The sequence below is a fragment of the Tepidamorphus sp. 3E244 genome (assembly GCF_046159835.1).
Taxonomy (GTDB): Bacteria; Pseudomonadota; Alphaproteobacteria; order Rhizobiales; family Tepidamorphaceae; genus JACKJK01.
On the sequence record NZ_JBJXCY010000002.1, the window covers coordinates 872501 to 928975 of the forward strand.

The 56475-nt window shown below is 65.1% G+C and carries 52 protein-coding genes (2 of these 52 only partly in view); 25 read left to right on the plus strand and 27 right to left on the minus strand.

Translation table 11 applies throughout. The features are described from left to right. Positions 1-567: the final stretch of a M23 family metallopeptidase gene (locus tag ACKTEK_RS12910; RefSeq protein ID WP_409165704.1), read on the plus strand. The gene continues 1377 nt to the left of window position 1, outside the view; only the last 567 of its 1944 coding nucleotides appear in the window; its start codon lies beyond the left edge, outside the window; its stop codon occupies positions 565-567. 55 nt (positions 568-622) lie between these two features. On the opposite strand, the gene ACKTEK_RS12915 is transcribed toward ACKTEK_RS12910, so the two are convergent. The 8 genes from ACKTEK_RS12915 to ACKTEK_RS12950 form a co-directional block, all read right to left on the minus strand. Then, positions 623-1261: a TIGR02466 family protein gene (locus ACKTEK_RS12915; RefSeq protein ID WP_409165705.1), complete on the minus strand. Its 639-nt coding sequence runs from the start codon at positions 1259-1261 to the stop codon at positions 623-625. Between the two features lie 19 nt (positions 1262-1280). Then, on the minus strand, positions 1281-1658 hold the full coding sequence (locus ACKTEK_RS12920) for an MmcQ/YjbR family DNA-binding protein (RefSeq protein ID WP_409166155.1): 378 nt from the start codon (positions 1656-1658) through the stop codon (positions 1281-1283). 47 nt (positions 1659-1705) lie between these two features. Then, the gene (clpB, locus tag ACKTEK_RS12925; RefSeq protein WP_409165706.1) at positions 1706-4312 is read right to left on the minus strand and encodes an ATP-dependent chaperone ClpB; all 2607 of its coding nucleotides are present in this window, start codon (positions 4310-4312) and stop codon (positions 1706-1708) included. Positions 4313-4527: 215 nt separating this feature from the next. Beyond that, positions 4528-5211, minus strand: a complete 684-nt coding sequence (locus tag ACKTEK_RS12930; protein WP_409165707.1) for a DUF4167 domain-containing protein — start codon at positions 5209-5211, stop codon at positions 4528-4530. A gap of 477 nt (positions 5212-5688) precedes the next feature. Next, positions 5689-6561, minus strand: coding sequence for a peptide chain release factor N(5)-glutamine methyltransferase (gene prmC, locus ACKTEK_RS12935; RefSeq protein ID WP_409165708.1), 873 nt, complete (start codon positions 6559-6561; stop codon positions 5689-5691). Further along, entirely contained in the window at positions 6558-7646 is a 1089-nt protein-coding gene (gene prfA / locus ACKTEK_RS12940; RefSeq protein ID WP_409165709.1) for a peptide chain release factor 1, read from the minus strand. Before prfA ends, prmC begins: the two co-directional genes overlap by 4 nt. A gap of 42 nt (positions 7647-7688) precedes the next feature. Continuing rightward, on the minus strand, positions 7689-9959 hold the full coding sequence (gene ptsP, locus ACKTEK_RS12945) for a phosphoenolpyruvate--protein phosphotransferase (protein WP_409165710.1): 2271 nt from the start codon (positions 9957-9959) through the stop codon (positions 7689-7691). 92 nt (positions 9960-10051) lie between these two features. Further along, entirely contained in the window at positions 10052-11305 is a 1254-nt protein-coding gene (locus ACKTEK_RS12950) for an aspartate kinase (protein ID WP_409165711.1), read from the minus strand. A gap of 137 nt (positions 11306-11442) precedes the next feature. On the opposite strand from ACKTEK_RS12950, the gene ubiG reads away from it, so the two are divergent. Continuing rightward, the gene (ubiG, locus tag ACKTEK_RS12955) at positions 11443-12216 is read left to right on the plus strand and encodes a bifunctional 2-polyprenyl-6-hydroxyphenol methylase/3-demethylubiquinol 3-O-methyltransferase UbiG (RefSeq protein WP_409165712.1); all 774 of its coding nucleotides are present in this window, start codon (positions 11443-11445) and stop codon (positions 12214-12216) included. Beyond that, positions 12213-12629 (plus strand): HIT domain-containing protein, encoded by a 417-nt coding sequence (locus ACKTEK_RS12960; RefSeq protein WP_409165713.1) that lies wholly within the window; start codon positions 12213-12215, stop codon positions 12627-12629. Before ubiG ends, ACKTEK_RS12960 begins: the two co-directional genes overlap by 4 nt. A gap of 24 nt (positions 12630-12653) precedes the next feature. On the opposite strand, the gene ACKTEK_RS12965 is transcribed toward ACKTEK_RS12960, so the two are convergent. Genes ACKTEK_RS12965 through ACKTEK_RS12980 form a run of 4 tightly spaced genes read right to left on the minus strand, consistent with a single transcriptional unit; the run spans position 12654 to position 15084 of the window. Continuing rightward, positions 12654-13142, minus strand: coding sequence for a DUF1178 family protein (locus ACKTEK_RS12965; protein WP_409165714.1), 489 nt, complete (start codon positions 13140-13142; stop codon positions 12654-12656). After that, positions 13139-13990, minus strand: coding sequence for a carbon-nitrogen hydrolase family protein (locus ACKTEK_RS12970; protein ID WP_409165715.1), 852 nt, complete (start codon positions 13988-13990; stop codon positions 13139-13141). Before ACKTEK_RS12970 ends, ACKTEK_RS12965 begins: the two co-directional genes overlap by 4 nt. Positions 13991-14004: 14 nt before the next feature. Then, the gene (gene grxC, locus ACKTEK_RS12975) at positions 14005-14262 is read right to left on the minus strand and encodes a glutaredoxin 3 (protein WP_409165716.1); all 258 of its coding nucleotides are present in this window, start codon (positions 14260-14262) and stop codon (positions 14005-14007) included. 54 nt (positions 14263-14316) lie between these two features. After that, entirely contained in the window at positions 14317-15084 is a 768-nt protein-coding gene (locus tag ACKTEK_RS12980) for a ComF family protein (protein WP_409165717.1), read from the minus strand. Positions 15085-15140: 56 nt separating this feature from the next. On the opposite strand from ACKTEK_RS12980, the gene ACKTEK_RS12985 reads away from it, so the two are divergent. Then, on the plus strand, positions 15141-16034 hold the full coding sequence (locus tag ACKTEK_RS12985; RefSeq protein ID WP_409165718.1) for a methyltransferase domain-containing protein: 894 nt from the start codon (positions 15141-15143) through the stop codon (positions 16032-16034). A gap of 9 nt (positions 16035-16043) precedes the next feature. Here ACKTEK_RS12985 and ACKTEK_RS12990 read toward each other — a convergent pair whose 3' ends face one another. From ACKTEK_RS12990 to ACKTEK_RS13005, 4 genes are all read right to left on the minus strand, one after another. Further along, entirely contained in the window at positions 16044-16262 is a 219-nt protein-coding gene (locus ACKTEK_RS12990; RefSeq protein ID WP_409165719.1) for a Flp family type IVb pilin, read from the minus strand. Positions 16263-16299: 37 nt separating this feature from the next. After that, positions 16300-16707 carry a (deoxy)nucleoside triphosphate pyrophosphohydrolase gene (locus tag ACKTEK_RS12995; protein WP_409166156.1) on the minus strand — a complete coding sequence of 136 codons (408 nt, stop codon included), beginning with the start codon at positions 16705-16707 and terminating at the stop codon, positions 16300-16302. Then, positions 16704-17945, minus strand: a complete 1242-nt coding sequence (gene argJ / locus ACKTEK_RS13000; RefSeq protein ID WP_409165720.1) for a bifunctional glutamate N-acetyltransferase/amino-acid acetyltransferase ArgJ — start codon at positions 17943-17945, stop codon at positions 16704-16706. The genes ACKTEK_RS12995 and argJ overlap by 4 nt, the downstream gene beginning before the upstream one ends. Before the next feature lie 65 nt (positions 17946-18010). Further along, positions 18011-18910 carry a peptidylprolyl isomerase gene (locus ACKTEK_RS13005; protein WP_409165721.1) on the minus strand — a complete coding sequence of 300 codons (900 nt, stop codon included), beginning with the start codon at positions 18908-18910 and terminating at the stop codon, positions 18011-18013. Between the two features lie 332 nt (positions 18911-19242). Here ACKTEK_RS13005 and secA point away from each other — a divergent pair, with 332 nt between their 5' ends. From secA to ACKTEK_RS13020, 3 genes are all read left to right on the plus strand, one after another. After that, a complete protein-coding gene (gene secA, locus ACKTEK_RS13010) occupies positions 19243-22005 on the plus strand; it encodes a preprotein translocase subunit SecA (RefSeq protein ID WP_409165722.1) in 2763 nt (920 codons plus the stop codon). Positions 22006-22115: 110 nt separating this feature from the next. Beyond that, the gene (locus ACKTEK_RS13015; RefSeq protein WP_409165723.1) at positions 22116-23021 is read left to right on the plus strand and encodes an FkbM family methyltransferase; all 906 of its coding nucleotides are present in this window, start codon (positions 22116-22118) and stop codon (positions 23019-23021) included. Positions 23022-23142: 121 nt separating this feature from the next. Further along, positions 23143-24918 carry an SLC13 family permease gene (locus tag ACKTEK_RS13020; RefSeq protein WP_409165724.1) on the plus strand — a complete coding sequence of 592 codons (1776 nt, stop codon included), beginning with the start codon at positions 23143-23145 and terminating at the stop codon, positions 24916-24918. A 105-nt stretch (positions 24919-25023) separates the two neighbouring features. Here ACKTEK_RS13020 and ACKTEK_RS13025 read toward each other — a convergent pair whose 3' ends face one another. The 4 genes from ACKTEK_RS13025 to ACKTEK_RS13040 all read right to left on the minus strand — a co-directional run bounded on the left by ACKTEK_RS13025 (position 25024) and on the right by ACKTEK_RS13040 (position 28732). Next, positions 25024-26157 (minus strand): L,D-transpeptidase family protein, encoded by a 1134-nt coding sequence (locus tag ACKTEK_RS13025; protein WP_409165725.1) that lies wholly within the window; start codon positions 26155-26157, stop codon positions 25024-25026. 368 nt (positions 26158-26525) lie between these two features. Continuing rightward, positions 26526-27479, minus strand: coding sequence for an acetyl-CoA carboxylase carboxyltransferase subunit alpha (locus tag ACKTEK_RS13030; protein WP_409166157.1), 954 nt, complete (start codon positions 27477-27479; stop codon positions 26526-26528). Between the two features lie 153 nt (positions 27480-27632). Continuing rightward, positions 27633-28583 carry a site-specific tyrosine recombinase XerD gene (locus ACKTEK_RS13035; RefSeq protein WP_409165726.1) on the minus strand — a complete coding sequence of 317 codons (951 nt, stop codon included), beginning with the start codon at positions 28581-28583 and terminating at the stop codon, positions 27633-27635. Positions 28584-28585: 2 nt separating this feature from the next. Next, positions 28586-28732 (minus strand): histidine kinase, encoded by a 147-nt coding sequence (locus ACKTEK_RS13040; RefSeq protein ID WP_409165727.1) that lies wholly within the window; start codon positions 28730-28732, stop codon positions 28586-28588. Between the two features lie 204 nt (positions 28733-28936). On the opposite strand from ACKTEK_RS13040, the gene ACKTEK_RS13045 reads away from it, so the two are divergent. Genes ACKTEK_RS13045 through ACKTEK_RS13055 form a run of 3 tightly spaced genes read left to right on the plus strand, consistent with a single transcriptional unit; the run spans position 28937 to position 31986 of the window. Continuing rightward, positions 28937-29545, plus strand: coding sequence for a shikimate kinase (locus ACKTEK_RS13045; protein WP_409165728.1), 609 nt, complete (start codon positions 28937-28939; stop codon positions 29543-29545). Beyond that, complete coding sequence (aroB, locus tag ACKTEK_RS13050; protein ID WP_409165729.1) at positions 29542-30675, plus strand: 3-dehydroquinate synthase; 1134 nt, start codon at positions 29542-29544, stop codon at positions 30673-30675. The genes ACKTEK_RS13045 and aroB overlap by 4 nt, the downstream gene beginning before the upstream one ends. A 24-nt stretch (positions 30676-30699) precedes the next feature. Next, entirely contained in the window at positions 30700-31986 is a 1287-nt protein-coding gene (locus ACKTEK_RS13055) for an HlyC/CorC family transporter (RefSeq protein WP_409165730.1), read from the plus strand. Between the two features lie 3 nt (positions 31987-31989). On the opposite strand, the gene ACKTEK_RS13060 is transcribed toward ACKTEK_RS13055, so the two are convergent. Both ACKTEK_RS13060 and ACKTEK_RS13065 read right to left on the minus strand, forming a co-directional pair. Further along, a complete protein-coding gene (locus ACKTEK_RS13060) occupies positions 31990-32292 on the minus strand; it encodes an AzlD domain-containing protein (protein ID WP_409165731.1) in 303 nt (100 codons plus the stop codon). Between the two features lie 11 nt (positions 32293-32303). Next, positions 32304-32957, minus strand: a complete 654-nt coding sequence (locus ACKTEK_RS13065; RefSeq protein ID WP_409165732.1) for an AzlC family ABC transporter permease — start codon at positions 32955-32957, stop codon at positions 32304-32306. 260 nt (positions 32958-33217) lie between these two features. On the opposite strand from ACKTEK_RS13065, the gene ACKTEK_RS13070 reads away from it, so the two are divergent. Then, positions 33218-33661 carry a DoxX family protein gene (locus ACKTEK_RS13070; protein ID WP_409165733.1) on the plus strand — a complete coding sequence of 148 codons (444 nt, stop codon included), beginning with the start codon at positions 33218-33220 and terminating at the stop codon, positions 33659-33661. Between the two features lie 10 nt (positions 33662-33671). Here ACKTEK_RS13070 and ACKTEK_RS13075 read toward each other — a convergent pair whose 3' ends face one another. Continuing rightward, positions 33672-33938 (minus strand): BolA family protein, encoded by a 267-nt coding sequence (locus ACKTEK_RS13075; RefSeq protein ID WP_409165734.1) that lies wholly within the window; start codon positions 33936-33938, stop codon positions 33672-33674. Positions 33939-34039: 101 nt separating this feature from the next. On the opposite strand from ACKTEK_RS13075, the gene ACKTEK_RS13080 reads away from it, so the two are divergent. From ACKTEK_RS13080 to ACKTEK_RS13100, 5 genes are all read left to right on the plus strand, one after another. Beyond that, positions 34040-34660 (plus strand): J domain-containing protein, encoded by a 621-nt coding sequence (locus ACKTEK_RS13080; protein WP_409165735.1) that lies wholly within the window; start codon positions 34040-34042, stop codon positions 34658-34660. A 146-nt stretch (positions 34661-34806) separates the two neighbouring features. Then, positions 34807-35781 carry a cobaltochelatase subunit CobS gene (cobS, locus tag ACKTEK_RS13085; RefSeq protein ID WP_409166158.1) on the plus strand — a complete coding sequence of 325 codons (975 nt, stop codon included), beginning with the start codon at positions 34807-34809 and terminating at the stop codon, positions 35779-35781. A gap of 19 nt (positions 35782-35800) precedes the next feature. Further along, complete coding sequence (gene cobT, locus ACKTEK_RS13090) at positions 35801-37678, plus strand: cobaltochelatase subunit CobT (protein WP_409165736.1); 1878 nt, start codon at positions 35801-35803, stop codon at positions 37676-37678. Beyond that, positions 37675-38658: an esterase-like activity of phytase family protein gene (locus ACKTEK_RS13095; protein ID WP_409165737.1), complete on the plus strand. Its 984-nt coding sequence runs from the start codon at positions 37675-37677 to the stop codon at positions 38656-38658. The genes cobT and ACKTEK_RS13095 overlap by 4 nt, the downstream gene beginning before the upstream one ends. Before the next feature lie 111 nt (positions 38659-38769). Continuing rightward, complete coding sequence (locus tag ACKTEK_RS13100; RefSeq protein WP_409165738.1) at positions 38770-40188, plus strand: Hint domain-containing protein; 1419 nt, start codon at positions 38770-38772, stop codon at positions 40186-40188. Between the two features lie 62 nt (positions 40189-40250). On the opposite strand, the gene ACKTEK_RS13105 is transcribed toward ACKTEK_RS13100, so the two are convergent. Beyond that, complete coding sequence (locus ACKTEK_RS13105) at positions 40251-40874, minus strand: queuosine precursor transporter (RefSeq protein WP_409165739.1); 624 nt, start codon at positions 40872-40874, stop codon at positions 40251-40253. 25 nt (positions 40875-40899) lie between these two features. Beyond that, the gene (gene rpmB, locus ACKTEK_RS13110) at positions 40900-41184 is read right to left on the minus strand and encodes a 50S ribosomal protein L28 (protein ID WP_409165740.1); all 285 of its coding nucleotides are present in this window, start codon (positions 41182-41184) and stop codon (positions 40900-40902) included. Between the two features lie 443 nt (positions 41185-41627). Here rpmB and ACKTEK_RS13115 point away from each other — a divergent pair, with 443 nt between their 5' ends. Then, entirely contained in the window at positions 41628-42452 is an 825-nt protein-coding gene (locus ACKTEK_RS13115; RefSeq protein ID WP_409165741.1) for a DUF3108 domain-containing protein, read from the plus strand. A 70-nt stretch (positions 42453-42522) separates the two neighbouring features. Here the strand turns inward: ACKTEK_RS13115 and ACKTEK_RS13120 are convergent, their stop codons facing one another. Continuing rightward, positions 42523-43266, minus strand: a complete 744-nt coding sequence (locus ACKTEK_RS13120; protein ID WP_409165742.1) for a class I SAM-dependent methyltransferase — start codon at positions 43264-43266, stop codon at positions 42523-42525. A gap of 969 nt (positions 43267-44235) precedes the next feature. On the opposite strand from ACKTEK_RS13120, the gene ACKTEK_RS13125 reads away from it, so the two are divergent. The 5 genes from ACKTEK_RS13125 (at position 44236) to ACKTEK_RS13145 (ending at position 50105) form a co-directional block, all read left to right on the plus strand. Further along, positions 44236-47253 (plus strand): helicase-related protein, encoded by a 3018-nt coding sequence (locus tag ACKTEK_RS13125; RefSeq protein ID WP_409165743.1) that lies wholly within the window; start codon positions 44236-44238, stop codon positions 47251-47253. Further along, positions 47250-47582: a S4 domain-containing protein gene (locus ACKTEK_RS13130; RefSeq protein WP_409166159.1), complete on the plus strand. Its 333-nt coding sequence runs from the start codon at positions 47250-47252 to the stop codon at positions 47580-47582. Before ACKTEK_RS13125 ends, ACKTEK_RS13130 begins: the two co-directional genes overlap by 4 nt. Before the next feature lie 99 nt (positions 47583-47681). Continuing rightward, positions 47682-48020, plus strand: a complete 339-nt coding sequence (fdxA, locus tag ACKTEK_RS13135; protein ID WP_409165744.1) for a ferredoxin FdxA — start codon at positions 47682-47684, stop codon at positions 48018-48020. A gap of 384 nt (positions 48021-48404) precedes the next feature. Beyond that, on the plus strand, positions 48405-49004 hold the full coding sequence (locus tag ACKTEK_RS13140) for a CarD family transcriptional regulator (RefSeq protein ID WP_409165745.1): 600 nt from the start codon (positions 48405-48407) through the stop codon (positions 49002-49004). 228 nt (positions 49005-49232) lie between these two features. After that, positions 49233-50105, plus strand: a complete 873-nt coding sequence (locus ACKTEK_RS13145; protein WP_409165746.1) for an RNA polymerase factor sigma-32 — start codon at positions 49233-49235, stop codon at positions 50103-50105. Between the two features lie 74 nt (positions 50106-50179). Here the strand turns inward: ACKTEK_RS13145 and ACKTEK_RS13150 are convergent, their stop codons facing one another. Continuing rightward, the gene (locus ACKTEK_RS13150) at positions 50180-51610 is read right to left on the minus strand and encodes a M48 family metalloprotease (RefSeq protein WP_409165747.1); all 1431 of its coding nucleotides are present in this window, start codon (positions 51608-51610) and stop codon (positions 50180-50182) included. 337 nt (positions 51611-51947) lie between these two features. On the opposite strand from ACKTEK_RS13150, the gene ACKTEK_RS13155 reads away from it, so the two are divergent. The 3 genes in view from ACKTEK_RS13155 to ACKTEK_RS13165 are tightly spaced (at most 26 nt apart) and all read left to right on the plus strand, a layout consistent with a single transcriptional unit that may run on beyond the window. After that, positions 51948-54632 carry a DUF3772 domain-containing protein gene (locus tag ACKTEK_RS13155; protein ID WP_409165748.1) on the plus strand — a complete coding sequence of 895 codons (2685 nt, stop codon included), beginning with the start codon at positions 51948-51950 and terminating at the stop codon, positions 54630-54632. 26 nt (positions 54633-54658) lie between these two features. Further along, positions 54659-55204, plus strand: a complete 546-nt coding sequence (locus tag ACKTEK_RS13160; RefSeq protein ID WP_409165749.1) for a CAP domain-containing protein — start codon at positions 54659-54661, stop codon at positions 55202-55204. Positions 55205-55217: 13 nt separating this feature from the next. Continuing rightward, positions 55218-56475 carry the 5' portion of an AMP-binding protein gene (locus ACKTEK_RS13165; protein WP_409165750.1) on the plus strand. 359 nt of this gene lie beyond the right edge of the window, so the window shows 1258 of its 1617 coding nt (coding positions 1-1258); its start codon is at positions 55218-55220; its stop codon lies beyond the right edge, outside the window.

Genomic DNA, 56475 nt, shown 5'->3' on the forward strand with positions numbered 1-56475 from the left:
TTCCGCACGCCCGATGACGGCATCGTCGACTATTACGATTCAGAAGGCCGCAGCGCGAAGAAGTTCCTGATGCGCAAGCCGATGCGCACCGGCCAGTTCCGCTCCGGCTTTGGCATGCGCCGCCATCCGATTCTCGGCTACAAGCGCATGCACAAGGGCGTTGACTGGGCCGCACCGCGCGGCACGCCGCTGATGGCCGCCGGCAACGGCACGGTCGTGGAAGCCGGCTGGAAGTCCGGTTACGGGCGCTGGATCAAGATCCAGTACGCCAACGGCTACGCCTCGGGCTACGCCCACCAGCAGAAATTTGCCCCCGGCATTGCCAAGGGTGTGCGCGTCACGCAGGGCCAGGTCATCGGCTACGTGGGCACCACCGGCTTGTCGACCGGCCCGCACCTTCACTACGAGATGACGGTGAACGGTCGCCACGTGGACCCGATGCGTATCCGCCTGCCGCGTGGTCGCACGCTGGATGGACCGATTCTCTCCGCCTTCGACCGTGAGCGTTCGCGCATCGACGCGCTGATGGCCAAGCCCCCGGTTTCCACCCGCCTCGCCGCAAACTGATCGCGGGCCATGCGCGGGGGTCTGAACCGGTCAACGCTTCTAGGCCGGGCTGGTGTCAGGGCAGATAGGTGTCGCGCCACTTCAGCACGACGTTGAACGAGACCGAAATTCGCTTGTCGTCGGACAGGTTCGGATGCACCAGGTGGTGCACGAAGGCCGGCCAGAGCAGCAGCATGCCGGGCCTGGGCAGCAGCCGGTATTCCGGGTCCACCTGCCCGTCTCCCTTGATGGAGAGCATGTTCGCCTGCGGGCGCGGATCGTAGAAGCTGATCGCACCGGGATTGAGGTCGGAACGCGTGTGCAGGTCGCGCGGCCGCTCCGGCACCTGCACGTAATAGGTCCCGCTCAGCCAGGAATGCGGGTGATTGTGCAGGTTGTGGTAGTCGCCGAACCGGTTGACGTTCGGCCAAGCCTGGACCGAATAATCCAGCTCGTAGTCGATGCCGGATTCTTTCGCGTAGTCGCGTATGGCCCGGTCTGTGCACTGCTTGAGCCAGTTCGCCGCCGGGTGCTCGTGTTTGAAGAAGTTGCCAGCGAGGTAGTCGGTCGTGAGATCGCTGGCCTTGTCGTCCATCTCCTCGATGAGCTCGATAAGGGCTGCGTTCGCGCCCTCCGCGCCGGGCAGTTGCACCTGCATGAAGGTCGTCGGCCACATCTGCCGGAATGCAGGCTGGCCGGCCTGTTGGTCGCTCATCTCTCAAGCCCCGGGTTTGTCACGAATCGATTGCCTCAAGTCCAAGCGCCGCGCGCGCCTTCTTCGTCAGCCCCGCGGCAACCAGCCGGTGGCTTTCCTCGAGATAGCGGCAGAGATCGGAATCGCTCATTTCGGTGTCGGCCGTGCGCTGGATCCATTTCATCCCGCGCGAGGCGAGATAGGGCGCGGGGCGCAGGCCGTCCTGTTCCTTCAGGATGTCATAGGCCAGCGGCGACACCTTGAAGGTGACGAAGGGCGCGGCGCCACCCGACTGGGCCGTGCTGGCGATGGCGAACACCTTGCCGCCCACCTTCCAGACATGCGACCCGCCCCACTGCACGACCGTGGTCGTGGCGCGGAGCGAGGCGCAATAGTTGTTGTAGGCATCGAGCGTCATCATGGCGGGGGCATGCTTTCACACCCCCGCACAGATGGCGAGATGGTTCACGCTGCGCGCTCGGCCTTCATGTCCGAACCGAGCACGAGCTCGCCGTCCTTGACGGTCGCGACCACGTGGGCGCCGTCGTGGATTTCACCCTTCAGGATCAGCTCGGCGAGCGGGTCCTGAACCTGCTTCTGGATCACGCGTTTCAACGGGCGTGCGCCGTAGGCGGGCTCATAGCCCTTGTCGGCAAGCCATGCGCGCGCTTCCGCATCCAGCGTCAGCGTGATCTTGCGATCCGCCAGCAGACGCTCGAGCCGCTGCATCTGGATATCGACGATCGCGCCCATCTGCTCCTTCTTGAGCCGGTGGAAGAGGATAATCTCGTCCAGTCGGTTCAGGAACTCGGGCCGGAAGTGCGCCCGCACCACCGTCATCACCTGCTCGCTCACCGCGTCCGAATCGGACCCGTCCGGCTGGTTCACCAGGAACTCCGAACCGAGGTTGGAGGTCATGATGATGAGCGTGTTGCGGAAATCGACAGTGCGGCCCTGCCCGTCCGTCAGACGGCCATCGTCCAGCACCTGCAGCAGCACGTTGAACACGTCGCCGTGCGCCTTCTCGATCTCGTCGAACAGGATCACCTGGTAGGGCCTGCGCCGGACGGCTTCCGTCAGCACGCCGCCTTCCTCGTAGCCGACATAGCCGGGAGGCGCGCCGATCAGCCGGGCCACGGAGTGCTTCTCCATGAACTCCGACATGTCGATTCGCACCATCGCGGTGTCGTCATCGAAGAGGAACGAGGCCAGCGCCTTGGTCAGCTCCGTCTTGCCGACGCCCGTGGGGCCGAGGAACATGAACGAGCCCATGGGCCGGTTCGGATCCTGCAGGCCCGCGCGCGCACGCCGCACGGCGGTGGAGACGGCCTTCACCGCTTCTTCCTGGCCAACCACACGCGAGGCAATCACCTCTTCCATGCGCAGCAGCTTGTCGCGCTCGCCTTCAAGCATCTTGTCGACAGGGATTCCCGTCCAGCGGGACACCACCTGCGCGATGTTGTCAGGCGTCACCGTCTCGGCTGCCATGCTGCCGGCATTCGCGGCATCGCTGGCGTCGTCCATTTCCTTCAGCTTGCGCTCAAGTTCGGGAATCTTGCCATAGGCCAGTTCGCCGGCACGGGCGAGGTCGCCCGCACGCTGCAGCTTCTCCAGCTCGATGCGCGCCTGGTCGAGTTCGGTCTTCAGCGACTGCGACTGGTTGAGCTTTTCCTTCTCGCCCTGCCAGCGCGCGGTCATCTCGGCCGATTCGTCTTCCAGTTCGGCAATCTCGCCCTCCAGCTTTTCGAGCCGGTCCTTGGAAGCCGTGTCGCTTTCCTTCTTCAGCGCCTCGCGTTCAATCTTGCGCTGGATCAGCTTGCGGTCGATCTCGTCGAGGGCCTCGGGCTTGGAATCCACCTGCATCCGCAACCGCGATGCGGCCTCGTCCATAAGGTCGATGGCCTTGTCGGGCAGGAAGCGGTCGGTGATGTAGCGATTGGAGAGCGTTGCCGCCGCGACCAGCGCGCTGTCGGCGACCCGCACACCGTGGTGCAGCTCGTACTTCTCCTTCAGCCCGCGCAGGATCGACACGGTGTCCTCCACCGTCGGCTCCGACACGAAGACCGGCTGGAAGCGCCGCGCCAACGCAGCGTCCTTTTCGACGTGCTTGCGGTACTCATCCAGCGTGGTCGCACCGACGCAGTGCAGCTCGCCGCGTGCGAGCGCCGGCTTCAGCAGGTTCGACGCATCCATCGCGCCATCGCTCTTGCCCGCGCCAACCAGCGTGTGCATCTCGTCGATGAACAGGATGATCTTGCCGTCGGCGGCATCGACCTCCTGCAGCACGGCCTTCAGCCGCTCCTCGAACTCGCCGCGATATTTCGCGCCCGCGATCAGCGAACCCATGTCGAGCGACATCAGTTGCTTGTCACGCAGGCTCTCGGGCACATCACCGTTGATGATGCGCAGCGCGAGGCCTTCGACGATGGCCGTCTTGCCGACGCCCGGCTCGCCGATGAGGACGGGATTATTCTTGGTGCGCCGCGACAGCACCTGAATCGTCCTGCGGATTTCCTCGTCACGCCCGATGACCGGATCGAGACGGCCCTGCCGGGCTTCCTCGGTCAGGTCCTGCGCATATTTCTTCAGCGCGTCATAGCCGCTCTCGGCAGACGCGGTGTCGGCGGTACGGCCCTTGCGCACCTCGTTGATGGCGTCGTTCAACCCCTGTGCGGTGATGCCGGCCTGCGACATCATGCGCGAGGTTTCTGCCTGCTTTTCGATGGCAAGCGCCAGCAGCAGCCGTTCGGCCGTGACGAAGCTGTCGCCCGACTTCTTGGCAGCCTGCTCGGCGGTATCGAAGACGCGGGCGATCTGCGGTGAAAGGTAAAGCTGGCCGTTGCCGCCCTGCACCTTCGCCTGCTTGGCAAGCGCCATCTCGACGGCCTGCAGGATGTCGGCGGAGCGGCCACCGGCGCGCTCGATCAGGCGCGCGGCAAGGCCTTCCTCGTCGTCGAGCAGGACCTTGAGAAGGTGCTCGGGAAGAAACTGCTGGTGGTTCTCGCGCAGCGCCAGTCCCTGTGCGGACTGCACGAATCCACGCGCGCGTTCCGTGTAGTTCTCGAAATTCATGTCATGCCTCCATATGGCGCGGATCGCCTGGGCCTTCTTTGCGAAGCGCCGCCCGGACCGCCCGAGTCTGACCGGCATGTTGCCCGGTCATGACTCCATATAGGTGTGGCATCTGGGCAACAAAAGAGGTGGGGCCCAAAAAGCGAAGGCCCGCCCCGGTCGCACCGGGACGGGCCTTGTTTTCTCGTTTCGCATCGCCGCTTTGGCGACATGCGTCAAGCGTTGTCGGCGGTTACCGGTTCGCCGGAGCCTTCGCCCTTTGCAGCGGAGCCCTCGCCCTTCTCTTCGGCGGCAGCAGCCTGCTCGGCCTTGGTGGGGCGGCGGCGGCGGCGCGGCTTGGCCGGCTGCTCGTCTTCGCCTTCGCCGTTGTCCTTGGCTTCAGCAGGTGCATCGTCGCCGGAAGGCGTGCGGGCCGCGTTGCGCAGGAAGGCCGGCAGACCCATGTCCTCGCCGCCCTGATCGTCGTCGGCATTGCCGTTGGCGTTCTTGGCACCGTTTCCGGACCCATTCTTCTGGGCTTCGGCGGGCTGCTTGTCCTGCTGGTCGGAATTGTCATCGCGACGGTTGTTGCGATTCTCGTTCCGGTTCTCGTTGCGGTTGTCACCACGACTGTCGTTGTCGCGGCGGCTCTGCTGCTCGGCGTTCTGCTCGGCCTGTACCTGTTGCTGTGCCTGTGCAGCCGCAATGATGCGGAGGTAGTGCTCGGCGTGCTGGAGATAGTTCTCCGCGTTGATCCGGTCGCCGGCCGACTGCGCGTCGCGCGCCAGCTGCTGGTACTTTTCCGCGACATGCGCAGCCGTGCCGCGCACCTTCACGTCAGGACCATTGCTGTCGTAGCTGCGCGTCAGCGGGTTCGGCTGCTTGCGGTTGTTACCGCCACCGCCGCCACGACCGCGCATTCTCTTGTTCTGTCCTCTCATTGCGTCACTCTTCATCGTTACACGAAAGTTCCGGACATGACCGGTCGCGTGCCTGCCCCGCGGGCAGGGCGGCACCGAAGGCCGCAAGCTGTTACCGGTTTCACGTTCGATCGTTCCCCTTGAGGTTCGCGACAAGCGAACCTTGCTCGGCAGCAGCATTCCCCCGCTGGCTGCCGGGCGTTCGGACTACCTGGACAATTTACCTGTGGCCGCCTGGCGGCATGCCCCGAACGCACGGGTGCGGCGGCAATCTGCCCGTATTGCAAAACTTGGCAAAAGGCTGCGTCCTGCAACCTGATCGACCAAGATGTGTCTGTGAATGTCCGTGCCCATGACGGGCGAACCGGGAATTGCGGAAGCTGCCGTATTGGCGCTCACCGCTCCATGTCCTGAACATTATCTGCTTCGTTCACCTATTCCAAGCGGTTTCTTGGCAGCTGTGCGAACTGGTTATCCTTAAGTCAATTCGCGCCGGGCGAGGCTGACGCGCTCGTGCCCGGCCATGTCATTGCGGCCTTCGATGCCCGTCAGGCCGGCGGCGCGAAGCAGGTCCGCAACCTCCGCATGCTGGCCGGTTCCCGTCTCCAGGACGAGCCAGCCGCCGGGTTTCAGCTTCGCGGCAGCCTGCGGGATCAGCTGCCGATAGGCCTCGTATCCGTCCTCGCCTCCATCCAGCGCGCGTTGCGGATCATGGTCCCGGACTTCGGGTTCCAGATCGGCGATGTCACCGGTTCGAATGTATGGCGGGTTTGATGCGATCAGGTCGAACGGTCCAATGATGCCGTCGAGCCAACTGGTTGCCGCGAACTGCGCGCGGCCTGTCATGTTCAAAAGCCTTGCATTGGCTTGCGCCCGAATTGTGGCGGCCTCGCTGATATCGGTGCCCACGCCCTGCGCCTCGGGCATCGCGGCCAGCAACGAAAGAAGTATGCAGCCCGACCCGGTGCCGAGATCGGCGATGCGGCACGCGCCCCGCTCACCAACCAGTTGCAGCGCCGTCTCGACCAGCAGTTCCGTTTCCGGGCGCGGCACCAGCGTGTCGGCATCGAGCGCGAAGGTGAAATCGCGAAAGCGCCACTCGCCGAAGATGCGCGCCAGTGGTTCGCGCTTCGCCCGCCTGTCGGTCATGCGGGCAATTTCGGCAAGTGCGTCGACGCCGACCGCCCGACCCGGATCGCGCAGCAGGTCTTCGCGCGTCAGGCCGCAGACCCGCATGACGATGAGCCGCGCGTCGAGACCCGCAGTATCTATGCCGCTTTCGTTGAGGCTCGCCGTTACCTGCCGCACGAGCCGGCCCACATCCATGCCGCTCGTGGCAGGCCCCGTCATGCGGTGAGGATTTCCGGTGCGGCTTCCGCTTCCGCCAGCCGCTGCGCCTGATCCTCGGAGATCAGCGCCTCGACGACTTCCTCCAGCGCTTCACCGGCGAGAATGGTTTCCAGCTTGTAGAGCGTCAGGTTGATGCGGTGGTCCGTCACGCGCCCCTGCGGGAAGTTGTAGGTACGGATGCGTTCGGAGCGGTCGCCGGTTCCGATCTGGCTCTTGCGCGCCTGGGACCGCGCGCTGTCCTGCCGCTCGCGCTCCATCTCGAAGAGACGCGCCTTCAGCACCTTCATCGCCTGTGCGCGGTTCTGATGCTGCGACTTCTCCGACGAGGTGACGACGATCCCGGTCGGGATGTGCGTGATGCGAACCGCGGAGTCCGTCGTGTTGACGTGCTGGCCGCCCGCACCCGACGCGCGCATCGTGTCGATGCGGATGTCCTCGGCCTTCACCTCGATATCGACGTTCTCGGCCTGCGGCAGCACCGCGACGGTCGCAGCCGACGTGTGAATGCGCCCGCCACCTTCGGTTTCAGGCACGCGCTGCACGCGGTGGACGCCGGATTCGAATTTCAGCTTCGCGTAGGGGCCCTGCCCCGACACGTCGAGGATGATTTCCTTGTAGCCGCCAAGCCCGGTTTCACTGGCCGACAAAACCGAGACCGTCCAGCCCCGCGTTTCCGCGTAGCGCTGGTACATGCGGGCAAGATCCCCGGCAAACAGCGCGGCCTCGTCGCCGCCGGTACCGGCGCGAATTTCCACGATGGCGCTGTTGTCGTCGGCATCGTCGCGCGGCAGCAACAGCACCTTCAGGTCCTGGTCCAGCTGTTCCAGCTTCTCGTCGAGTTCTTCCTGCTCCACCTCGGCCAATTCGCGCATCTCCGCGTCCGATCCCGGCTCGGCGAGAATCTGATCCAGCCCTTCGCGTTCCTCGATGGTTTCGGCCCGAGCGCGGATCACGCGCACCAGCGGTTCCAGCTTGGCGCGCTCACGCGACAGCCGGACGATTTCCTCCGAGTCGGACGTCGTGGACAGACCCGCTTCCAGGTCCTCGAATTTCTTGACGATGGCGTGGAGATGCTCGTCGCGCATGGATGATCCTGCACAGGGTGGGTGGAGCCGAATTTACGCTTGCTAGATGTCGAGGTCGACCTGGTTGTCGCGGGCAAAGCCGATCATCGCCTTGCGCAGGTCCTTGGGCGGATTGTCGAGCGCCTCTTCAAGGAACGCGCTGGCCTTCTCGAGATCGAGTGACAGCAGCATCGCCTTGACCGGGCCGACGGCCGCCGCCGCCATGGATATGGTGCGAAGCCCTGCGGCAGCAAGCGCCATCGCGGTGAGGGGATGGGAGGCAAGCTCGCCGCACAGGCTGAGCGGGATGCCGTTGCTCTCCGCCGCCTCGTTCACCGTCTTGATGATGCGCAGCATCGGCACCGACAACTGGTCGAAGCGCTGCGCCATGCGTGCGTTCTCGCGGTCAACCGCGTAGACGAACTGGAACAGGTCGTTGCTGCCGATGGACAGGAAATCCGCCTTGCTCGCCAGCTCGTCGATCTGCCAGATCAGCGCCGGCACCTCGACCATGACGCCAAGATCGATGGATGTCGGCAGCTTGCGGCCGAACTTGCGCAGCCGCTCGGTCTCTTCTTCCACGATGGCGCGCGCGGCGTCGAACTCCGCGACCTCCGTCACCATCGGGAACATGACCGAGAGCTTGCGGCCGGATGCCGCGCGCAGCAGCGCACGCATCTGCGCCTTGAGCAGCGCCGGCCTGTCGAGTGCGATACGGATCGCGCGCCAGCCGAGCGCCGGGTTCGGCTCCTCGTCCTGACGCAGGTAGGGCAGGATCTTGTCGCCGCCGATATCGAGGGCACGGAAGACGACCGGCTTGTCGCCGGCACTTTCCAGCACCGTGCGGTAGAAGGCCTCCTGCTCGCCGATGCGCGGGAATCTCGTCGCCAGCATGAACTGCAACTCGGTGCGGAACAGGCCGATGCCCGCCGCACCGGTTTCCTCCACGTGCGGCAGGTCGACGCCAAGCCCGGCATTCATCATCAAGGTCAGGTCGACGCCGTCCTTGGTGCGCGTCGGCACGTCGCGCAGCTCCTGGTAGCGCTCCTGCCGCTTGGCGCGCATCCGGACCTTGTCGACATAGGAATTCTCGACATCCGATGCCGGACGCACATGGACCTCCGCCGCGCCGCCATCGACGATGATCGCATCGCCGGTGCGCACCAGGTCGAGCACTCCGTCGACCTGCCCGACGCAGGGGATACCCAGCGCACGTGCCACGATGATGACATGGGCGGTGGGCGAGCCTTCCTCCAGCACCAGCCCGCGCAGGTTGGCGCGGTCGTAGTCCAGCAGTTCGGCAGGCCCCATGTTGCGCGCCACCACGATGGCCGATTGCGGCAATTGTCCGGAGCCCGCATGCCCGCTCCAGCCCACGAGTTCGCGCAGCAGGCGGTTTGCGAGATCGTCGAGATCGTGCAGCCGCTCGCGAACGTAAGGGTCGGTCTGGCGGATGAGCTGCGCGCGGCTGTCGTTCTGGACACGCTCGACCGCGGCTTCCGCCGTCAGGCCGGTGTTGATCGCCTCGCGGATGCGCCGCGCCCAGCCCCGGTCGCGGGCAAACATGCGGTAGCTTTCCAGCACGTCCACGTGGTCGCCGCCGCCATCGCGGATCGCCGGGTGCTGCATCAGCGTGTCGACGGAGCTTTTCAGTGATTCGAGCGCGGCATCGAGGCGTTCGAGCTCAGCGGAGGAATCCTCCGCAATCAGCTGCGTCACGCGCACGCGCGGCTCGTGCATGACGACATGCCCGAGCGCGATGCCGTCGGCAAACGAGCGCCCCATCAATTGCTGCGGGCGTTGCAGCGCCAGTTCCGTGCCCGGCCGCGCCAGCGTCTGCAATTCGCCGGACGCAATCATCTCCGCCAGCACGATGGCGATGGTCTGGAGGGCCTCGACCTCTTCTTCCGAATAGGTGCGCGGCGCCATGTTCTGCACGACGATGACGCCGAGCGTCTGCCCGCCGCGCAGGATCGGGACACCGAGGAAGGACTGGTAGATTTCTTCGCCCGTCTCCGGGAAGTAGGCGAAGGCCGGATGCGACTGGGCGTCGGGAAGGTTCAGCGCCTGGGCTTCACGCGCGATGACGCCGACGAGGCCCTGCCCAACCGTCATTGTAGTCTTGTGCACGGCCTCGCGGTTGAGGCCCTCGGTTGCGAACAGCTCCAGCGAGCTGTCGCCGCGCATCACGTAGACGGAGCAAACTTCCGCGACCATGTTCGCCGCGACAAGCACGACGATACGGTCCAGCCTTTCCTGCGCGGTGACCGGTTCGGCCATGGTCTCGCGCAGGCGGCGCAGCATAACTCGCGGTCCGCCGATCGAGCTCCGCATGTGCTCGAGCCTCTTTCCCGATGCGCAAAAGACGTCTCACGGCGTCCCGGACTATGAAGCCCGGTGCGAACGCCGCAGACCTCCGCATGGCATTATTGCGTGTCCAGCCCGTATAGCGAATGCAAAGTACGCACCGCAAGCTCGGTATAGGCGGCGTCGATCAGGACCGAAATCTTGATCTCGGAAGTCGTGATGGCGCGAATGTTGATGTTTCTCTGTGCCAGCGCGCGGAATGCATCGGATGCGACACCCGCGTGCGAGCGCATCCCGATGCCGATCACCGACACCTTCACCACGTCGCGCGCACCTTCGACATTGGCGTATTCGATCTCGCCGCGCTGCGCCTCGATGGTGGCTAGCGCCTTGTTGTAATCGGATTCCGGCACCGTGAACGTGATGTCCGTGGTACTGCTGTCCTCCGACACGTTCTGCACGATCATGTCGACATTGATGTTGGCATCCGCCAGCGGGCCGAAGACGGCCGCCGCCACGCCGGGCTTGTCCTGCACGCGGCGAAGCGTGATCTGCGCCTCGTCCTTGGAATAGGCGATGCCCGTCACCGTGTTCTTTTCCACGATCTCATCCTCGTCACAAATCAGGGTTCCGACAGGCTCGTTCGCCCCCACCAGCGCCGGCGATTCCGGGTCGTCGAAGGAGGATCGCACGAAGGTACGCACGCCGTGAACCATCGCCATTTCAACCGAGCGCACCTGCAGGACCTTGGCACCGAGCGACGCCATCTCCAGCATTTCCTCGTAGGCGACCTTTTCCAGCCGGCGCGCCTTGGCAACGATGCGCGGATCGGTCGTGTAGACCCCGTCCACGTCAGTATAGATGTCGCACCGGTCGGCATTCACCGCCGCCGCGATGGCCACCGCGCTCGTGTCCGAACCGCCGCGACCCAGCGTCGTGATGCGGTTGTCCGGGCCGATGCCCTGGAAGCCCGCGATGACCGCGACCTGACCGGAAGAGATCCGCTCGATCAGCAGCGGGCAGTCGATGGAATCGATGCGTGCCGCGCCGTGCGCGTCGTCTGTGCGCAGCGGGATCTGCCAGCCGCACCACGAGCGCGCATTGACGCCCATGGAATGCAGCGCGATCGCCAGAAGCCCCGACGTGACCTGCTCGCCGGACGCGACGATCTGGTCGTATTCGCGTGCGTCGTGCAGCGGCGACATGTCCCGGCAGAAGCCGACGAGCTTGTTGGTCTCGCCCGCCATGGCGGACACCACGACGGCGACCTCGTGGCCGGCATCCACCTCGCGCTTGACGTGCCGCGCGACATTGCGGATGCGGTCGAGATCGGCAACCGACGTGCCGCCGAATTTCAGGACGAGGCGTCCCATGCTGTAACTTCCCGAAAACCCGATAGAGGATTGCCCGCTTTTGCGCGGGACAAGGGCCACGGGATGGACGCCGCGCCGCGCGGCGCCTACTTAATCGCTTGCACGGTTCTGTGCAACAGGAGCACCGATTTCCGCCCATGACTGCAAACAACACAGCCAAGAGCACCGGCACCACCGGACAGACCACCGTCGACGACGCGGAGATCGCCCGGTTCTCCGCCCTCTCCCGCGAATGGTGGAACCCGGCGGGCAAGTTCAAGGTGCTGCACAAGTTCAATCCGGTGCGCCTGGCATACGTGCGCGACCATGTCTGTGCGCATTTCGACAGGGACCCGAACGCGGCGCGCCCGCTGGAGGGCTTGCGCATTCTCGATATCGGCTGCGGCGGCGGCCTGATCGCCGAACCCATCGCCCGCATGGGCGCGGAGGTTGTCGCGGCGGATGCCTCGCGCACCAATATCGAGGTCGCCAGGATCCACGCGGACGAAAGCGGCGTCCCGGTCGACTACCGCGAGACCACGGCCGAGGCGCTGGCCGAGGCCGGCGAGATGTTCGACGTGGTGCTGAACCTCGAAGTTGTCGAGCATGTCGCCGACGTGTCTCTTTTCATGCGGGCATGTTGCGACATGGTGAAGCCCGGCGGCCTGCAATTTGTCGCCACCATCAACCGCACCGCCAAGGCCTTCGCGCTCGCCATCGTCGGCGCGGAATACGTGCTGGGCTGGCTGCCGAAGGGCACCCACAGCTGGGACAAGTTCCTCACGCCGGAAGAACTCGACCGCGAGTTTACCGCAAACGGCATGCGCCGCATCGAGCAGACCGGCGTCTTCTACAACGTGCTGGCCGACGAATGGCGTCCCTCGCGTGACATGGACGTGAACTACATGCTGCTGGCGCAAAAGCCCGCATGACCTTCACTCTCGATCCGCGGCTGGAGGCCGACACGCATCCAGTCACCGAAATGAGCCTGTGCCGCGTGCTGCTATCGCGCGATGCGAACTACCCCTGGGCGATCCTCGTGCCGCAGGTGGACGGCGCCGCCGACCTCATCGACCTCGATACCGCCGACCGGGCCATGCTGGCGCTGGAAGTCGATGCCGTCTCGCGCGCGCTGAAGAGCCTCACGAACTGCGACAAGCTGAATGTAGCCGCACTCGGCAACATGGTGCGGCAGTTGCACATTCACGTCATCGCGCGGTTTGAAGGCGATGCCGCCTGGCCGGGGCCGGTCTGGGGCAAGGTCGAGGCGACGGATTATGCGGGGGATGAGGCGGAGTTGTTCGCGGCGAAACTCGCCGCCGCAGTCCGCAGCGAGATCACCTGACCGGAAACAAGCTGAATAGCGGCCCTAGTTCTTGTCTTCGGGAAGTTCGGGCAGCGGGAAGACTTCGATGCCTTCCTCCGCAAGCGCCTTGGTGTCTTCGCCGGAGGCCTCGCCGTAGATGCCCCGCTTCGGCGCTTCGCCATAATGGATCTTGCGCGCTTCTTCAGGGAACTGCGGACCGACATAGTCGGAATTGTCCATCACAGCCTTGCGCACCTTGCGCAACACGGCCTTGGCCTCATCCGGCAACTGCTGGACGGCAGCCGCCATCGTCGATGCCTGATCCGGAGAGTTGCCCGCTTTCTGGGTCTGTGCGCTGACAGGCTGCTTACCGCGACGCTCGGCATCGGTGCGTTTCACCGAGGGCGCCATCAGTGACTTTTCGACATCAGACGTCCCGCAGGTCGAGCATTGCACGAGACCGCGCTCGAGCTGTTCGTCAAACGATGCGGAGCCGGAAAACCAGCCCTCGAATTCATGGCCCTTCGTGCAGCGCAGGCTGTAGCGGATCATGATGCCTTTTTCGCAGCCTCCCCGGCGCGTTCGACGGTGATCTGCCGGTCATGGGTGAGCGCGGGAATGCGCGAGCGCGCCTCGTCGACCAGCGCGGTATCGATCTCCGCTGCAATGACGCCCGGCTCGGTCCCGGCTTCCGCCAGCACCTTGCCCCACGGGTCGATAATGATCGAATGGCCGAACGTGTCGCGGCCGTTCTCGTGGTGGCCGCCCTGCGCGGCGGACGCGACGAAGCAGCCCGTCTCGATGGCCCGGGCGCGCTGCAGCACGTTCCAGTGCGCCTCGCCCGTCTGCTTGGTGAAGGCGGCCGGCACGCTCAGCATCGAGGCGCCCGCATGGGCGAGCGTGCGATAGAGATAGGCAAAGCGCAGGTCGTAGCAGACGCTCAGGCCGAGCGTCAGCCACGGCAGGTCGACCGTCACGGCCTTGGTCCCGGCGCGGTAATTCTTGGATTCCCGGTACGTCTCGCCGCTCGGCAGGTCCACGTCGAACATGTGGATCTTGTCATAGCGCGCAGCGATCTCGCCATCAGGGGTGAGCACGAAGGCGCGGTTGGCCGCGCTGCTCTCGCCGGTGCGGATGGCGAGCGAGCCGACATGCAGCCAGATGCCGAGTTCATCGGCCAGCGCCCGGAAGCGCTTCAGCGCCGGGTCCTCGGCTTCCTCGACGATGGTTGAGAACAGAATCTTCGAGCTGAGTTCCATGATCGACGTCTGCTCCGGCGTCTGGACGTAGTCCGCGCCATCGCCCGCCGCCTGCCGGATGAAATGCTCCGCCTGGTCGATATTGGCGGTCACGTCGCGCCCGGCGCAAAGCTGCACGCAGGCTGCCTGAAACTTGCTCATGTCTTTCGCCCTCCTCAGCTTGCCAGCAGCGGCTCGAGTTCGCCGCGCTCGTCCAGCGCGAACAGATCATCGCATCCGCCGACATGCGTGTCGCCAACGAAGATCTGCGGCGTCGAATTCTTGCCCCCGGCGCGCTCGCGCATGGCGGCGCGCTTCTCCGGATCGTAGGTCACATCGATCTCGGTCAGGTTCGCGCCCTTGGAGGTGAGCAGCCGCTTGGCCGCCGTGCAGTAGCCGCACAGGGCCTGCGTGTAGATCGTCACGTCTGTCATTGTCGTCCTGCTGTTGGAATGCGTGTTCGGTCTGACGCTTATATATGGGCGCCCCTAGAACTCGTCCAACACGCGCGCGAAGACGGCGATGTTCACCTCATCCGCGCCGAAGCGCTTCAGCGCGCGCGCCGCAGCCGTCACCGTCGCACCTGTCGTGAAGACATCATCCACGAGCAGCACGCGCCTGCCGGCGATCTCATGGCGCAGGTGCTCCGGCACCGTGAAGGCCCCGGTGACGTTCAGCGCGCGCTCCGATGCCTTCAGCCCGACCTGCTGCTTCGTGGCCCTGGAGCGTTTCAGCACCGTGGCGAGGTGCGGCAGCCCGGTCTGCTTGGAAATCGCGCGCGACAGTTCCGCCGACTGGTTGAAGCGCCGCGAAATCAGTCGCCGCCAGTGCAGCGGTACCGGCATCACAACGTCGGAATTGTCGATGCAGTCCGCGCTGGCACGCACCATCAGCTGCGCCATCATCGTCGCTGTCTCCAGCCGGTCATTGTATTTCAGCGCCGTCACCAGCCGCCGCGCGGTGGCGTCGTAGTCGCAGGCCCCGCGCAGCCGGGCGAAGGGCGGCGGCGCGGCTATGGCTGCGGCGCTCAGCGTCCCGGCGGGCACGCCCGGTTCAAGCGGCGTGCCCATCACCGGGCAGACAGGCGGCTCGATGAAGGTCAGCCCCCGCCAGCATGCGGCGCAAACGCCCCCATGGGTGGTGACGAGATCGCCGCAGCCCATGCACAGCGGCGGCAGCACCATGTCGAGCGCTTTCGTGCTCCACACGGCGCCCCATTGCCGCAATCGTCCGATGGCCGAGACCTGCTCGCTCACGCACTGTCCTTTGGGGCTGTTCGCACATGCTGCGAAACGCTAGGTGGTACGGTGAAATGAACACCGCCCAGATGCAACTCTTCGACCGCGACCTGCTGCTGGCCCGCCGGTTGCGCGCCCATCCGAACCTGCCCGATGCCGATTTCCTGCTTCGCCGCACGGCGGACGATATCGGCGAGCGGCTCGATGCCACCATGCGAGAATTTCCGCTCGCGGTGGACCTGTCCGCGCGCGGCGGCTTCATGTCCGCAACGCTGCGGCAGCAGGAACGCGTCGGCACGGTCATCGCCTGCGAACGCGCCGCGACCCTGCTGGGCGGCGCGCGCCCGGCGATCGTCTGCGATGATGAGCTGCCGCCCTTCGCGCCCGCCTCGCTTGACCTTGTGGTGTCCTCGATGGCGCTGCACTGGGTGAACGACCTGCCCGGCGCGCTGGTGCAGTTGCGCCGCGCGCTGAAACCCGACGGGCTGTTCATCGCCGCCATGCCCGGCGGCGCGACACTCACCGAATTGCGCCAGTCGCTGCTGGCGGCAGACGCCGAGACGACCGGCGGCGCACCGCCGCGCGTCTCACCCTTCGCCGACATTCGCGAACTGGGCGCGCTTCTGCAACGCGCGGGCTTTGCCCTGCCCGTGGTCGATCTGGAACCGGTGACGGTGCGCTACGAGAGCCTGTTCGCCCTGCTTCGCGATTTGCGCGCCATGGGCGCCACCAGCGTGCTCAGCGAGCGTGACCGCAAGCCGCTGACCCGCGCAACGTTGTTGCGCGCGGCTGAAATCTATGCGGAGAGGTTTGCCGATGCGGACGGGCGCATCCGCGCCACGGTGGAAATCATCCACCTGAGCGGGTGGGCGCCGCACGAAAGCCAGCAGCAGCCCTTGAAGCCGGGAAGCGCGAAAATGCGCCTCGCCGATGCGCTCAATCCGGAAAAGCCAATCGGAAAAGATTGATCTGGTCGATCAGCCGCCGCCCTGCAGCGCCTGGAACCCGTCATTGACCTGCTGGTACTTCGGCAGCAGCGAGCTTCCGATGGTACCGACGACCGTGGCGATGGCGACCGCGATGCCTGCGCCCAGAACCGCGTATTCGATGGCCGTTCCGCCGCTCTCGTCGGTCAGGAACGCGCCGCTGCGGTTCTTCAGGTAGGCCATGCGGCCCTGGTACGCATCCTGCGTCATGTTATCCTCGCCCAGTCGTCCGCTACGGATCTTGGGTTCAGAGCAGGTCGCGCAGAACCGGGATCAGCGGTATGTCAGCCGGTGGCATCGGGTAGTCGTTGAGGCGAACCGGGCGCACCCATGCGAGTTGCTGCCCTTCCATCGCCGTGACCTGTCCATGCCATCTCCGGCACACATAAAGTGGCATGAGGAGATGAAATTTTTCGTAAGCGTGACTCGTGAAACTCAGGGGTGCGAGGCAGGAAGCAGTAACGTCGATATCGAGCTCTTCCTTCAGCTCTCGGATCAGCGTTGCTTCCGGCGTTTCGCCGTCCTCGACCTTACCGCCGGGAAATTCCCACAGGCCCGCCATGGACTTGCCCTCGGGCCGCTGGGCGAGCAGCACCCGCCCGTCCACGTCCACCAGCGCGCAGGCGGAGACCAGCAGCACGCCCAAGCCCGTCAGCTCCGGTAGTCGCCGTTGATGGCGACATATTCCTTGGTCAGATCGCAGGTCCAGACCCGCGCCTTGCCGGTGCCGAGCCCGAGATCGACGCCGATCTCGATGGTCTCGCCCTTCATGTAGCCGGAGGTGTCCTCCTCACTGTAGCCGGGCACCCGCTCGCCGTTCTCGGCAACGAGAATGTCGCCGAAGCGGATCGCGAGCTTGTCGCGGTCCGCAGGCTCGCCGGCCTTGCCGACCGCCATGACAACGCGGCCCCAATTGGCGTCCTCGCCGGCGACCGCCGTCTTCACCAGCGGCGAATTGGCAATCGACAGCGCGATCGTCTTGGCCGACTTCGCGCTGCTGGCACCAGTCACGTCGATCTGGATGAACTTGCGCGCGCCTTCCCCGTCACGCACCACCTGCTGGGCAAGCTCGACCATGATGTCGGCAAAGGCCCGCTTGAAGGCAGCCAGCCGCCGGTCGGAGGCGGTATCCACCTGTGGCACACCATCGGCCTTCGCGGCACCGGTGGCAAAGGCCAGCACCGTGTCGCTGGTGGAGGTGTCGCTGTCGACCGTGATGGCGTTGAAGCTCGATTTCACACAGCGCGAGAGAATGTCCTGCAGCGCACCGGCTGAAACGGGGGCATCGGTGTAGATGAAGGAGAGCATCGTCGCCATGTCCGGCGCGATCATGCCCGCGCCCTTGGCGACGCCGGTGATGGTCACCTCGCCGTCCCCCATGCGCACGGTGCGCGAAACCACCTTCGGGTAGGTGTCGGTCGTCATGATGGCGCGCGCAACGTCCAGCGGGCGCGCCTTGCCGGCACCTGCGACTACGTCGTCCAGCACGCGGGCGAATTTTTCCGGCGGCAACGGCTCGCCGATCACGCCGGTCGATGCGAGGAATACCTCGTCTGTCGAGCAGCCCGCAGCCTTGGCGGCAGCCTTGGCCGTCGCCTCGACGGTCTCGATGCCCTTCATGCCGGTGAAGGCATTGGCATTGCCGGAATTGACGACGAGAACTCGCGCCTTCCCGTTGCCAAGCACCTTGCGGCACCAATCCACCGGGGCGGACGGGCATTTCGACTTGGTGAAGACGCCGGCAACCGCCGTGCCCTCGTCGAAGACCGACACCATCAGGTCGGTGCGCCCGGCATACTTGATGCCGGCCTCGGCAACCGCCAGCCGCACGCCCGCCACAGGTTGCGGGTCCTCCAGCACCTTCGGTGCCAACGGTGAAACGCTTGCCGTCATCTGATGCCCCCGGCCAGTTCGGCCGGGCGCGCGGCCCGGCCTGGTCTTGTTGTCGCTACTTGAACTTATTCGGTCTTGGGTGCGTCGGTCTTCGGCGCATCGCCCTCAGGCGCGGCCTCGGCCTCTTCGCCCGGACGCTCGATATCGGCACCGTCGCGCAGGGACTGGACGTAGTCGCGGCGCGCAAGCTGGCGGACCTCCTGCTCGATTTCCTTGCGGACGCTATCGAGCGGGGGCGGCGCGCTCATGCGCTTGTCCTCGACCTTGATGATGTGCCAGCCGAACTTCGACTGGACCGGATCGGTGACCGATCCCGGCTCGGTGCTGAACGCAGCCTCACCGAAGGGCGCAACGACCATGTCCTTGCTGAAATAGCCGAGGTCACCGCCATTGGCCTTGGAGCCGTCGGTGGAGTGTTCGGCCGCGAGTGCCTCGAAGTCGGCCCCGCCGTCCAGCTCGGCCTTCAGTTCCTTGGCCTTTTCCTCGCTCTCCACAAGGATATGGCGTGCACGGACCTCTTCCTTGGCCTCGAAATCCTTGATCGCGTCCTGGTAGCGCGCCTCGACGGCTTCGTCGGTCACGGCCTCCTCGCCGACGACGGCGAGCTTGGCCTGCACCAGCGCCTTGTTGCGGGAGAACGCCATCTGACGCTTGAAGGCCTCGCCATCGTCGAGCCCGTCCTTCTCCGCCTCGCGCGAAACCAGCGCGATGTCGATGAGGAAGGAGATCAGGTACTCGCCCTGCTGGTTCGGCGGCACCTGGCGCAGCACTTCACCCATCTCGCCCACCGCAAGGCGAACATCGTCCTTGGTGATATCCACACCATCGACGGTCGCGACGACTTCGCTGCCATCATCCGCTGCCTGGTCCTGGGCGTGGGCAACGCTGCCGAGGCCCATTGCCGCACACAGCAGCACCGAAGCCCCGAGATTGCGCAGCGAGCCTGCGCCAATGTTGAAAGTCATGTTCAGTTTCCTTGTCCCTTGCGCGGCACGTCTCCAGCGCTTCAAGCGCACGAAAGCGGCTGCGTGTGTCGATCCGGCCGGTTTGCGTTGCCGACCTTCAGATGTCTTGCCGCCATTGCTGGCGTATCTCGGCCTCGTTGACAAGGTGATATGGCAATCTTAAGTCTGCCGTTGAATTTCTGCGCGTTAAGCGCTCCGGGCGGCTCCTATCAGGCGGCACGCTCGCCACGAAAAGGTGACACACACCAAGGCCTGCCATATCTGGCAGGGTGGTTCGCGCGCCGCACCCGCCGCGCACGCACCGGTCTTATAAAGAACAAGGACATCCCCCCATGCTGGGTCTGGGCAAGATCGCCGGAAAGATTTTCGGCACGGCCAACGAACGAACCGTGCGCTCCTACCAGTCGAAGGTCGACGCCATCAACGCGTTGGAGCCGGAACTCAAGGACCTGACCGACGAGCAGCTTCGCGCGCGCACCGTCGATTTCCGCCAGCAGATCGAGAACGGCGCCAGCCTCGACGATCTCCTGATCCCCGCCTTTGCCACCGTCCGCGAAGCGGCCAAGCGCACGCTCGGCCAACGACACTTCGACGTGCAGCTGATCGGCGGCATGGTGCTGCACGAAGGCCGCATCTCCGAGATGAAGACCGGCGAAGGCAAGACGCTTGTCGCAACCCTCCCCGTCTATCTCAACGCGCTGTCGGGCAAGGGCGTCCACGTCGTCACGGTCAACGATTACCTTGCAAGCCGCGATGCGGGCTGGATGGGCCAGGTTTACCGCTTCCTCGGGCTGTCCGTCGGCGTCATCCTGCACGGCCTGAACGACGACGAGCGCCAGGCCGCCTATGCCTGCGACGTGACCTACGCGACCAACAACGAACTCGGCTTCGACTATCTGCGCGACAACATGAAGTACGAGCTGAACCAGATGGTGCAGCGCGGGCACGACTTCGCCATCGTCGACGAAGTCGACTCCATCCTCGTGGACGAGGCGCGCACGCCGCTCATCATTTCCGGTCCGGTGGAAGATCGCTCCGAGCTCTACACCACTGTCGACAACTATATCCCCAAGCTGACCGAAGAGCATTTCGAGCTCGACGAGAAGCAGCGCACCGTCATCCTCACCGAAAGCGGCACCGAGGCGATGGAGCAGATGCTGGCCGATGCCGGCCTCATCAAGGGTTCGCTCTACGACGTCGAGAACGTCACCTACGTTCACCACGTGAACCAGGCCCTGCGCGCCCACAAGCTGTTCCTGCGCGACCGCGATTACATCGTGCGCAACAACCAGGTGATGATTATCGACGAGTTCACCGGCCGCATGATGGAAGGCCGCCGCTACTCCGAAGGCCTGCACCAGGCGTTGGAAGCCAAGGAGCGCGTGCCGATCCAGCCGGAAAACGTCACGCTCGCCTCGATCACCTTCCAGAACTACTTCCGCCTGTACGAGAAGCTTGCCGGCATGACCGGCACCGCCCTCACCGAAGCCGCGGAATTCGCCGACATCTACGGCCTCGACGTGGTCGAGATCCCGACCAACCAGCCGATCTCGCGCGCCGACGAGGACGATGAGGTCTACCGGACCGAGGACGAGAAGTTCAACGCGATCATCTCGCTGGTCGACGACTGCAAGCAGCGCGGCCAGCCGATCCTTGTCGGCACCACCTCCATCGACAAATCCGAGCGCCTTGCCGAGCTGCTCAAGTCCGCCGGCTACCGCCAGAAGAACTTCGACGACGCCAACGCGTTCTCGGAACTCTACGATGGCGACCAGGGCCGCAGGGACGAGAAGGTCTTTGCCGTCCTCAACGCCCGCTACCATGAGCAGGAAGCGCAGATCATCACCCAGGCCGGCATTCCCGGCGCAGTGACGATTGCCACCAACATGGCCGGTCGCGGCACCGACATCCAGCTTGGCGGCAATGCAGACATGCGCATCGCCAACGAACTGGGCGACATGGAAGACGGCGCCGAGCGCCGCCGCAAGGAAGACGAGATCCGCGCCGACGTGGAGCGCCTCAAGCAGGTGGCGCTGGAAGCCGGCGGCCTGTGCGTCGTCGGCACCGAGCGCCACGAGAGCCGGCGCATCGACAACCAGCTTCGCGGCCGCTCCGGCCGCCAGGGCGACCCGGGCCGCTCGCGCTTCTACCTGTCGCTTCAGGACGACCTGATGCGCATCTTCGGCACCGACCGCATGGATTCGATGCTCCAGAAGCTCGGCCTGCAGGAGGGCGAGGCCATCGTCCACCCGTGGATCAACAAGGCGCTGGAAAAGGCGCAGCAGAAGGTCGAGGCGCGCAACTTCGACATCCGCAAGAACCTGCTCAAGTTCGACGACGTGATGAACGACCAGCGCAAAGCAATCTTCGAGCAGCGCATCGAGCTGATGCATGGCGAGGGCGTGGCCGAGACCATTGCGGACATGCGCCATCACATCATCGACGATCTCGTCGACGCCCACATGCCCGAAAAGGCCTATGCCGAGCAGTGGGACACCGACGGCCTGAAGGCCAAGATCCAGGAAGTCTTCGCGCTCGAACTGCCGGTCGGCGACTGGGCGGCTGAAGAAGGCATCGCCCAGGAAGATATGGCCGAGCGCCTGCGCGAGACCATCGACAAGGCGTTTGCCCGCAAGGCGGCGGAATTCTCGCCGGAAATCATGCGCCGCATCGAGAAGGCCGTGCTGCTGCAGACGCTGGACCACCTGTGGCGCGACCATATCGTCCAGCTCGAACAGCTTCGCCAGGTCATCGGCTTCCGCGGCTACGGCCAGCGTGACCCGCTCAACGAGTACAAGACCGAAGCCTTCGCGCTGTTTGAAAGCCTGCTGGACCGTCTCCGCGAGGCTGTGACCGCGCAGCTCATGCGCGTCGAGCTGGTGCAGGAGCCGCCGGAACTCGAACCGGTCGGCGAGATGGAAGGCCACCACATCGACCCGTTCACCGGCGAAGACGACATGCAAGGCGAAGGTGGCGTCGCGACAGCGGACCGCGACCCGAACAACCCGGCATCGTGGGGCCGTGTTGGCCGCAACGAACCCTGCCCTTGCGGTTCGGGCAAGAAATACAAGCACTGCCACGGCCGGTTTGCCTGATCCGAGAACAGATTGAACGAGTCTCGCCTTTCATGCGTTGCTAACTCACAGGCCGCCTGGTCCTCGTCCGTTCCGGGCGGCAGTCGCTGGCAGCGCCCGAAAGGCCTCACTTGAAAATTCGTTCTCTCAAGGCGTTGGAAGACCGCTTTCGCCACCACCGCGATCGTCTCCTGGGACGTTCGCTGTTCAATTCAGGACTGTCGGCCAAGGCGTTCTACAGGTCGATGGGCGTGCGCGGTGACATCGTCATCCGGCGCTTTTCAGATCACAGCATGGCGCTGGACCCCGCCGATCATGTCATTGGCTGGCGCATTCTGAACGATGGCGCCTGGCAACGTGACGAACTGCTCAACGCCATTGGCTACGCCCGTCGCAAGGGCGCGCTGAATCCCGGCGGATGTTTTCTCGATGTCGGCGCGAATATCGGCAGCCAGACCGTCTATGCCTTGCTGACTGGTGAATTTTCGAACGCGCTTGCCATCGAGCCGGTGCCCGGCAATGTCGAGCTCCTGTCTCTCAATATCCATCTCAACAAGATGAGCGGCAGGGCCATCGCGGTCGAGAGCGCGGCGGGGTCGGAAACCGGTACGCTGACCCTCTCGGTGAGCGGCCACAATTCCGGCGGTCACAGTTCTCGTATCACCCATACCGACGCCACGCCGGTCGAAGTGCCGGTGGCGCGGCTCGACGACATTCTCCAGGCCAGCAACATTGCCGCAGGCGATGTGTCTTTCGTATGGATCGATGCGGAAGGCGCTGAGCCGGACATCCTGTTTGGAATGGACGATATTCTCGCCACCGCCCCACCCATGGTGATCGAATGGAATGCCGGACTCTATTCGCCCTCCGAGATCCAGGCCGTGACGACGAAGCTCGCCGAACACTACGTGACATGCGTCGATATCGACCGTCTCGACGAAGATGGCGAGGACCCTTCCATACCCATCGAAGGTCTCGCCATGATGCCGAACCACGCGGACGTGTTGTGCCTGCCCGAGCGCAGCAGCCAGGACTAGGCACCGCAGGACCAAGCACCGGTTGCCGAATTTTCTCCGGCAACCATTTCTTGCCCGACCGATTGCCCCGCTAATCTGATATTCGAAGCGTCCCACCACCGTCTCGCCCAAGGGCCGAACCATGACATTTGACCAGATCGCGCTTTTCTCCCTGTTCTTCGCCGTTTTCGCGATGATGATCTGGGGCCGCTTCCGCTACGACGTCATTGCCTTCTCCGCCCTCGTCGTCGCAGTCATTCTCGGTCTGGTTTCCCACGAGAACGCTTTTTCCGGCTTCGGGCATGAAGCCACGATCATCGTCGCGCTGGTGCTGGTGGTCTCCAAGGGACTGGTGAATTCCGGTGCCGTCGACTTCATCACCCGCACGATGATCGACAGTTCCCGCAATATCGGCGCGCACATCACCATCATGTCGGGCCTGGGCGCGGCCCTGTCGGCCTTCATGAACAACGTTGCTGCCCTCGCCCTGCTGATGCCGGTCGACCTCGCCGCTGCCCGCAAGGCCGAGCGCAGCCCGGCCCTGACACTGATGCCGCTTTCCTTCGCCACCATTCTCGGCGGCCTCGCCACCCTGATCGGCACCCCGCCCAACATCATCATTGCCGCCTATCGCGACCGTGCACTCGGCGAGAGCTATTCCATGTTCGATTTCGCCCCTGTCGGCATCGCCTGCACGGTGGTCGGCGTTGCCTTCGTGACGCTGATCGGCTGGCGGCTGATCCCGCAGGCGCGCGGCGAGAAGGAACCGTCGAAGGAACTGCAGCGCGTCCACGGCTTCATCGCCGAGCTGGTCATCGACGAGGAATCGCCGATGGTCGGCAAGACCATTGCCGACTTCGACGAAGACCCCGATGCCGAGGACCTCACGCTGCTGGGGCTGGTGCGAAACGGCAAACGCATTCCCGGCGGCGCGCGGCGCGAGGAAATCCGCGTCAACGACATTCTCGTCGTCGACGCTTCCCATGACGCCATCGACGCGTTTCGCGGTGTGATGAAGCTCGACTTCATCGGCGGCGACCGGGTGCGCAGCGAGGCCGGTGCCGACCTCGCCATCGCCGAGGTGGTTGTCCAGCACAACTCCCGTGCGGAAGGTCGCTCGGCCGACAACATGCGGCTGATTTCACGCCATGGCGTCACGCTGCTTGCGGTGTCTCGCCAGGGCGTGCGCTTTCGCAAGCGCGTGCGTCACCTGTCGCTGAAGGCCGGCGACATCCTGCTGCTGCTTGGCCCCGCAGATCGCCTCGCCGACATGACCGAGTGGCTCGGTGCCTTGCCGCTTGCCGAACGCGGGCTGCAGGTCACCCAGCATGGCCGCGCCGGACTGGCCGCCGCGATCTTCATCGCCGCCGTCGCGCTGGCAAGCTTCGGCTTCATCTACCTGCCGGTGGCGCTCGCCGCGGTCGTGATCCTCTACGTGCTGCTGGACATCGTGCCGCTGCGCCAGGTCTATGACGAGATCGAATGGCCGGTGGTCATATTGCTCGGCTCGATGATTCCGCTGGGCGTCGCGCTGGAGGAATCCGGCGGCACGCTTCTTATCGCCAATACCATCGTGAACGTTTCGCAGGGCCTTGCACCCGCCGTGGTCCTGACGATCCTGATGGTGGTGACCATGACCCTCTCGGACGTGCTCAACAATACCGCGACCGCCGTCATTGGCGCGCCCATCGCGGTCGACATCGCCAACCAGCTCAATGTCAGCCCCGACCCGTTCCTGATGGCTGTCGCCGTTGCCGCGTCCTGCGCGTTCCTGACGCCCATCGGCCACAAGAACAACACGCTCATCCTTGGCCCCGGCGGCTATAAGTTCGGCGACTACTGGCGCATGGGCCTGCCGCTGGAGATCATTGTGATCGCCGTCGCGGTGCCGGTAATCCTGATGGTGTGGCCTCTCTAGAAGGTGCGGCGTCCGCCAGCGGGCATCGAGCCTGCGAGCAAAAAGAAAAAGGGGCGGCCCAGCCTGGGACCGCCCCTACTTGATTCTGACTACCTGATAAGCGCGTCAGCGCGTCCCGGCAGCGTCGCCCTTCACGTGGCTGCGCGGGACCGAGCGCGTATCGACCGTCACGAACATGTCGAAGACCGCGAACGGGTCCGGCGCGTTGCCATCGGCCGGCCCATAGCCCGTCGCGGCATTGCCCTGGTTTTCATCCTTGCGGCCACCAAGGCCCGGGATGCGAAGCGCGGGAAGACGCGACATCAGCGACGGGCTGTCCTGTGAAGACGCGGTGGACGAGGTGGCGACCGTGGTGTCGCGGGTCGCGGCAACCTGGACCGGTGCGTTGGACGGAGCCAGCGTGCCGCCATTCTCGAGCTGGGCGACGGCAAGCTGGATCGCCTGCTCGTCCTGCTGCGCCTTCTGGGCAACCGCCGTGCGAATGTCGGCCGGCACGTCGAGCTGCGGGCACGGCGCGGACGGATCGAGCCGCTCGTTCTTGGCGTTGAACACATAGCGGCGGCCGCACACGTCGATGCTCGGCGGTGCGCCGGTGACCTCGAAGTGGTCGTTGCCTTCCTTCAGGTTCTTCCAGAAATCGGCATTCGGGTTGTTGCGATGGCGCGCGAGGTTCTGCGGCGTCATGCGGAACGGATAGGCCTGCACCTGGATCGCGCGCTGTCCGCCGTCGAAGGCTTCTCGGGCGAGCGCGTAGATTTCCTCGATCTGCTTGTCCTGCATGGCGTAGCAGCCAGCCGACAGGCAGTCGCCGTGCACCATCAGGTGCGCGCCGGTGCGACCGTGGGTCTGGTCGAAGGTGTTCGGGTAACCAAGGTTGAACGACAGGTGGTAGGACGACTTCGGGTTCATCAGGCCGCGCGTGACCTGGTAGTAGCCCTCAGGCGCCTGCTTGTCGCCTTCCTTGCGCTTGGGGCCGAGATCGCCCGACCAGCGGCAGATGTCGTAGCTCTTCAGCTCGATATACTTGCCGGTCTTGGTGCGCTTCCACACCTCAAGCTTCGACTCTTCCTTGAAGATCCGCATCATGATGGGATCCGCGGCGCTGACGCCCTTCAGATCCATCTCGCGCTTGATCGCGAAGGAGAGAGGCGTTTCATGTTTGGGGACAGGACCGCTGCACGCGGCGAGGGCCATGGCGAGACCGCAGGCGGCCGCCGCGCCCATGAGGCGCTTACGCATTACGCTTACTCCGTACACACTGGGCGCGAAAACGGTCCTGGATACGCACAGGCATCGCGCCAACACAGTTAGCACAGTGTTGCGAAACGGCTTTAAGAAACGGTTTCGACATTCCCCGACCTGACCGAAAAACACCCACTGGTGTCAGTAACTTCGCCTAGACGATGCGCAAAGAGTGGTGAAAGCGCCTCGTCACCCCGATGGTTTCAGCGCCGATGAATTAGGCACTGAATGCGGCGCGTCTATGACGACGCATCCTTGAGCGGAAAAATACAGGACAAACGGTTGCGCCGCCAGCGGTCCGACAATCACAGTTTGCAACAATTTGCGCGGGTTCGTGCGCGCCCTGCAGCCGGAAAACCCTGCGCTTACAGGTCCTTGCCGATGGCGAGGAACTTGTCCCGGCGCGCTTTTCTCACCGCGCCCGCGTCCATGCCCTCAAAACCGGCCAGCGCGTCGGAAATCGCGTCGCCTGTCGCACGGATCGCGGCCGCCCGGTCACGATGCGCACCACCCAGCGGTTCCTCGATGATCGTGTCGATCACGCCGAACGACTTCAGGTCCTGCGCCGTCACCTTCATGGCGGTGGCCGCATCTGCCGCGCGCGAAGAATCGCGCCACAGGATCGAGGCAGAGGCTTCCGGCGAGGCGACGGTGTAGATCGAATGCTCCAGCATCAGCACCTTGTTGGCCGTTGCCAGCGCAACCGCGCCGCCCGAGCCGCCTTCACCGACAATGACGGCGATGTTGGGCACGCCGAGCGCAAGGCACATCTCGGTCGAGCGTGCGATGGCTTCCGCCTGGCCACGCTCTTCCGCGCCGATGCCGGGATAGGCGCCGGCGGTATCCACCAGAGCGATGACCGGAAGCGAGAAGCGATCGGCAAGGTCCATCAGGCGCACCGCCTTGCGGTAGCCTTCGGGCCGCGCCATGCCGAAATTGTGCTTCAGCCGGCTGGCCGTGTCATTGCCCTTCTCGTGGCCGATCACCATCACCGGGTTGCCCTCGAAGCGGCCGATACCGCCGACGATGGCGTGGTCCTCGGCGAACTTGCGATCGCCGGCAAGCGGCTGGAACTCGGTGATGAGCTGGTCGATGTAGTCGCGCAGGTGGGGCCGGTGCGGGTGGCGGGCCACCTGCGTCTTCTGCCACGGCGTCAGCTTGGAGTAGATGTCCTTCAGCGCCTGTGCGGACTTCGCTTCCATGCGCGAAATGTCGTCTGAAATCCGAACCGCGTCGTCCTCGCTGCCGAGCGAGCGAAGTTCGGCGATCTTGCCTTCAAGATCGGCGACCGGTTTTTCGAAGTCCAGGTAAGCCTTGATTCCCAACTGTGAAACTCTCCCGCATGGGCCCGGCGGTGTGAGACATGACGCGCTTTTTCAGCAGGCGCCGGTAAGGGCCGCATGGACGGGCGGAAACTGGCGCGGGGTCATGGCCGTGTCAAGCATGACTGCGCTCGGGCAACGCCTGTTGCGTCAGCCGCTCTTGCGGCCACGCGCTCTTGCCGCTGCCGCGAGGGGATGATGGGTGGCGACGGTCTGCTTCAACCGCTCTTCCAGCACGTGCGTGTAGATCTGCGTGGTGGAAATGTCCGCATGTCCAAGCAGTTTCTGCAGCGCGCGCAGGTCCGCGCCATTGGCGAGAAGATGGCTCGCGAAGGCGTGCCGCAACACGTGCGGCGAGATCGCGTCGGCATCCAGCCCGGCTGCCGCGCACAACACCTTCAATTCGCGCGCAAACGCCTGCCGCGTCAGGTAGCCCGACTTGCTTTCGGCCGGAAACAGCCAGCGCGAGTTCTGCTCGGCGCGTGCCGCCACATGGGCCTGCAGCGCCTTCTTGGCCTGTGCCGACAGCGGCACCATGCGCTCGCGCCCGCCCTTGCCGCGCACGTTCAGCAGGTCACGGTCGGATTTCGCCGCGCTCGCCGGCAATGCGATCAGTTCCGAGACGCGCAACCCCGTCGCGTAGAGCAGTTCGACGAGACAGTGCATGCGCAACGCCCGCTGCCCCACCCCGGTCCTGGGGTTGGCGTCCGTAGCCGCCTGCGCCGCCGTCTCCAGCAGCGTTTCCACCTGCGCCTCGCTCATCACCTTCGGCAGCGATGCGGCGCGGCGTGGCGTGTCCTGCCCGTCTGCGGGGTCTGCGGCGATCACCCCTTCCTCCACCAGAAACCGGAAGAACTGGCGCAGGGCAGACAATTTGCGCGCCGCCGTGCTGGCCGCCATCTGGCGGCTGGCAAGCTGCGCCATGAAGGCCGTCACGTCGCTGGCATCGACGCTCGCGGGTCCGCGCCCGCGCGACACCGCGAAGGATGCGAACCCGGCCAGGTCGCGGTCATAGGCCGTAAGTGTGTTGGGGGCTGCGTTGCGCTCGGCGCTCAGCATTTCCAGAAACGCGTCGATCCGGCGTTCCCAGTCGGTTTTCATCGCTACTCGATCCGCATGTCGTCGAGGCGAACCCGCTCGCTGATCTCCGCGGGTTCGTTGTCCACGAAGTTCACCAGCGCGAACATGGTGCCATAGGCCAGTCCGGCGAGGACGGCGATCCAGACGACGAGGCGGATAAGCGTCGGCATGAAGTTATTGGCCCCGTGTTCGCTGCGCGGTTGCCGGTGCGCTTGCGTTCACCGGCGAACGTGGTCGGCCCTCTTTCAACCATTAAGCGCAGTGATCTGCAAGCGCATCGCCCCTTCGTTGCCTTGTCATTGCGGGGGATCGCCTTTACCAAACCGTGCAAGTGCCCACGTGGGCAATCCTCGAGACTTGCGGCAAAGCCTGAAGTGAACGACACAAACGACGAATTCGCAGTCCCCACCGACCTCGCGACCGATATCTCCCGGTCGATCGGCACCCGCTCCGTGGTGCTCGTGGGGATGATGGGCGCCGGCAAGAGCAGCGTCGGCCGCCGGCTGGCGCAGGCGTTGAAGATGCCCTTCGTCGATGCCGACCATGAAATCGAGGTCGCGGCGGGCCGCTCCATCCCCGAAATCTTCGCCGAATTCGGCGAGGCGCATTTCCGCGAGGGCGAGTCCCGCGTGATCGCCCGCCTGCTCGGCAACGGGCCGCAGGTACTGGCGACCGGCGGCGGCGCGATGATGAACGAGGACACCCGTAAGCTGATCGCCGAACATGGCGTGTCGGTGTGGTTGCGCGCGGATATCGAGGTGCTGATGAAGCGCGTGCGCCGCCGCTCCAACCGCCCGCTGCTCAAGGCCGAAGACCCCGAGGCCGTGATGCGCAAGCTGCTGGAAGTCCGCGACCCCTTCTATGCAACCGCCGACATCACCGTTGAATCGCGCAACGTGCCGCACGGCGTCGTCGTCTCCGAGATCGCCGAGAAGATCGACGCCTACCTCAACCGCAACGTCACGAGCGGAGAAAACGTGTGACGCAGCAATCTCCATCGACCGTGCGCGTTGAACTGGGCGAGCGCAGCTACGACGTGGTGATCGGGACCGGCCTGCTCGCCGGTGCAGGTGCGCGCATTGCACAGCTTGCACCCGGCGCGCGCGTCGCCGTCATCGCCGATGAAAACGTCGATGCCGCGCATGGCGACACGGTGCGTGCCAGCCTCACCGAGGCCGGGATCGGCCATGTCGGGCTGACCGTCCCGCCGGGCGAAGCCACGAAATGCTTTGCCCAGCTGGAGCGTATTGTCACCTTCCTGCTCGACGCGCGCATCGAGCGCGGTGACCTCGTGCTGGCGCTTGGTGGCGGTGTCGTCGGAGATCTCGCTGGCTTTGCCGCAGCCGTCACCCGGCGCGGCATGAGCTTCGTGCAGGTTCCGACCTCGCTGCTGGCGCAGGTGGATTCCTCCGTTGGCGGCAAGACCGGCATCGATACCAGCCACGGCAAGAACCTCGTCGGCGCGTTTCACCAGCCCGCGCTGGTTCTGGCCGATATCGGCGTGCTGAACACCCTGCCCGCGCGGGAGTTTCGCGCCGGGTACGCGGAAGTCGCAAAATACGGCCTGCTGGGGGATGCGGAATTCTTCGACTGGCTTGAGACAAACCGCGAGGCGCTGTTTGCCGGTGACATGGCCCTGCGCGCGCAGGCCATCGAAACCTCGTGCCGGGCCAAGGCGCGCATCGTGGCAGCCGATGAGCGCGAAGGCGGCGTGCGCGCCCTGCTCAACCTCGGCCACACCTTCGGCCACGCGCTGGAGGCCGCCACCGGCTATTCCGAGCGGCTGCTGCACGGTGAGGCAATTTCCATCGGCATGGCGCTGGCCTTCGACTTCTCCGTCGAGACGGCCGGCTGCCCGCCGGACGATGCCGCCCGCGCGATCCTGCACTTCCGCCAGGCCGGCCTGCCGGTCGACATTTCGCAGGTGCCGGGACAACTGCCGGATGCCGACGGCATTCTCTCGCTCATGTGGCAGGACAAGAAGGTTCAGCGCGGCGCGATGAACCTGGTTCTTGCCCGCGCCATCGGCGATGCCTATGTCGCAAAAAACGTCGATCCCGATACATTGCTGGACTTCCTCAAACGGAAAATGTCCGTCGCCGCGGCGAGCTGACCGCGGCGCGCTCACGGAGCCCCCATGGCACTGACGCTCACAGCCCTCGCGATCGTGGCCCTGCTGGCCATGTCGGCCTTCTTTTCCGGTTCCGAGACGGCGCTCACCGCCGCCTCGCGCGCCCGCATGCACTCGATGGAATCGAGGGGCAATTCGCAGGCAGCCATCGTCAACAAGCTGATCAGCGCGCGCGAGCGCCTCATCGGCGCGCTGCTGCTTGGCAACAACCTCGTCAACATCCTGGCCTCGGCGCTGGCCACGAGCATGTTCCTGTCGCTGTTCGGAGACGCCGGCGTCGCCATCGCGACCCTGGTGATGACCGCGCTCGTCCTGGTCTTCGCGGAAGTCCTGCCCAAGACCTACGCCATCAACAATTCCGACCGCATGGCACTGTTCGTTGCGCCCTACCTGCGGCGCATCGTGGCCCTGTTTGGCCCGGTCGCCATGGCGGTGGAGGCCATCGTCGGCGTTTTGCTGCGGATGCTCGGTGCCAACAACTATCAAGAGGACGATGAGTCCAACGCCCATGACGAGATCCGTGGTGCAATCGACCTGCACACGCTGGAAGGCTCGGTCGTGCGCGAGCACCGCAACATGCTCGGCGGCGTACTCGACCTGAACGAACTCGAAGTCTCCGACGTAATGATCCACCGCACGAATATCGAGGCGCTGAACGCGGACGAGACACCGGCCCGGTTGGTGGAACTGGCACTCGCCAGTTCCTATTCGCGCCTGCCGTTGTGGCGCGAAACCACCGACAACATCGTCGGCGTGCTGCACGTGAAGAACCTGCTGCGCGCCATCATGGCAGCCGGTGGCAGCTCCGACGGCATCGACGTGCTCGGCCTCGCCTCGCCGCCTTGGTTCGTGCCCGACACCACCACACTGCACGACCAGCTATCCGCGTTCCTGAAGCGAAAGTCGCACTTCGCCGTCGTCGTCGACGAGTACGGCGAGGTGATGGGCCTCATCACGCTGGAAGACATCATCGAGGAAATCGTCGGCGACATCTCCGACGAACACGACGTGGTCGTGGCCGGCGTGAAGCCGCAGACCGATGGCTCGGTGAAGGTCGACGGCAACGTCCCTATCCGCGACCTGAACCGCGCCATGGACTGGACCCTGCCCGACGACGAGGCGACCACCATCGCCGGTCTCGTCATCCACGAGGCACGCCTCATCCCCGAGCCGGGGCAGGCCTTCACCTTCCACGGCTTCCGCTTTGCGGTGACCGGGCGGGAAAAGAACCGGATCACGTCGCTGCACGTGCGCCGCGCCGACCTTCCCGGCAAGCGCCGCAGCCGCCTCTAGCGTTCAGACCGCCCCTGTCAGCAGTTGCAGGCCGATGAAGGCGGCAAGCCCCGCCGCCATCGTCACCGGCACGTTGCGCGTCACCCATGCAACGCCGGCGGCAACAATCGCGGCGAGCCATCCGACAGGCTCGGCATTGGCGAGCGACGACCCGACGAGCGCGACCACGATGAGACCCGGCAGGTCTTCCAATAGCGGTGCAAAGCGCGACCGGCTCACGCGCTCGCCGATCATCATCCCGGCATAGCGCATGGCGAAGGTCGCAACCGCGAGGCCGGCGATCAGGATCCATTGCGTGGAGGTCAAGCAGCCAGCCCCTATCTGCGTACGAGAACACCGGCGACCAGGCCAAAGATCGCGGACACCACGATGGCCTGCGCCGGCGGCAAGCCGACCCGGACCAGTGCCACGGCCAGCACGAATGTCACCGCCCACGGAACCAGCCCGGCGAGGCGGGCCGGGACCATGCCGCGTGCCATGGCGATGAAGGCTGCGGTGAAGGCGAACCCGAGCCCCCATTTCTCAAGGTCCGGCAAGGTTGCCCCCAGCCACGCGCCGAGCGACGTCGAAACCGTCCACGTGACCAGCATCACCAGCCCCGAGCCGATCAGGAAATCGGGATCGAGATCGCTGTCTCCATCGCGGCGGGACATGGCGAGCGCCCAGTTCTCGTCCGACGTGACGTGCAGTGCGAACAGCCGGCGCCACAGCGGAAGTGCCCTTAGCACCCGCGAAACCGACGCCGTGATCCCGAGGTAGCGAAGGTTCATGATGGCGCCCGCGAAGACCGCGCCGAGAAGGCCGCTACCGGCTGCGAACTGGTCTACCGCAACGATCTGCGACGTGCCCGCGTGAACGCTCGTGCTCATCAGGCCGACACCCCACCACGGAAAGCCGACCTGGGCTGCGAGCACGCCGAAGGCCAGCCCGTACAGCGCCGCGCCGAATGCCAGCGGGAGAATCGAAATCATGCCCTGCTTCATGGCAGGCAAGCTATCGCGCAGCCATTGCCCGCAGAAGCGCAAAGGAAGAGCAAAGGACATGACGCAGCGGCAGTGCGGACTGACACGGTTGAGAGCGCGGGCGGCAGGGTTTCAAGGGTTCTGTTCTCGATAACGGAACAATCAGTCTCCAATTAAGTGACTAACGTCCGATTTGGAAAACAATAAATGTGGCTCGCTGACGCTCAAGACCGGCACCCCGCCCGGTCCGTCATCGAAGGAATGAAACCATGATCGACACCCGCCTCGCGCCCTACGGTGCCCTGGTGCTGCGCGTTGCGCTCGGCGCCATGTTCATTGCTCACGGCCTGCTCAAGGTCATCGTCTTCACGATCCCCGGAACCGTCGCCTTCTTCGGCAGCCTCGGCTACCCGGCGATCTTCGCCTACCTGACGATCGCAGCCGAACTCTTCGGCGGCGTCATGCTGATCGCCGGCATCGCACCGCGTCTCGTCTCGCTGGCGCTGGTTCCCGTGCTGATCGGCGCGATGCTCGTCCACGTGCCGAACGGCTGGCTCTTCACCGCCGAGAACGGCGGTTGGGAATACCCGGCCTTCCTCGTGGTCGCAGCCGTGACGCAGTTCTTGGTCGGGGATGGCGCGGCAACGCTCGTGCGCTCCGAGAAGCTGGTCCCGGCGATTGCACCGGGCAGCACGCAGGCCGTCCGCGCCTGAGGCTGAACCCTCAGCCCTCCGGATGCGCCTTGATGGCGAGTGCGTGAACCGGATTGCCTATCAGTTCATCGAGAGCCGCGTTGACCATCCTGTGCTGGTCGACGCGGCTTTTGCCGTTGAAGGCCGCCGATCTGATCGTCACGCGAAAATGTGTTTCGCCACCTTCGCGCCAGCCGCCGTGCCCCTCGTGCAGATGAGATTCGTCCTCGACATTCAGCTCGCTCGGCTCAAAGGCCGCGCGCAGGCGCGTTTCGATCTCGTTGCGGATGGCGGTCATGTGTCTTCCGGCGTTGTTGAAGCCAACCGGGCCAAGTAGCGCAATCATCGTTGTCGCGCCAGCCTTGTTTGCGCCGTTCGCCCTACCCATAATCACCGGCGATGAAACGCAATTCAAAACTCTTCGACACGATCAAGGTTCAGAAGACCAAGCGCCGCTCCAAGCCCGAGCCGGTCTCCGATGCCCCGATCTGTGATCACCCGTCCTGCGCCCAGCCCGGTCCCCACCGGGCGCCAAAGGGTCGTGGCCGCGAAGGCGAATTTTACAATTTCTGCCTCGACCACGTGCGCGAATACAACAAGTCCTACAACTACTTCACCGGCATGGCCTCCGACGATGTCGCCGCCTACCAGCGCGATTCCGCGACCGGCCACCGCCCGACCTGGAAGATGGGACAGAACGCCGCCAAGCCGAAGACGGGGCGCGCGCCGCGCACCGGGCGCTTCTCGGTGGACGACCCCTTCGAGGTGTTCGAGAACGAGCCGGACGGGCCGGCGCCGGCCCCCGGGGCACAGCGTCGCACGGTGCTGGCCGCCCACAGGCGCGCCTTCGAAACGCTGGACCTCGACGAAGAGGCTGAGCGCACCGAGATCCGCTCCAAGTTCAAGGCGCTGGTGAAGCGCCACCACCCGGATGTCAACGGCGGCGACCGCTCCGGCGAGCACCGCTTGCGCGAGATCATCCAAGCCTACAATACGCTCAAGTCCGCTGGTTTCTGCTGACCGGATTCTTTAAGGTCCGGATTCAGCGAGTGTCTTGGCGCATGGCAACGGGCTTGCCGCAGGCGCATCTCCAACACATTTCCGGCGCACCAAGGGTGCCCAACCGACAGGGACGATGACGAATGACGATGGCAGCTGCCGCACCGATGGAGGCGATCCCCTCAGAACCGGACATGAAGGTTTCCGTCCGGCAGGTATTCGGGATCGACAGCGACCTTGAGGTTCCGGCCTATTCCGAAGCCAGCGAGTACGTGCCCGATCTCGACCCGGACTACCTGTTCAACCGCGAGACGACGCTGGCGATCCTGGCGGGCTTTGCCTACAACCGCCGCGTCATGGTGCAGGGCTATCACGGCACCGGCAAATCCACCCACATCGAGCAGATCGCATCGCGCCTGAACTGGCCTTGCGTGCGCGTCAATCTCGACAGCCACATCTCCCGTATCGACCTCGTCGGCAAGGACGCCATCGTCGTGCGCGAGGGGCTGCAGGTCACCGAATTCCGCGATGGCATCCTGCCGTGGGCCTACCAGCACAACGTCGCGCTCGTGTTTGACGAATACGACGCCGGACGCCCGGACGTGATGTTCGTGATCCAGCGTGTGCTGGAATCCTCCGGCCGCCTGACCCTGCTCGACCAGAGCCGCGTCATCCGCCCGCACCCGGCCTTCCGCCTGTTCGCCACCGCCAACACGATCGGCCTTGGTGATACGTCGGGCCTCTATCACGGCACCCAGCAGATCAACCAAGCGCAGATGGACCGCTGGTCCATCGTCACCGTGCTGAACTACCTGCCGCACGATGACGAAGTTGGCATCGTTGCGGCCAAGGCCAAGCATTTCGGCACCGAGGAGGGCCGCGCCATCGTCTCCAAGATGGTGCGCGTCGCGGACCTCACCCGCTCCGCCTTCGTCAACGGCGACCTGTCCACCGTCATGAGCCCGCGTACGGTCATCATGTGGGCGGAGAACGCGGCGATCTTCGGTGACGTGGGTCTCGCATTCCGCCTGACCTTCCTCAACAAGTGCGACGAGCTGGAGCGCGGCATCGTCGCCGAGTTCTACCAGCGCGCCTTCGGCGAAGAACTGCCCGAATCCACAGTCAATCTCGCGCTGAGCTGAGCGAAGGCGGGTTTGCGGCATGGCGAGTGACGGTGGATCGCGGAACCGGGAAGCGCCGAACGACGCGTTCAAGCGCGCCCTCGGCACGACGGCACGCGCGGTTTCGCAGGACCGCGAGCTGACCGTCAATTTCGGCGGCGACCGGCCCGGCCAGTCCGGCGACATCATGCGCCTGCCCGAACCGCCGCGCACCATGACCGCGCAGGACGCCGCCGTCTCGCGCGGTTATGCAGATGCGATGTCGCTGAAGCGCGCCTGTCACGACGCCGATTTCCACCGCCGCATCCTGCCGCCCGGACGCAATGCCCGCGCGATCTACGAGCATGTCGAGCAGGCCCGCGTGGAAGCCATCGGCGTCAACCGGTTCGCCGGCATGGCCGGCAACCTCGACGCCATGATGGAGGACCGCTGCGCCAAGCTGCGGCTCGACCAGCCCACCCAGCGCACCGATGCTCCGCTTGAGGAAGCGCTTGCCCTGATGGTGCGCGAGGCCGTCAGCGGCCGCCCGACGCCCAAGAGCGGCGAACGCACGGTGGACCTCTGGCGCGACTGGATCGACGAGCGCGCGGCAGCCGAAATCGCCAGGCTGCGCGACAATGTCGAGGACCAGACGGCCTATGCCGACATCATGCGTGACCTGATCGTCGCGCTCGACATGTCGGATGAGCTCGGCGAGGCCGAGGAGGACGAAGACACCGAGGGCGATGACGGCGAGGCCGAGGACCCCGGCACCGAGAGCGACGAGAGCGAGGACAGCCAGGACGGCGAGACCGACAGCGCCGAGAGCGGCGAGTCCGAAGGTGGCGAGGAAGAGGTCGAGTACGACGCCGCCGAGTCCCAGATGGACGACATGCTGGGCGACGCAGACGACGCCGACGGCGAGGACGAACCGCAGCCCTACCGCCCGCCGTTCCCCTATTCCAACGCTGTCTTCGATGACTATTCCGTCTACACGACGAAGTTCGACGAGGAGATGAGCGCCGAGGAGCTTTGCGACACCGAGGAACTAGACCGGCTGCGCAGCTTCCTCGACAAGCAGTTGCAGAGCCTGCAGGGCGTCGTTGCGCGCCTCGCCAACCGGCTGCAGCGCCGTCTCATGGCGCAGCAGAGCCGTGGCTGGGACTTCGACCTTGAGGAAGGGCTGCTCGACACCGCACGCCTCACCCGCGTCGTGACGGACCCGATGCAGCCGCTCGCCTTCAAGCGTGAGCGCGAGACTGATTTCCGCGACACCGTCGTCACCCTGCTGATCGACAATTCCGGCTCCATGCGCGGACGGCCCATCACGGTCGCCGCGACCTGCGCCGACATCCTTGCCCGCACGCTGGAGCGCTGCGGCGTGAAGGTCGAGATCCTCGGCTTCACCACCCGCGCCTGGAAGGGCGGGCAGTCGCGCGAGACGTGGCTTGCCGACGGCAAGCCCGCAAATCCGGGCCGCCTGAATGACCTGCGCCACATCATCTACAAGTCCGCCGACACGCCCTGGCGGCGCGGGCGGCGCAATCTCGGCCTGATGATGCGCGAAGGCCTGCTGAAGGAAAACATCGACGGCGAGGCCCTCACATGGGCGCATCAGCGGATGCTGGCGCGGCCCGAGCACCGTCGCATCCTGATGATGATTTCCGATGGCGCGCCGGTCGATGATTCAACGCTCTCGGTGAATGCCGGCAATTACCTCGAACGCCATCTGCGCCGCGTGATCGAGGACATCGAGACGCGCTCGCCGGTGGAACTGATCGCCATCGGCATCGGCCATGACGTGACGCGCTACTACCGCCGCGCCGTCACCATCGTGGATGCCGAGGAGCTCGGCGGCGCGATGACCGAGAAGCTCGCCGAACTGTTCGAGGAAATGCCCTACCGTGGTGAAGGCAGGTCGGGCCGGCCCGCCGCATGAGGCTGGCCGCCGCACTCGCGCTCGCCGCCGTTCTCGCCCTGCCTGCACACGCGCAGGAAAGCCCCCTCACGATTTCCGCCACGCCCATCGAGATCTTCGACACGACGGCGACCGACAAAACCACCTTCGGCCAGTTGCGTTGGCTGGGTGGCCTCGTGCTGACCTCCGAGGACGAACGCTTCGGCGGCATTTCCGGCGTCGCGCTGTCGGCTGATGGCACCGCACTCACTGCCGTGAGTGATACGGGCGACTGGCTGCGTGCCCGCCTTGAAAGCGCCGACAGCCGGCCCATCGCCCTGCGCAGCGCGGTGATGGGCCCGCTGCGCGGGACCGACGGCGCGCGACTGTCCGGCAAGCGGCAGTCGGATGCGGAGGCGATCAGCCCCATTCCCGGCATGGACGGCTTTGTCGTCGGCTTTGAACGCAACAACCGCCTGTTGCGCTATGCGGGGGCGGAAAACCCGATTGCCGGAACGCCGGGCGAAATGCCGGTGCCGGATGATTTCCGCGACCTGCCCGAGAACAAGGGGCCGGAAGCCATCGTCGTCCTGCCTGCGGAGGATCAGTCGGGCCGCGTGATTGTCGCCATCGCCGAGCGCGCCGTTGACGGGTTGCTGAGCGGGTTCATCCTCGGGCGCGGCGAATCGGGCCGCTTCAAGGTGAAGGCGCACGAAGCATTCGACGCGACTGACGCCGCACTCGCCCCCAATGGCGACATCCTGCTGCTGCAGCGCCGATTCTCGATCCTCACCGGCCCGAGCATGGCGATCAGCCGGATCGCGCGCGAGGATATCGCCGACGGAGCAACCATCGAACCAGAACTGCTGATGGCAGCCGACGCGACGCAGGAAATCGACAACATGGAAGCGCTCGGCGTGCATGAGAGTGAGAATGGCCGCACGATCCTGACGATCCTGTCCGACAACAACTTCAATTCCCTCCAGCGCACCGTGCTGCTTCGCTTCGAATGGGTGCCATGACCTGTTGCGGGGAAAGTACAGTCGGATGAACAACTGAACCTGCGCGGTGAAATCGTCTAGGCAGGAATCAGCTGCCTTGGTACTGAGAATCCAGCAATGAGGGGGCTTCTCATGATCGGTTTCACGTCGCGTGCTTCGGCATTCAAGGCAGCCTTGCTGTCATCCACGGCCATCGGCCTTCTCACTGCAACGCAGATCGCGGTGGCACCAGCTCATGCGCAGGATGCAGGCTCGCTGCCGGCCGTTTCCACGTTCAACGCGAAGCTCGGTATCGCCGCAGGCGTGACCTACAGCGACGATGTCGATGTCGGCGGCTTGTTGTTGTCCCCTGCGGGCCGCAATTCGCTCGAGGAAGCCGGAAAAGACGAACTGGCGCTCTTTCTCGCCTCCTTCACCGCCCCGGTCCACCATCGCTACGGCGTCCAGCTTGATGTCGCAGCCGGCGTCGAGGATGACGCCTTCGTCGGCGGCATCGGCGGCCATTTCTTCTGGCGCGATCCCGACATGGGCCTTCTCGGCATCACTGGTGCCTATGCGGTGAACGAGAACGACTTCAGCGTCCAGCGGTCGGTGGGCGGCATCGGCAGTGCAATCGTCCGGATCGACAGGCAGGAAATCACCCAGCTTGCGGCGGAGGCGGAAGCCTATAGCGGCAATTTCACCTTCCACGGCCTCGCCGGTTACCAGTGGGGCGAGAATATCGAGGAAGGCGCCTTCGCGCGCGGTGGCATCCGCTACTACGCCACCGAGAATTTCATGCTTGGTCTCGGGGCCGGTGTATCTGAAGAGATCGGCGGCTTCGGCACGGCGGAAGTGGAATATCTGGCCACCAATCGCGTGTCGGTCTTTGCCGATGTCCGCACCGAGTTCGACACCTACTTTCAGGGCCTTGCGGGCATCCGCGTCTATTTCGGCCCCGCCGACACGCTGATCGCCAAGCATCGCCAGGACGACCCGTCCGCCAACGCCGCGCAGGATGCGCTGGCCGGCATGCAGCCGACCACGACGATCACCGACTTACCGGATTGCTGCTTCACGCCCGACACGATGATCCTCATGGCCGATGGGACGACGAGGCAGATCGTCGACGTGCGCGTGGGCGATCTCGTCCTCGGCGAGGGCGGCAACGTCAACCGCGTCATGGAAATCGAGACGCCCTGCCTTGGCGCACGCAAGCTCTTCGCCTTCAACGGCGGCGCACCGTTCGTCACGGCAGAGCATCCGTTCATGACCCGGGCGGGATGGAAGTCCATCGATCCCGACGCGACCTTCGCCGAGACGGGCCACTTCCGCGTCGGTTCGCTGACAACTGGCGACGAGCTGGTTGTTCTGGAACAGGTCACCGCGCGCGCCATGCCCATCGCATCGGGCGCCAGCGAGACGTTCGTCGAAGCGGTGATCGAGACGGCGCACCTGACGCTGGCGGAGATTTCCGCCCACGAGGACGAAGCCGAACGCACTGTCTTCAACCTGCGGCTGGACGGCAACCACACCTACTTCGCCAACGCGTTCCTCGTCCACAACAAGTAAAAACGGGCGGCTCCGCTCGGAGCCACCCGTCTTTCAATCTCTTCAGGAATTGCGTGAGCTGGTCAGGCGGGCTTGGCAACCGCCGGCGTGACGCGGCCCATCAGGGCGCGGAAAGGCACCAGCATGGCAATCGCGAACATCATCTTGACCAGCCAGTCGCTGACGGCCCAGCCGACCCAGACCGGCGCGCTCATGCCACCGGCAACGGCGTAGCCCACGACGGGCAGACCGCTGCCGGCGAATGCCAGCGTGAAGAACAGCGCGGTATCAACCGCCGAGCCGATGATCGAGGAGACCAGCGGCGCCTTCCACCACTTGTCGGTGCGCAGCCGGTCAAAGACCGAAACGTCGAGAAGCTGCGCAACGAGGAAGGCCGAACCCGACGCAAGCGCGATGCGCGGCGTCGCCAGCACGACCGACAGGATCACCGCGAGGATGAAGCCTGCGAACACGACCTTGCGGGCGCGCGCCGCGCCGAGGCGGCGGTTCGTCAGATCGGTGATGAGAAAGGCGACGGGGTACGCGAACGCGCCCCAGGTCAGGTAATCCTGAAGCCCGAAATGCACGAACGGAAACTGCACCGCGTAGTTCGACAGCGCCACGACGCCGCACATGGCGGCGACCGCAATCAGCATGTCGCGCGCAAGGGTCCCGCCGTTCGGCGAGATGGCAGAATGCTGGGTCATGGACTGTTCCGCCCGGAAGTTGTCGTCAGGCCTGCTGGGCGCCTGCGAGTTCCTTCTTGATGGCGCGGGCGCGATCGGAAAGTTCGACGTCCTTTGCCTTCATCAGGAACTTGTCGATGCCACCGCGATGCTCGACGGTGCGCAGGGCGGACGTCGAGATACGGAGGCGAACCCGGCGGCCAAGCGCTTCGCTGAGCAGCGACACGTTGACGAGGTTCGGCAGGAACCGGCGGCGGGCCCTGTTGTTTGCGTGACTGACGGTGTTACCGGTCATCACGCCTTTACCGGTGAGTTCGCAACGGCGAGCCATGTCTTTGTTCCTTGCAATGCCGGTCCTGGGCGCAACCACATCGGGTACGGCGGCGCGCCGCTTGGACCTTGATCGGGTCTTTAATGGAATTCGGCGCGAACGAATAGTCCCCGCGCGCCAATGCGTCAAGTCTCGGGCGCGTAAACAAACGTGATCGGTCGCTCCGGTGACACCCCGTTAGGGTTAACATGTTCACAACCATCCGCCCTTACAGTGTCCATATTGCCGCGTAGCGCTTCCCGCAAGGCAGGGCACTGACCGGGTCTGATTCGGGGCAGCGCGTTGGCAAACTTGAAGTGTCCGTTTCCGTGATGACGCGGAAACCGAGTTTGGAGCGCCCAATGGCGAACGTGTCCCTTTCCCGCGTTTCTGCGGGACCCAATCGGAATTCCGTTCTTCGCAAATTCGTGCAGTCCGTCCGGCTTCCCGCCGCGGCGTGTGTCATGGCGCTCGCATCATTCGGCGCGCCGACCACCGCGCAGGCCGCATCCGACGGGCATTTCGCGGTTGGCTACACCGTCACGCTCAATGGCCTCGCGCTGGGCCGTGGCTCCTTTGCGGGCCGCACCGGCGGCGGCGCTTATCGGCTTCGGGGTGATGCAAGCCTTGCCGGCATCGCCAACTGGTTCTTCGACTACAAGGCGTTCGGCGAGGTCGACGGCCGCCTCGGCGACGACAATCACCGCCCGCGCAATTTCGGCTCCACCGCAAGCGACGGCAAGCTGAAGCAGACAGTCGCCATGTCGTTTGCCAAGAACCGCGTGCGCGACATGGAGCTCAATCCGCCGGATCGTCCGCTGCCCGGCCGCGTCAACCTGAAGTCCGGCCACATGCGCGATGTCGTCGACCCGATGACTGCGCTCATCATCACTTCGACCGCCAAGGATGGCGCACTGCGCCCGGCCGACTGCAACCGCCGCATCCCGGTCTTCAACGGGCGCGAGCGCTTCGATTTCGTGCTCAAGTACAAGAGCGGCGCCAATTTCGTCGGCACGCGCGGCAAGACCTACAATGGCCCCGTCATCATCTGTCAGGCGCTCTACAAGCCTGTCGCTGGCCACATGACGGGCCGCAGCGACGTCTCCTATTTCGCCAGCCAGAAGGGCATGGAAGTCTGGCTTGCGCCTGCCGGCAACACCGGTATGCTCGTGCCGGTCCGCATGGTGGTCCCGACCCCGGTCGGCACCGGCATTGTCAGCGCCACCAGCTTCAGCGCGTCCTATGACGGCGTGGCGCACACCTCCTCGACGAAGCGCAAGAAGAACTGAGCTTTCTTCCCAAGTCTGTATCGCACGCGGCCCTGCTCTCTAAAAGAGCGGGGCCGTTTTCAGTTTGGCCTCACGGCGCGTCGGCCACCACCAGCCGGTAGCCGCAATCGCGCGCGCCAAGCGCCAGGAGATGGCCATAGCGCGTCTCCCACACCCCGCTGTCGATATCCGAGGAAAGGCTCGCCAGCTCGCTCGAGATGTCCCCCAGCGCCCAGAACGGCGACATGGCGGAACGCACTCGCTCATCGAGATAGGCACGTGGCCTGCGCCAATACGCGGCGAGGAACCCGTCCGTGCAATCGTGCGGGACCGGAACAGGCGATACCGTGACCGGACCGAGCCAGCGTCCGAAATCAGCGAGCTGCGGCATGTGCCCTTCATCCAGTTCGGCCAGCGCAGGAAAATAGTCGAGCAACCAGAAATCGCGGAATGCCGGGTCATAGGTCAGCACCACGACCCTGCCCCGGCTGACACGGCGCATCTCGGCAAACCCGCGCGCCTTGTCCGTCCAGTGATGCACGGTCAGGACGGCCATTGCCGCATCGAAGCTGTTGTCGGCAAACGGAAGACCTTCCGCGCAACCCTGCACCGCAGGGGCCGAGCCCGCCGGACGCTGCGCGATCATCTTCGCGGAGGGTTCGAGCGCCGTCACGGCCCGGCCCTGCGGCTCGTACGACCCGGTGCCCGCCCCGACATTGAGAACGCGCGTAGCCTCGCCCAGCGCGGCATCGATCTGCGCGGCGATGCGTGGATCGGGCTTTCGCAATTGCGCGTAACCCACGCCGATCGTGTCGTAGAGGTTGTTCACCGCCATCTCTCCAGTCCCGCTGAGACACAGGAACATACCCGCAACAGCGCGCGGGTCAGTGATTCGTCCACGCCCTGTTCCACCTTTCCACCCGTGTCTTGCGGGACCGGGTCAGAGCCACCGTTTCAACCGTTAACGTGACCAGTCGAATTGTCCACTTTTGACTCAGGGTCGATTCAACATCTGGGGCCTGTGCGCCGCGCTGAACAAGATGTGGAGGGGAACGAAACTGGAATCAGATCGGAGTCAGCGATTCGGGCCCGTTTCGTTCCCACGTTGTTCGACTCCGTTAATTCACCCCGCAAGCTGTGCTGTTGCGGAACACATCGAGCGCCAGTCAGGCGCCCGATCCGGTGCCGCGTTAACACCGTGACGCGGCCAGCCTCGCCCGGCCAACTCGATGTCGCGAGGCCGCAAACGCCGTCCACCACGTCCGGGAGTCGTGTCCGCGACCGCGACGGCGACCCCGGTGACATCTCTCGATGGTCCATTTGGCAAGACGGTCGAGCGCGCGTTCGTCCCGCCGCGACACGCGAACAAGTCCGCAACACGCGGCAGGTCGGTGATTCGTGCACGGCTTGTTCCGCCTTCAACCCGGAACCTTGCCGCGCAATCTCCTGCTACGCGGGGCAAAGGTTAACGCCGGGCGTGCCAGCGCGTCGTCGGCGCCGGCACCGGGATCAATATCTGGGCGGTCTGGAACCCGCGGGACAACATGTGGAGGGGAACGAAACCGGAAATTTCGTGTGATCGCTGATTCGGGCACGGTTCGTTCCCGCGCTGTTCGAATTCCTTAATGACGCCGGCTTTGTGTTTCGCTTCGGTACAATTCGAGCCTCGAAAACCCGCAAGTCTCCCGCGAGCGCATGGCCGCCTTAACGCCTTGGGCCTGTACCTTGGCGCCCGCGCGACTTAAATGTTGAGGACCGGCACAGGCCGGTGCCCCGCTCCCCCAAGCCTGATCGCGCCAGCCCCGTGTCCACCCCAAGCTTCCATGATCGCAACGCGCTGCCGCGCAATCTGCGCGCGCGCGGCGTGACGGCGGTGCTGGGCCCGACCAACACCGGCAAGACGCATTACGCCATCGAGCGCCTGCTCGCCCACCAGACGGGCATGATCGCGCTGCCGCTGCGCCTGCTGGCGCGCGAGGTCTATGGCCGGATCGTCGAGAAGGTCGGCGAGGACAAGGTCGCGCTCATCACCGGCGAGGAAAAGATCCGCCCGATGAACCCGCGCTACTGGGTGGCGACCGTCGAGGCGATGCCGCTGGACGTGGACGTGGCATTTCTCGCCATCGACGAAGTACAACTGGCCGCCGACCTGGAACGCGGCCACGTCTTCACCGACCGCATCCTCAACCGGCGCGGCGCGCACGAAACGCTGCTGCTGGGCGCGCAGACCATGCGCCCGATCCTCGAACAACTGATCCCCGGCCTGCACGTCACGACGCGCCCGCGCCTGTCCGAGCTAGTCTATACCGGCGCACGCAAGATGACGCGGCTGCCGCCGCGTAGCGCAATCGTCGCGTTCTCCGCTGAAGACGTTTACGCCATCGCCGAGCTGATCCGCCGCCAGCGCGGCGGCGCGGCGGTGGTTCTCGGCGCGCTCTCCCCGCGCACCCGCAATGCCCAGGTGGAGCTGTACCAGTCGGGCGAGGTGGACTTCCTCATTGCGACCGATGCCATCGGCATGGGGCTCAACCTCGATGTCGACCATGTCGCCTTCGCCGGCTCCCGCAAGTATGACGGGTTCCAGTTCCGCCATCTGAACCTAGCCGAGATGGGGCAGATCGCAGGCCGCGCCGGCCGCCACACCAAGGATGGCACCTTCGGGGTGACGGGCCGCGTCGGCGACCTCGATCCCGAAACGGTCGAAAAGCTCGAAGCCCACGTCTTCCCGCCCGTTCAGGTGCTGCAGTGGCGCAATCCTGATCTCGACTTGAAATCTTTGGAGCGCCTTTCCGCCTCGCTTGCGCAAGTACCGCAGGAAACCGGGCTGACCCGCGCGCCGGGCGGCGACGATATCCGCGTGCTGGAAACCGCCGGCCGCGACCCCGACATTCGCCGTATGGCCGAGCAGCCCGGTGGCACGTCGCGGCTTTGGGATGCCGCCCGCCTGCCCGATTATCGCAAGATCGCGCCGGCCCATCACAGCGACATGGTGCTGACTCTCTACCGCTTCATCATGCGCGAGAAGACGATTCCGGAAGACTGGATTGCAGCGCAGGTTGCCGTTTGTGACCGAACCGATGGCGATATCGACACGTTATCTGCCCGGATCGCGCATATCCGGACGTGGACATATGTTGCAAATCGTCCCGATTGGCTAGAAAACCCTGTTGCCTGGCAGGAATCGACGCGCGCACTGGAAGACAAGTTGTCAGATGCGCTGCATGAACGCCTGACGCAACGTTTCGTAGACCGGCGGACAAGCATGCTGACCCGCCGACTGAGGGAGAAGACCTTGCCGGATGCCGTGATCGACGCCGAAGGCGGCGTCAGCGTCGAAGGACAGCACCTGGGACGCATCGAGGGGTTCAGGTTTACCCCTGACAGTTCCAGCGACCCGAACGAGGCTCGCGCTCTCAAGTCGGCTGCCGAAAAGGCGCTGGCGAGCGAGATCGAGCGTCGCGCAGGCGCGCTTGCCGAAAGCCCGCCCGATCACCTCGCCGTCGCGCCCGACCTGACGGTGACGTGGCACGGGGCCGCTGTGGGCCGGCTCGTGGCCGGTGACCAGCCGCTGAAGCCTCGCGTCAGCCTCATCGCCGACGAGCAGCTCACCGGGCCGGCGCGCGAGCGCGTGCAGGAACGTCTCGAGCGCTACGTCGCCATGACGCTGACCAACACGCTCAAGCCCCTGTTCGACATGCAGGACGATGCCGAGATGCCGGGGCCCGTGCGCGGCATCGCGTTCCGGCTGGTGGAATCGCTCGGTATCCTGGAGCGTGCGCCCATCGCCGATGAGATCAAGGCACTCGACCAGGACGCCCGCGCAACCCTGCGCAAGCACGGCGTGCGCTTCGGGGCGTTCCACATCTTCGTGCCTGCGCTGCTCAAGCCCCAGCCGCGCCAGCTCGCCGCCCAGCTCTGGGCGCTTGATGCCGGTGCCGCCGCAGGCGTCAGTCCGCAGGAGATCGAGACGCGGCTCGTGCCCGAACTCGTCGCCAGCGGACGCACTTCGCTGATCCGCGAAGCCGCCATTCCCGACGAGATCTATTCGCTGCTCGGCTTCAAGCCGGTTGGCAAGCGCGTCGTGCGCATCGACATTCTCGAACGCCTAGGTGATGCGATCCGCGAGGCGATGGCGTGGCGGCCGCTTTCCTCCGCCCCGCAGCCCGAGGGCCATGTCGACGGTTCGAGCTTCCGTGTCGCCCCGAACATGACCTCGCTGCTGGGTTGCAGCCACGAGGACATGGCCGAGGTTCTCACCAGCCTTGGCTTCCGCAAGGACCGCCGCCCCGCGCCGCAACCGGCGACGGCACCGGAAGCCGGTGCCGAGACGCCGGCTGCAACTGAGGCACCGGCAGGCGAAGCCGGCGAGGTTGCAGCAACCGGTGAAGCCGCCCCCGATGCAGCCCCGGCCGAACCCACGGCCGAAGCAGCCACCGCCACGACCGAAGCCAGCGACGCCACAGCAGGCGGCACCGCCGCGAGCGAGACCAGCGCTGAAGCAACCGTAGAGGCGAGCGAAGCGGACGATGCCGGTGACGGCATGATCGAGGTCTGGCGTCCCGGTGGACGGCGTTCCGCCGAGCGTGGCCGTCCGCCGCGCCGCGACCGTCCCCAGCAGGGCCGGCAGGGCAAGGATGGTGACCAGCAGCGCCCGCCGCGCAGCGGCAAGGGTGGCAAGGGCAACCAGAACCGGGGCAAGGGCCCGCGCAATGCCGGTGCCGCGCCCGGCGGCGGCAAGCCACGGCAGGAACGCAAGGCGGACCCGGATTCGCCCTTTGCCAAGCTCGCCTCGCTCAGGAAGGACCTCGAGGGGAAATCCTGACGCAGCATCCGCTCGCACCACCCGTTCCGACCCAGCGCGCCGACCTCTGGCTGTGGCATGCGCGCCTTGCGCCGACGCGCACCCGCGCAGCCAACCTGATCCGCGAAGGTGCGGTTCGCATCAACAAGGTTCGCGTGCGCAGGCCGAGCGCCACGGTGAAGCCGGGAGACGTCATCACCCTGGCCGCTGCCCGGCACATAAGGGTGATCCGGATCGAAGCCATCGCCGGCGCGCGCCAGGGCGCAACGAAGGCGGCCTTGCTGTTCAGTGAAATCGCCACCACCCGCATGCCGCAGCCGGTTGGCGCGGATGCGGCACAGGACACATGATCGTGTGACTATTGCTCGCGGCTTCCGGCTCGTTTAAGTCGTTTTCGCGCCGCCAACGAGCATGTCCGCACGTTCGAAACCGGAAACGAAGGATGTTTCATGACCTATCTGGTCACTGACAACTGCATCAAGTGCAAGTACACCGACTGCGTCGAGGTCTGCCCCGTCGATTGTTTCTACGAGGGCGAGAACATGCTCGTCATCCATCCCGACGAGTGCATCGACTGCGGCGTGTGCGAGCCCGAGTGCCCGGCCGAAGCGATCAAGCCGGACACGGAGCCTGGTCTCGACAAGTGGCTGATCGTCAATACCGACTACGCGTCCAAGTGGCCCAACATCACCCAGAAGAAGGACCACCCGGAGGACGCCGAGAAGTTCGACGGCGAGGAGAACAAGTACGAGAAGTACTTCTCCGAAAAGCCGGGCAGCGGCGACTGATCCGCGCCGCACGGCCGGCGCGTCGACCTGACGCGCGCGTTAACGCTCTTCCCGCACCGCAGCACGCCGAGTTTCTTTTCGGCGCGTTTTATGGTATTGTAACCAATTGAACGTGCTTTCTACGGCCACGGCGAGTGTACACAGGAACTTGCACCACTCCGGTCAACCAGTAACTTCCCCGCAACGGACAGCGATCGCTGCTTCGAACGGGTAAGCCTTGGTCATCGCCGCGACTGCGACCTCAAAGCACTTAAAAACCCGCCCCGCCGATGGGCTTCTTAGGGTGACCGCCTCGGTCCACCGGTCCGGCCTCTTTGTGTTCCGGACAGTGACAGAGACGCCGCCATGTATCGGTTCGGGCGACAGGGAAGCGTTGGAGCATTAATGAGCAAGACAGCCAAGAAGAACCAGTCCCGCGAAGGATTCAAGACGAACGAGTACATCGTCTATCCAGCTCACGGCGTCGGCAAGATCATTGCCATCGAGGAGCAGGAAATCGCGGGCGCCAAGCTTGAGCTTTTTGTCATCACCTTCGAGAAGGACAAGATGACGCTTCGCGTACCGACCTCCAAGATTGCCAATGTCGGCATGCGCAAGCTGTCGGAGACCGATTTCGTCGCCAAGGCGCTGGAAACCCTCACGGGCCGCGCCCGCGTGAAGCGCACCATGTGGAGCCGCCGCGCGCAGGAATACGAAGCCAAGATCAATTCCGGTGACCTCGGCTCGATCGCCGAAGTGGTTCGCGATCTCTATCGTTCCGAGAACCAGCCCGAACAGTCTTACTCCGAGCGCCAGCTGTACGAGTCCGCTCTCGACCGCATGGCCCGCGAGATTGCCGCGGTGCATGGTTCCACCGAAACCGAGGCGATCCAGGAAATCGAGAAGATGCTCGCCAAGGGTCCGCGTCGCGGCGCCCGCAACGAGGCCGAGGACGATGCCGAAGGCGAGTCCGACGGGAGCAGCGACAAGGTCGAAGCTGCCTGATTCCAGCCACTTGAGGCCTATGCGGCTCCCGTAACGGGATTGTCGCGTTGACACGTTAGTGATGAGCCCGGTCCCTGCGGCCGGGCTTTTCTATTGTGCGCTGCCACAACTCAGCCGTACTCTGGGAGCCGACTTCACAAAAATAATGGACAAAAAATTTGATCTGAATCGCCCCTTACCGCGTTAGGTCTGGCGAGGGGTTCCGAAAAGGGCGAGGCGAGACGGGTTATGGCACAGATATTCGGAAACGATCGCAAGATGGTCCGGGCGGCAATGTCCGCCCCTTACCTGGAGCGTGACGAGGAGCACGAGCTCGCTGTCCGCTGGGCCACCGAAGGCGACAAGAAAGCCCTCCACAAGCTCGTCTCCGCGCACATGCGACTGGTGATCTCCATCGCATCGCGCTTCCGCCATTTCGGCCTGCCCATGGGCGACCTGATCCAGGAAGGCCATGTCGGCCTGCTTGAGGCATCCAAGCGTTTCGAACCGGAGCGGGAAGTGCGCTTCTCCACCTACGCGACGTGGTGGATCCGCGCTTCGATCCAGGACTACATCCTGCGCAACTGGTCCATCGTGCGCGGCGGCACCAGTTCCACGCAGAAGGCCCTGTTCTTCAACCTGCGCCGGCTGCGCGCCAAGCTGTCCGGCGGTCCGGACCGCAGGCCCGACTCCGAGGTTCACGACGAGATCGCACTGGCGGTCGGCGTGAAGCGCGAGGACGTTGCGCTGATGGATTCGCGGCTCTCAAGCCTCGATTCCTCGCTGAACGCACCGGTTGCGGAAGGCGAAGGCGGAACTGTCTCCGAGCGCCAGGACTTTCTGGTCGACGATCAGCCGCTTCAGGACGAGACCGTCGGCGGTGCAATCGATGAAGAGCGCCGCAAGCGCTGGATCAACGGCGCGCTGAAGGTCCTGTCTGACCGCGAGCTTCGCATCGTGCGCGAGCGCCGGCTATCGGAAGAGAGCGTGACGCTGGAAGCGCTGGGCAAGGTGCTCGGCATTTCCAAGGAGCGCGTGCGCCAGATCGAGAACCGCGCGCTTGAAAAGCTGCGCGCGGCGCTGCTCAGCGATCTGCCGGACGGCGACAAGGCGATGATCTGACGATCATCCGATCACGAATTTGAACGAGAGGACGGGGCCCGCGCGGCCCCGTTTTCATGTCTGCTCGAACGCCCTCAGCGCTCGGCGATGACCTTGACCTTTTCGCCCGGACGCAGCGATTGGCCCGGCTGGATGCCGTTCAGCGTCAGGAACCGCTCCAGCCGCATGTCGGAATAGGACATCCGGTTGGCGATCGTGACAGCCGTGTCGCCGGGGCGCACCTGCGCGATGCGCACCCGCAGGGGCGAGACCGAACTGGCGGTGTTCTGATCCACGTAGCGGAAGGTATTCACAGCATTGGCGAAGTCCGCCTCATCGTTCGGCGCGGGCTTCTGCGTCGCGTGAATGAAACGGTAGACCTCGTTGTTGCGGCCACGGATCAGCGCGATGCGGAACTGCCAGCTGTCGGCATTGGCGACCGCGAACGCAGCCTCGCGCCCGTTGACTTCCCCGCCGCTGATCGACTGGACGGTGCCGCCACTCACGGCGTTGCGCTTCAGGTGGTCCAGCAGCGTTCGGCGCGCCGGAACCTCGATCCCGTCAAATCGCATGATCGCACCGTCCGGCGCGAAGCCAACGACGGCATTCGGCGCGTTCTGGACGCCGTAGCTGTCAGGCATGGTGAAGGTGATGCCAAGGCGCGGATGCAGGAACGTACGGTCGCGAACGTAGCCTTCGCTCGGATCATCGCCGTAGAGAATGCCCTCGATGGCGGAGAGATAGCGCTGCTCGTTGCGCTCACCGCCACCCTCCGGCAGCACGGTGCGCGCGTCGCTTTCGGCAGCGGCAATGCGCTGCGGCGTGGTCGGATGTGACGCCGTCAGGTCGACCCGGCTCGGGTCGTAGCTGCGGTTCATCATCCGCGAGTGAAGCGCGTTCTGGCGGTCGAGCGATGTCAGGAACTGCGCTGCAGCGCGCGGGTCGTAGCCCGCCTTCGCCATGATGCGGATGCCGACCGCGTCGGCTTCCAGCTCCTGCTGGCGGGAGAACTGCGCCACCTGGCTGCGCGCGAAATCGGCACCCTCGTCGCCGCTGCCCGGCCCGCGCGACATGTCGGCGATGACCTTGCCGACGGCGGTGGCGGACACCGCCTGGCGCTGGCGCTGCAATCCGTGACGGCTATCGATATGCGCCATCTCGTGCGCGATGACGGCGGCAAGCTCGGCCTCGTTGTTGGCGAGCGCCAGCAGGCCGCGCGTCACGTAAATGTAGCCGCCGGGCAGGGAAAACGCGTTGATCGACGGCGAGTTGAGCAGCGTGACCTTGTACCCGTTGGGGCCGGACGCGGCTTTTTCGGCAAGCCGCCCGGTCACGGACTGGACGTAGGAATTGAGATCGCCGCTGGCGTAGGGACCGCCGAAGGCTGCCAGCACGCGCGGGTTTTCCCGCGCCCCGATCCGCGCATCGCGGCGGTCGGCATCAGCGCCTGCCAGGAAGCCGGGATTGTTGACGTCGAGCGAGGCACAGGCGGAAACCAGCAGGCCTGCGCACACCACGGCAGCCACGCTGGCAACCAGTGTACGGGCTCTCGCACGCCCATTCTGCAGGCGCACGGCTGAAATTTGCCGATCCTGATGGTTGGTGATCACGTGCCTGTCGCCGACGTTGAAAACTGCCCCAGAGAAATCATTAGGCGCTTGATATAGCCGCTTCGTTACACAACGTCCCCAAAAAAAGCGAACCGGCCTGCGCACGGCAAAGTATGTCCAGCAACGTGGCGAAATGGCGGCGCTGTCCTAGGTTGCCTTTCGACACATCACCCGAATTCTGCCTCCATTATCGGTTCTTGACCCTGCTCGGGAATGATGGGCACACCTTTACGCCATGAAAGACGGTTCGACATTGCATAGCCTTCGCCTTGTTTTGCGCACGCTCGCTCTCGCGACGCTGCTGATCGGTTCACCACTTGCGGCCCAGACACCGCAGGACGATGCGAACACGACGACAACCGGGCAGGCCCCAGCGGCCACGCAGCCCGCTGCGCAACCGGCAGCCCAGCCGGCCGCACCTGCTGGCGAGCAGCCGACCGCAGACCCCTCCCAACCCGGCGCAACGCCGCCTGCCGCGCCGGCAGATCCGAATGCCGCGCCGGCCACGGCGCAACCGGTGGAACCGCAGGCGACCGCGCGCCCCGCGCAGATTGCTGCAGCTGCCATCGAGGAGCAGCGCCAGACGGTCAATGCCTGGAAGGCTGTCGTCGACAGCATCGAGGCGGCCATGCGCCGCGACACGCGCGACGACGAAGAGCTCGTTACCCTGCGCCGCCAGCTCGAACCGATCCGGGCCGAGGCTCCCAACCTGATTGCAGGCCTGCAGGAGCGCGTCCGCGTCATCGAGGCGCGGATCGCCCAGATGGGCGAAGCGCCTGTCGATGGCGAGTCGGCCGAACCCGAAGCCGTCCAGCAGGAGCGCCAGGCGCTGAACGCCGCCCTCAGTGACGTGAAGGGCCTGCTGTCGCAGGCGCGCGTCATCTCGGTGCAGGCAGAGCAGCTTGAAGCCCGTATCTCCCAGTTCCGCCGTGACCAGTTCACGGCACGGCTGACCGAGCGCAACCGCGCGCCCTACGACCCTGCCCTTTGGAGCGAGGTTTTCACCCAGATGCCGCAGGTCTGGCGGCGCCTGACCCTGCTTCTCGGCGAAGGCTCGCGCGCGGCACTCAACAACATGACGCCGTCGCCGGAGGCTTCGGCCTACGCGATCAATCTGAAGCTGCTGCCAATCGGCCTGTCGATTGCCGTGGGCATAGCCATGGTGCTGTTCGGCCGCCAGAAACTGCGTCGGCTCTACAAGCGTGTGGCACGCGATTCCGAACCCTCGGCCCTGGAGAAATATGCCGGCGCGACATGGATGATCGTCGTCGATGCGCTGGTGCCGATCATCGCCGTCTACCTGGTGCTGGCAGCGGTCCAGTCCTCCGGCATCCTGCCCGAACGGATGCTGGCGCTGGTGCGGGGCGCGGTGGTCGCAAGCTGGTTCTACCTGTTCCCGCGCGCGCTCATCATCGCGGTCCTCGCCCCCCACGTGCCCACCTGGCGGCTGCTCTCCCTGCCGCAGGAACAGGCGCTGGCGCTGACCCGCGTGCTGTTGACGATCGTGGCGCTGCTGGCGATCGACGAATTTTTCGATACCGCCTTCGACGTCATCGCCGCACCCTTGCAGGTCGAGATTGCGCGCAGCGGCATCTACGCGCTCCTGATCGCGCTTATGGGTATTTGGGGCCTTCGCATCATCGCGGCGGGCCGCCCCGGCGGTGACGACGAGGAACACGAAGGCGACCTTGTCCCGGACGAGGCATCGGTCGTGAAGGGCAAGCCCTCGGCGCTCTTCCGCATCCTGTACCTGCTGATCTTCGGCGGCATCATCGTCTCCGCGCTTCTCGGCTTCGTGGCCCTGTCGGCCTATGCCGCGACCCACGTGGTGCTGGCCTCTTCCGTCGTCGCCGTCACGGTCATCCTGGTCGCCTTCACCGACGAGCTTGCCTCCACGCTGGTGGGTGGCGGCACGGGGCACATGTCGAAGCTGAGCCGGGGCATGGGGCTGTCACGCTCCACCGTCGAGCAGTTCGTGGTGCTCGGCAGCGGCGCGTTCCGCCTGTTCCTCATCATCTGCGCGGCCGTCCTCGTCATGGTGCCGTGGGGCTTCGACACGTGGCAGTGGAGCGGCTGGGTCCGCTCCGCCTTCTTCGGCATCCAGGTCGGCGAGATCACCATCTCGCCGTCGGTCATCATCTCCGCGATCGTCGTCTTCATTATCGGCCTGATCGCGACCCGCACCATCCGCACCTGGCTCGACAACAAGTACCTGCCGCGCACCAATCTCGATGTCGGCCTGAAGTCATCCGTCTCGACCGCCTTCAGTTATGTCGGTCTGATGGTGGCAGCGGCCATCGCCATATCCTTTGCCGGCTTCGACCTGGCCAATCTCGCCATCGTGGCCGGCGCGCTCTCGCTTGGTATCGGTTTCGGCCTCCAGTCCATCGTCAACAACTTCGTCTCCGGCCTGATCCTGCTGGCGGAACGCCCGGTGAAGGTCGGCGACTGGATCAAGGTCGGCAGCGACGAGGGCACGGTCCAGCGCATCAAGGTGCGCGCCACCGAGGTCCAGACCTTCGACCGCGCCACGGTCATCGTGCCGAACTCCGACCTGATTTCCGGCTCGGTCAAGAACATGACCCTGTCGAACAAGACCGGTCGCCTGTCGGTCAATATCGGCGTCGGCTACGATTCAGATGTCGAGAAGGTGCGCGACATCCTCCTGGAGCTGGCCCGCTCCCACCAGCACATTCTCGGCTTCCCCGGTCCAAACGTTTATTTCATGGATTTCGGTGCAAGCTCGCTGGACTTCCGCATGGACGTCTACCTTGCGGATATCGGAAATGTTCTGGTGGTGGGCAGCGATCTGCGCTATGCGATCCTCGCCCGGTTCAGAGAGGAAGGCATCGAGATTCCGTTCCCGCAGAACGATCTCAACGTGCGTGGTCCGATCCGCATCACCACCGATCCCGAACCGCAAGGCGAGACGAATTGAAGTCTCCGAACAAGGATTTTCCTGAAATGACCCTCCCGGTCGCCAATGCCACGCAGCGGACCCGTGTCCGCGCGCTAGCCGCCTGCCTGCTCGCCTGCACGTTGGCGGCCGGACTGGCCGCATGTTCCGGTTCGACCTCGAACCAGCCCGCCTTCTACCAGAACCTGGCAAGTTCTAGCGGCAACCTGAACGAGGCGAACGCCCGCGACTTCATTAACAACTACCGCCGCACGCAGGGCGTCGGCGAAGTGCAGCTCAATCCCGCGCTGACGAGCCTTGCGCGCTCCTACGCCGCGAGCCTTGCCGCCAACGCGACCGCAAGCCGCCCGAACCCTGACGGCCGCCTGAAGGGACGGCTCCAGTCAGCCGGCTACGAGGCCGCCGACGTGGAAGAATCCGTCACCGCCGGCTACCACACATTCGCCGAAGCGTTTTCCGGTTGGCGCGACAGTCCGCCCCATCGCAAGACCATGCTGATGAAGAACGCCCGCGACATGGGCATCGCCGCCCACTACGCGCCGAATTCCAAGTACCGGGTCTACTGGGTGCTTGTGATGGCGCAGCCGAAGTAGTCGAAATCGTGCGATGCTGAACCGGGCGGAGACATACAAGGGGCTCGTCGACGGGTTCACCTGGCAGGTTCCCGAGCGCTTCAACATCGGCGTCGCCACGACCGACGCCTGGGCCGAGCGCGAGCCGGACCGCCCGGCGATCTTCAGCCGCACGGCCGACGGCAACGTGGAAGAGGTCACCTATGGCGACCTCGCGAGCGGCTCCACGCGGCTCGCCTCCAGCCTGTCGGGCCAGGGCATTCGCCCCGGCAACCGGGTCGCGATCCTGCTGCCCCAATGCCCGCAGACGCCAATCGCCCATGCCGCGATCTACAAGCTGGGCGCCATCGCAGTTCCGCTCGCCCTGTTGTTCGGCCCCGATGCGCTGGCCTACCGGCTGAAGGATTCCGGTGCGCGCTGCATCATCACCTGCGCGCAGGGGCTGGAACGGCTTCAGGACATCGAGGACCTGCCGGAAGAGCTTGAACTGATCGTCTCCATCGACGGGAAGTCCGGCGATGCCCAGTCGTTCGATGCCCTCGTTGATGCGGGCCGCGATGATTTCGCGCCCGCCGACACAGGGCCGGACGACCCGGCCCTGATGATCTACACCTCCGGCACCACCGGGCCAGCCAAGGGCGCACTGCACGGGCACCGCGTGCTTCTGGGCCACATACCCGGCGTGCAGATGCCGCACGAGTTCCTGCCGCAGGACGGCGACATGCTGTGGACGCCCGCGGACTGGGCCTGGGCCGGTGGGTTGCTGAACATCCTGCTGCCGGGCCTGCTGCTCGGCGTGCCGGTCGTCTGCCAGCGGGTGGAGAAGTTCGATCCGCTGCAGGCCTTCGCGCTGCTGGAAAGCATGAAGGTGCGCAACGCCTTCATCCCGCCGACCGCGCTGCGCATGATGCGCACGGTGCAGAACCCGTCTTCACGCTTCCACCTGATGCTGCGCACGCTGGCCTCGGGCGGTGAATCGCTGGGGCGCGAGACCTACGATTGGTCGCGCGAGCAGCTTGGCCTCACGGTGAACGAGTTCTACGGCCAGACGGAATGCAATCTCGTGCTGTCGTCGTGCGCCGAGATCGGCGTGTCGCGGCCCGGCGCAATCGGCATGCCGGTGCCCGGCCACACGGTCGGCATTATCGATTCAGACGGAAACGAACTGGAGCCGCACCAGACCGGCCAGGTCGCCGTGAAGCGGCCGGACCCGGTGATGTTCCTGGAATACTGGAACCTGCCCGGCGCGACCCGCGACAAGTTCGTCGGCGACTGGATGCTGACCGGCGACC

What these genes read in the sequence shown, in the direction of transcription:
- ACKTEK_RS12915 (WP_409165705.1), bottom strand. Translation starts at nt 1,261, where the DNA reads ATGAGCGACCAACAGGCCGGCCAGCCTGCATTCCGGCAGATGTGGCCG.
- ACKTEK_RS12920 (WP_409166155.1), bottom strand. Translation starts at nt 1,658, where the DNA reads ATGACGCTCGATGCCTACAACAACTATTGCGCCTCGCTCCGCGCCACG.
- clpB (WP_409165706.1), bottom strand. Translation starts at nt 4,312, where the DNA reads ATGAATTTCGAGAACTACACGGAACGCGCGCGTGGATTCGTGCAGTCC.
- ACKTEK_RS12930 (WP_409165707.1), bottom strand. Translation starts at nt 5,211, where the DNA reads ATGCGCGGTCGTGGCGGCGGTGGCGGTAACAACCGCAAGCAGCCGAAC.
- prmC (WP_409165708.1), bottom strand. Translation starts at nt 6,561, where the DNA reads ATGACGGGGCCTGCCACGAGCGGCATGGATGTGGGCCGGCTCGTGCGG.
- prfA (WP_409165709.1), bottom strand. Translation starts at nt 7,646, where the DNA reads ATGCGCGACGAGCATCTCCACGCCATCGTCAAGAAATTCGAGGACCTG.
- ptsP (WP_409165710.1), bottom strand. Translation starts at nt 9,959, where the DNA reads ATGCGGAGCTCGATCGGCGGACCGCGAGTTATGCTGCGCCGCCTGCGC.
- ACKTEK_RS12950 (WP_409165711.1), bottom strand. Translation starts at nt 11,305, where the DNA reads ATGGGACGCCTCGTCCTGAAATTCGGCGGCACGTCGGTTGCCGATCTC.
- ubiG (WP_409165712.1), top strand. Translation starts at nt 11,443, where the DNA reads ATGACTGCAAACAACACAGCCAAGAGCACCGGCACCACCGGACAGACC.
- ACKTEK_RS12960 (WP_409165713.1), top strand. Translation starts at nt 12,213, where the DNA reads ATGACCTTCACTCTCGATCCGCGGCTGGAGGCCGACACGCATCCAGTC.
- ACKTEK_RS12965 (WP_409165714.1), bottom strand. Translation starts at nt 13,142, where the DNA reads ATGATCCGCTACAGCCTGCGCTGCACGAAGGGCCATGAATTCGAGGGC.
- ACKTEK_RS12970 (WP_409165715.1), bottom strand. Translation starts at nt 13,990, where the DNA reads ATGAGCAAGTTTCAGGCAGCCTGCGTGCAGCTTTGCGCCGGGCGCGAC.
- grxC (WP_409165716.1), bottom strand. Translation starts at nt 14,262, where the DNA reads ATGACAGACGTGACGATCTACACGCAGGCCCTGTGCGGCTACTGCACG.
- ACKTEK_RS12985 (WP_409165718.1), top strand. Translation starts at nt 15,141, where the DNA reads ATGAACACCGCCCAGATGCAACTCTTCGACCGCGACCTGCTGCTGGCC.
- ACKTEK_RS12990 (WP_409165719.1), bottom strand. Translation starts at nt 16,262, where the DNA reads ATGACGCAGGATGCGTACCAGGGCCGCATGGCCTACCTGAAGAACCGC.
- argJ (WP_409165720.1), bottom strand. Translation starts at nt 17,945, where the DNA reads ATGACGGCAAGCGTTTCACCGTTGGCACCGAAGGTGCTGGAGGACCCG.
- ACKTEK_RS13005 (WP_409165721.1), bottom strand. Translation starts at nt 18,910, where the DNA reads ATGACTTTCAACATTGGCGCAGGCTCGCTGCGCAATCTCGGGGCTTCG.
- secA (WP_409165722.1), top strand. Translation starts at nt 19,243, where the DNA reads ATGCTGGGTCTGGGCAAGATCGCCGGAAAGATTTTCGGCACGGCCAAC.
- ACKTEK_RS13020 (WP_409165724.1), top strand. Translation starts at nt 23,143, where the DNA reads ATGACATTTGACCAGATCGCGCTTTTCTCCCTGTTCTTCGCCGTTTTC.
- ACKTEK_RS13025 (WP_409165725.1), bottom strand. Translation starts at nt 26,157, where the DNA reads ATGCGTAAGCGCCTCATGGGCGCGGCGGCCGCCTGCGGTCTCGCCATG.
- ACKTEK_RS13035 (WP_409165726.1), bottom strand. Translation starts at nt 28,583, where the DNA reads ATGAAAACCGACTGGGAACGCCGGATCGACGCGTTTCTGGAAATGCTG.
- ACKTEK_RS13040 (WP_409165727.1), bottom strand. Translation starts at nt 28,732, where the DNA reads ATGCCGACGCTTATCCGCCTCGTCGTCTGGATCGCCGTCCTCGCCGGA.
- ACKTEK_RS13055 (WP_409165730.1), top strand. Translation starts at nt 30,700, where the DNA reads ATGGCACTGACGCTCACAGCCCTCGCGATCGTGGCCCTGCTGGCCATG.
- ACKTEK_RS13065 (WP_409165732.1), bottom strand. Translation starts at nt 32,957, where the DNA reads ATGATTTCGATTCTCCCGCTGGCATTCGGCGCGGCGCTGTACGGGCTG.
- ACKTEK_RS13070 (WP_409165733.1), top strand. Translation starts at nt 33,218, where the DNA reads ATGATCGACACCCGCCTCGCGCCCTACGGTGCCCTGGTGCTGCGCGTT.
- ACKTEK_RS13075 (WP_409165734.1), bottom strand. Translation starts at nt 33,938, where the DNA reads ATGACCGCCATCCGCAACGAGATCGAAACGCGCCTGCGCGCGGCCTTT.
- ACKTEK_RS13080 (WP_409165735.1), top strand. Translation starts at nt 34,040, where the DNA reads ATGAAACGCAATTCAAAACTCTTCGACACGATCAAGGTTCAGAAGACC.
- cobS (WP_409166158.1), top strand. Translation starts at nt 34,807, where the DNA reads ATGGAGGCGATCCCCTCAGAACCGGACATGAAGGTTTCCGTCCGGCAG.
- cobT (WP_409165736.1), top strand. Translation starts at nt 35,801, where the DNA reads ATGGCGAGTGACGGTGGATCGCGGAACCGGGAAGCGCCGAACGACGCG.
- ACKTEK_RS13095 (WP_409165737.1), top strand. Translation starts at nt 37,675, where the DNA reads ATGAGGCTGGCCGCCGCACTCGCGCTCGCCGCCGTTCTCGCCCTGCCT.
- ACKTEK_RS13100 (WP_409165738.1), top strand. Translation starts at nt 38,770, where the DNA reads ATGATCGGTTTCACGTCGCGTGCTTCGGCATTCAAGGCAGCCTTGCTG.
- ACKTEK_RS13105 (WP_409165739.1), bottom strand. Translation starts at nt 40,874, where the DNA reads ATGACCCAGCATTCTGCCATCTCGCCGAACGGCGGGACCCTTGCGCGC.
- rpmB (WP_409165740.1), bottom strand. Translation starts at nt 41,184, where the DNA reads ATGGCTCGCCGTTGCGAACTCACCGGTAAAGGCGTGATGACCGGTAAC.
- ACKTEK_RS13115 (WP_409165741.1), top strand. Translation starts at nt 41,628, where the DNA reads ATGGCGCTCGCATCATTCGGCGCGCCGACCACCGCGCAGGCCGCATCC.
- ACKTEK_RS13120 (WP_409165742.1), bottom strand. Translation starts at nt 43,266, where the DNA reads ATGGCGGTGAACAACCTCTACGACACGATCGGCGTGGGTTACGCGCAA.
- fdxA (WP_409165744.1), top strand. Translation starts at nt 47,682, where the DNA reads ATGACCTATCTGGTCACTGACAACTGCATCAAGTGCAAGTACACCGAC.
- ACKTEK_RS13140 (WP_409165745.1), top strand. Translation starts at nt 48,405, where the DNA reads ATGAGCAAGACAGCCAAGAAGAACCAGTCCCGCGAAGGATTCAAGACG.
- ACKTEK_RS13145 (WP_409165746.1), top strand. Translation starts at nt 49,233, where the DNA reads ATGGCACAGATATTCGGAAACGATCGCAAGATGGTCCGGGCGGCAATG.
- ACKTEK_RS13160 (WP_409165749.1), top strand. Translation starts at nt 54,659, where the DNA reads ATGACCCTCCCGGTCGCCAATGCCACGCAGCGGACCCGTGTCCGCGCG.